The 56204-nt window shown below is 71.0% G+C and carries 53 protein-coding genes and 1 pseudogene (2 of these 54 cut by a window edge); 27 read left to right on the forward strand and 27 right to left on the reverse strand.

Annotated elements, in window-relative coordinates:
* The 4 genes from OG878_RS15665 to OG878_RS15680 form a co-directional block, all read right to left on the reverse strand.
* Positions 1-968, reverse strand: the 5' portion of a protein-coding gene (locus OG878_RS15665; protein WP_328887375.1) for a GntP family permease. 508 nt of this gene lie to the left of the window's left edge; the window shows 968 of its 1476 coding nt (coding positions 1-968); the start codon lies at positions 966-968; its stop codon lies off the left edge, out of view.
* Positions 969-1104: 136 nt separating this feature from the next.
* On the reverse strand, positions 1105-1515 hold the full coding sequence (locus OG878_RS15670; protein ID WP_030914824.1) for a RidA family protein: 411 nt from the start codon (positions 1513-1515) through the stop codon (positions 1105-1107).
* Positions 1516-1521: 6 nt separating this feature from the next.
* A complete protein-coding gene (locus tag OG878_RS15675; protein WP_328887376.1) occupies positions 1522-2286 on the reverse strand; it encodes an IclR family transcriptional regulator in 765 nt (254 codons plus the stop codon).
* The gene (locus OG878_RS15680; protein WP_328887377.1) at positions 2283-3470 is read right to left on the reverse strand and encodes a sugar kinase; all 1188 of its coding nucleotides are present in this window, start codon (positions 3468-3470) and stop codon (positions 2283-2285) included. Before OG878_RS15680 ends, OG878_RS15675 begins: the two co-directional genes overlap by 4 nt.
* A gap of 104 nt (positions 3471-3574) precedes the next feature.
* On the opposite strand from OG878_RS15680, the gene OG878_RS15685 reads away from it, so the two are divergent.
* Positions 3575-4912 (forward strand): alanine racemase, encoded by a 1338-nt coding sequence (locus tag OG878_RS15685; protein WP_443049118.1) that lies wholly within the window; start codon positions 3575-3577, stop codon positions 4910-4912.
* A gap of 15 nt (positions 4913-4927) precedes the next feature.
* Positions 4928-6736 carry an N-acyl-D-amino-acid deacylase family protein gene (locus OG878_RS15690; RefSeq protein ID WP_328887379.1) on the forward strand — a complete coding sequence of 603 codons (1809 nt, stop codon included), beginning with the start codon at positions 4928-4930 and terminating at the stop codon, positions 6734-6736.
* 201 nt (positions 6737-6937) lie between these two features.
* On the opposite strand, the gene OG878_RS15695 is transcribed toward OG878_RS15690, so the two are convergent.
* Entirely contained in the window at positions 6938-7807 is an 870-nt protein-coding gene (locus OG878_RS15695) for a S1 family peptidase (RefSeq protein ID WP_328887380.1), read from the reverse strand.
* A 115-nt stretch (positions 7808-7922) separates the two neighbouring features.
* On the opposite strand from OG878_RS15695, the gene OG878_RS15700 reads away from it, so the two are divergent.
* Positions 7923-8288: an iron chaperone gene (locus OG878_RS15700; RefSeq protein WP_328887381.1), complete on the forward strand. Its 366-nt coding sequence runs from the start codon at positions 7923-7925 to the stop codon at positions 8286-8288.
* A 12-nt stretch (positions 8289-8300) separates the two neighbouring features.
* Here the strand turns inward: OG878_RS15700 and OG878_RS15705 are convergent, their stop codons facing one another.
* Positions 8301-9176 carry a DUF3626 domain-containing protein gene (locus tag OG878_RS15705; protein ID WP_328887382.1) on the reverse strand — a complete coding sequence of 292 codons (876 nt, stop codon included), beginning with the start codon at positions 9174-9176 and terminating at the stop codon, positions 8301-8303.
* 104 nt (positions 9177-9280) lie between these two features.
* Here OG878_RS15705 and OG878_RS15710 point away from each other — a divergent pair, with 104 nt between their 5' ends.
* The 7 genes from OG878_RS15710 (at position 9281) to OG878_RS15740 (ending at position 17109) form a co-directional block, all read left to right on the forward strand.
* Positions 9281-10114 carry an arylamine N-acetyltransferase family protein gene (locus OG878_RS15710; protein ID WP_328887383.1) on the forward strand — a complete coding sequence of 278 codons (834 nt, stop codon included), beginning with the start codon at positions 9281-9283 and terminating at the stop codon, positions 10112-10114.
* 312 nt (positions 10115-10426) lie between these two features.
* Positions 10427-11638, forward strand: a complete 1212-nt coding sequence (locus tag OG878_RS15715; RefSeq protein ID WP_328887384.1) for a pyridoxal phosphate-dependent aminotransferase — start codon at positions 10427-10429, stop codon at positions 11636-11638.
* An 89-nt stretch (positions 11639-11727) separates the two neighbouring features.
* Positions 11728-12147 carry an SCO4983 family protein gene (locus OG878_RS15720; protein WP_328887385.1) on the forward strand — a complete coding sequence of 140 codons (420 nt, stop codon included), beginning with the start codon at positions 11728-11730 and terminating at the stop codon, positions 12145-12147.
* Between the two features lie 400 nt (positions 12148-12547).
* A complete protein-coding gene (locus OG878_RS15725) occupies positions 12548-13657 on the forward strand; it encodes a hypothetical protein (protein WP_328887386.1) in 1110 nt (369 codons plus the stop codon).
* A gap of 29 nt (positions 13658-13686) precedes the next feature.
* Positions 13687-14877 (forward strand): toxic anion resistance protein, encoded by a 1191-nt coding sequence (locus OG878_RS15730; RefSeq protein ID WP_328887387.1) that lies wholly within the window; start codon positions 13687-13689, stop codon positions 14875-14877.
* The gene (locus OG878_RS15735) at positions 14874-16490 is read left to right on the forward strand and encodes a substrate-binding and vWA domain-containing protein (protein ID WP_328887388.1); all 1617 of its coding nucleotides are present in this window, start codon (positions 14874-14876) and stop codon (positions 16488-16490) included. The genes OG878_RS15730 and OG878_RS15735 overlap by 4 nt, the downstream gene beginning before the upstream one ends.
* Before the next feature lie 16 nt (positions 16491-16506).
* Positions 16507-17109: a hypothetical protein gene (locus OG878_RS15740; protein ID WP_328891256.1), complete on the forward strand. Its 603-nt coding sequence runs from the start codon at positions 16507-16509 to the stop codon at positions 17107-17109.
* A gap of 218 nt (positions 17110-17327) precedes the next feature.
* Here OG878_RS15740 and OG878_RS15745 read toward each other — a convergent pair whose 3' ends face one another.
* Positions 17328-19154 (reverse strand): phosphoenolpyruvate carboxykinase (GTP), encoded by a 1827-nt coding sequence (locus OG878_RS15745; protein ID WP_328887389.1) that lies wholly within the window; start codon positions 19152-19154, stop codon positions 17328-17330.
* Positions 19155-19450: 296 nt separating this feature from the next.
* Here OG878_RS15745 and trhA point away from each other — a divergent pair, with 296 nt between their 5' ends.
* Positions 19451-20125: a PAQR family membrane homeostasis protein TrhA gene (gene trhA / locus OG878_RS15750; protein ID WP_328891257.1), complete on the forward strand. Its 675-nt coding sequence runs from the start codon at positions 19451-19453 to the stop codon at positions 20123-20125.
* A 69-nt stretch (positions 20126-20194) separates the two neighbouring features.
* Here trhA and OG878_RS15755 read toward each other — a convergent pair whose 3' ends face one another.
* Complete coding sequence (locus OG878_RS15755) at positions 20195-22234, reverse strand: thioredoxin domain-containing protein (protein WP_328887390.1); 2040 nt, start codon at positions 22232-22234, stop codon at positions 20195-20197.
* 161 nt (positions 22235-22395) lie between these two features.
* Here OG878_RS15755 and OG878_RS15760 point away from each other — a divergent pair, with 161 nt between their 5' ends.
* Positions 22396-25653: a tetratricopeptide repeat protein gene (locus tag OG878_RS15760; RefSeq protein ID WP_328887391.1), complete on the forward strand. Its 3258-nt coding sequence runs from the start codon at positions 22396-22398 to the stop codon at positions 25651-25653.
* A gap of 65 nt (positions 25654-25718) precedes the next feature.
* On the opposite strand, the gene OG878_RS15765 is transcribed toward OG878_RS15760, so the two are convergent.
* Together OG878_RS15765 and mca are read right to left on the reverse strand one after the other, a co-directional pair.
* On the reverse strand, positions 25719-25958 hold the full coding sequence (locus OG878_RS15765; RefSeq protein WP_328887392.1) for a hypothetical protein: 240 nt from the start codon (positions 25956-25958) through the stop codon (positions 25719-25721).
* A 1-nt stretch (position 25959) separates the two neighbouring features.
* On the reverse strand, positions 25960-26841 hold the full coding sequence (gene mca, locus OG878_RS15770) for a mycothiol conjugate amidase Mca (protein WP_328887393.1): 882 nt from the start codon (positions 26839-26841) through the stop codon (positions 25960-25962).
* Between the two features lie 153 nt (positions 26842-26994).
* On the opposite strand from mca, the gene OG878_RS15775 reads away from it, so the two are divergent.
* Both OG878_RS15775 and greA read left to right on the forward strand, forming a co-directional pair.
* The gene (locus OG878_RS15775; RefSeq protein WP_328887394.1) at positions 26995-27408 is read left to right on the forward strand and encodes a DUF4307 domain-containing protein; all 414 of its coding nucleotides are present in this window, start codon (positions 26995-26997) and stop codon (positions 27406-27408) included.
* A gap of 203 nt (positions 27409-27611) precedes the next feature.
* Positions 27612-28109 (forward strand): transcription elongation factor GreA, encoded by a 498-nt coding sequence (greA, locus tag OG878_RS15780; RefSeq protein ID WP_328887395.1) that lies wholly within the window; start codon positions 27612-27614, stop codon positions 28107-28109.
* Between the two features lie 64 nt (positions 28110-28173).
* On the opposite strand, the gene OG878_RS15785 is transcribed toward greA, so the two are convergent.
* From OG878_RS15785 to ilvA, 3 genes are all read right to left on the reverse strand, one after another.
* Complete coding sequence (locus OG878_RS15785) at positions 28174-29025, reverse strand: ABC transporter permease (protein WP_328887396.1); 852 nt, start codon at positions 29023-29025, stop codon at positions 28174-28176.
* A complete protein-coding gene (locus tag OG878_RS15790; RefSeq protein ID WP_328887397.1) occupies positions 29022-30047 on the reverse strand; it encodes an ATP-binding cassette domain-containing protein in 1026 nt (341 codons plus the stop codon). The genes OG878_RS15785 and OG878_RS15790 overlap by 4 nt, the downstream gene beginning before the upstream one ends.
* 98 nt (positions 30048-30145) lie before the next feature.
* Positions 30146-31375: a threonine ammonia-lyase gene (gene ilvA, locus OG878_RS15795; protein ID WP_328887398.1), complete on the reverse strand. Its 1230-nt coding sequence runs from the start codon at positions 31373-31375 to the stop codon at positions 30146-30148.
* A 156-nt stretch (positions 31376-31531) separates the two neighbouring features.
* On the opposite strand from ilvA, the gene OG878_RS15800 reads away from it, so the two are divergent.
* The 3 genes from OG878_RS15800 (at position 31532) to OG878_RS15810 (ending at position 32878) form a co-directional block, all read left to right on the forward strand.
* Positions 31532-32059, forward strand: a complete 528-nt coding sequence (locus OG878_RS15800; protein WP_328887399.1) for a MarR family winged helix-turn-helix transcriptional regulator — start codon at positions 31532-31534, stop codon at positions 32057-32059.
* Between the two features lie 76 nt (positions 32060-32135).
* Complete coding sequence (locus OG878_RS15805; RefSeq protein ID WP_328887400.1) at positions 32136-32630, forward strand: sigma factor-like helix-turn-helix DNA-binding protein; 495 nt, start codon at positions 32136-32138, stop codon at positions 32628-32630.
* Positions 32627-32878, forward strand: a complete 252-nt coding sequence (locus OG878_RS15810) for a hypothetical protein (protein WP_328887401.1) — start codon at positions 32627-32629, stop codon at positions 32876-32878. The genes OG878_RS15805 and OG878_RS15810 overlap by 4 nt, the downstream gene beginning before the upstream one ends.
* A gap of 217 nt (positions 32879-33095) precedes the next feature.
* Here the strand turns inward: OG878_RS15810 and OG878_RS15815 are convergent, their stop codons facing one another.
* Positions 33096-34241, reverse strand: coding sequence for a cystathionine gamma-synthase (locus tag OG878_RS15815; RefSeq protein ID WP_328887402.1), 1146 nt, complete (start codon positions 34239-34241; stop codon positions 33096-33098).
* Between the two features lie 67 nt (positions 34242-34308).
* On the opposite strand from OG878_RS15815, the gene OG878_RS15820 reads away from it, so the two are divergent.
* The 3 genes and pseudogenes from OG878_RS15820 to OG878_RS15830 all read left to right on the forward strand — a co-directional run.
* Entirely contained in the window at positions 34309-35412 is a 1104-nt protein-coding gene (locus OG878_RS15820; RefSeq protein WP_328887403.1) for a hypothetical protein, read from the forward strand.
* A 143-nt stretch (positions 35413-35555) separates the two neighbouring features.
* Entirely contained in the window at positions 35556-36221 is a 666-nt protein-coding gene (gene msrA / locus OG878_RS15825) for a peptide-methionine (S)-S-oxide reductase MsrA (RefSeq protein ID WP_328887404.1), read from the forward strand.
* 121 nt (positions 36222-36342) lie between these two features.
* Positions 36343-36579 (forward strand): annotated as a pseudogene (locus OG878_RS15830) (glyoxalase/bleomycin resistance/dioxygenase family protein); the annotation flags it as partial.
* Positions 36580-36752: 173 nt separating this feature from the next.
* Here OG878_RS15830 and OG878_RS15835 read toward each other — a convergent pair.
* From OG878_RS15835 to OG878_RS15860, 6 genes are all read right to left on the reverse strand, one after another.
* Positions 36753-37109 carry a DUF1330 domain-containing protein gene (locus OG878_RS15835; protein ID WP_328887405.1) on the reverse strand — a complete coding sequence of 119 codons (357 nt, stop codon included), beginning with the start codon at positions 37107-37109 and terminating at the stop codon, positions 36753-36755.
* 122 nt (positions 37110-37231) lie between these two features.
* A complete protein-coding gene (locus tag OG878_RS15840) occupies positions 37232-37744 on the reverse strand; it encodes a hypothetical protein (protein ID WP_328887406.1) in 513 nt (170 codons plus the stop codon).
* Between the two features lie 110 nt (positions 37745-37854).
* Positions 37855-38538 carry an ABC transporter ATP-binding protein gene (locus OG878_RS15845; protein ID WP_328887407.1) on the reverse strand — a complete coding sequence of 228 codons (684 nt, stop codon included), beginning with the start codon at positions 38536-38538 and terminating at the stop codon, positions 37855-37857.
* A gap of 45 nt (positions 38539-38583) precedes the next feature.
* Positions 38584-40032, reverse strand: a complete 1449-nt coding sequence (locus tag OG878_RS15850) for an ABC transporter permease (RefSeq protein ID WP_328887408.1) — start codon at positions 40030-40032, stop codon at positions 38584-38586.
* Positions 40033-40212: 180 nt separating this feature from the next.
* Positions 40213-41481, reverse strand: a complete 1269-nt coding sequence (locus tag OG878_RS15855; RefSeq protein ID WP_328887409.1) for a L,D-transpeptidase — start codon at positions 41479-41481, stop codon at positions 40213-40215.
* 218 nt (positions 41482-41699) lie between these two features.
* Entirely contained in the window at positions 41700-42086 is a 387-nt protein-coding gene (locus OG878_RS15860) for a hypothetical protein (protein ID WP_328887410.1), read from the reverse strand.
* A gap of 109 nt (positions 42087-42195) precedes the next feature.
* On the opposite strand from OG878_RS15860, the gene OG878_RS15865 reads away from it, so the two are divergent.
* A complete protein-coding gene (locus tag OG878_RS15865) occupies positions 42196-42486 on the forward strand; it encodes an LPXTG cell wall anchor domain-containing protein (protein WP_328887411.1) in 291 nt (96 codons plus the stop codon).
* A 69-nt stretch (positions 42487-42555) separates the two neighbouring features.
* Here OG878_RS15865 and hutH read toward each other — a convergent pair whose 3' ends face one another.
* From hutH to OG878_RS15890, 5 genes are all read right to left on the reverse strand, one after another.
* A complete protein-coding gene (gene hutH / locus OG878_RS15870; protein WP_328887412.1) occupies positions 42556-44106 on the reverse strand; it encodes a histidine ammonia-lyase in 1551 nt (516 codons plus the stop codon).
* A gap of 99 nt (positions 44107-44205) precedes the next feature.
* Positions 44206-45399, reverse strand: coding sequence for a GGDEF domain-containing protein (locus OG878_RS15875; protein ID WP_328887413.1), 1194 nt, complete (start codon positions 45397-45399; stop codon positions 44206-44208).
* 83 nt (positions 45400-45482) lie between these two features.
* A complete protein-coding gene (locus OG878_RS15880) occupies positions 45483-46295 on the reverse strand; it encodes an enoyl-CoA hydratase/isomerase family protein (RefSeq protein WP_328887414.1) in 813 nt (270 codons plus the stop codon).
* Between the two features lie 68 nt (positions 46296-46363).
* Complete coding sequence (locus OG878_RS15885) at positions 46364-47536, reverse strand: adenylate/guanylate cyclase domain-containing protein (protein WP_328887415.1); 1173 nt, start codon at positions 47534-47536, stop codon at positions 46364-46366.
* A 443-nt stretch (positions 47537-47979) separates the two neighbouring features.
* Positions 47980-48846, reverse strand: a complete 867-nt coding sequence (locus OG878_RS15890) for a biotin--[acetyl-CoA-carboxylase] ligase (RefSeq protein WP_328887416.1) — start codon at positions 48844-48846, stop codon at positions 47980-47982.
* A 190-nt stretch (positions 48847-49036) separates the two neighbouring features.
* Here OG878_RS15890 and OG878_RS15895 point away from each other — a divergent pair, with 190 nt between their 5' ends.
* From OG878_RS15895 to OG878_RS15910, 4 genes are all read left to right on the forward strand, one after another.
* Positions 49037-50629: an acyl-CoA carboxylase subunit beta gene (locus OG878_RS15895; RefSeq protein WP_328887417.1), complete on the forward strand. Its 1593-nt coding sequence runs from the start codon at positions 49037-49039 to the stop codon at positions 50627-50629.
* Between the two features lie 14 nt (positions 50630-50643).
* The gene (locus tag OG878_RS15900; RefSeq protein WP_328887418.1) at positions 50644-50850 is read left to right on the forward strand and encodes an acyl-CoA carboxylase epsilon subunit; all 207 of its coding nucleotides are present in this window, start codon (positions 50644-50646) and stop codon (positions 50848-50850) included.
* Between the two features lie 166 nt (positions 50851-51016).
* Complete coding sequence (gene mmpB / locus OG878_RS15905) at positions 51017-51145, forward strand: morphogenic membrane protein MmpB (protein ID WP_328887419.1); 129 nt, start codon at positions 51017-51019, stop codon at positions 51143-51145.
* A 65-nt stretch (positions 51146-51210) separates the two neighbouring features.
* Entirely contained in the window at positions 51211-51822 is a 612-nt protein-coding gene (locus OG878_RS15910; protein WP_328887420.1) for a nucleoside triphosphate pyrophosphatase, read from the forward strand.
* A gap of 14 nt (positions 51823-51836) precedes the next feature.
* Here the strand turns inward: OG878_RS15910 and OG878_RS15915 are convergent, their stop codons facing one another.
* Complete coding sequence (locus tag OG878_RS15915; protein ID WP_328887421.1) at positions 51837-52316, reverse strand: hypothetical protein; 480 nt, start codon at positions 52314-52316, stop codon at positions 51837-51839.
* A 400-nt stretch (positions 52317-52716) separates the two neighbouring features.
* Between OG878_RS15915 and OG878_RS15920 the strand changes: the two genes are divergently transcribed.
* Together OG878_RS15920 and OG878_RS15925 are read left to right on the forward strand one after the other, a co-directional pair.
* Positions 52717-54471, forward strand: coding sequence for an acetyl/propionyl/methylcrotonyl-CoA carboxylase subunit alpha (locus tag OG878_RS15920; protein WP_328887422.1), 1755 nt, complete (start codon positions 52717-52719; stop codon positions 54469-54471).
* A gap of 151 nt (positions 54472-54622) precedes the next feature.
* Entirely contained in the window at positions 54623-55222 is a 600-nt protein-coding gene (locus tag OG878_RS15925; protein WP_328887423.1) for a TetR/AcrR family transcriptional regulator, read from the forward strand.
* A 132-nt stretch (positions 55223-55354) separates the two neighbouring features.
* On the opposite strand, the gene OG878_RS15930 is transcribed toward OG878_RS15925, so the two are convergent.
* Positions 55355-56204, reverse strand: the 3' portion of a protein-coding gene (locus OG878_RS15930) for a DeoR/GlpR family DNA-binding transcription regulator (RefSeq protein WP_328887424.1). 113 nt of this gene lie beyond the right edge of the window; the window shows 850 of its 963 coding nt (coding positions 114-963); its start codon lies off the right edge, out of view; it ends in the stop codon at positions 55355-55357.

Raw genomic sequence — 56204 nt, forward strand, 5'->3', positions numbered from 1 at the left:
GCGAGGACCAGCGCGATCGTCAGGGCGACGAACGGGTTGCCGAAGAACTCGACGACCGAGCGGAGCGTGGACGGGTCCAGGGCGATGGAGGAGAACGTCGCGGCGAGGATCAGCACCAGCGGGGTACCGGTGATCGTCAGCACGGTGGCGAGCCCGACCGGCTCCTCGCGCGCGGAGACTCCGGCGGCGCGCTGCTCGGCGACGACCGCGGCCTTCGCCTCCTCGGCGGCGTCGACCATGTCCTGCGGGACCTCGACGAAGATCCGCTTTCCGATCCACGCGGCGTAGCCCCAGGCCGCGAGCACGGACGGGATGCCGACGACGGCGCCCATCAGGATGACCCAGCCGAGGGAGACGTGGAAGAGACCCGCGGCGGCGACCGGTCCCGGGTGCGGGGGCAGGAACGCGTGGGTCATGGAGAGGCCGGCCAGCAGCGGCATCGCGTACAGCAGGATCGATTTTCCGGACCGCTTCGCGGCGGCGTACACGATCGGTGCGAGGACGAAGATGCCGACGTCGAAGAAGACCGGGATACCGAAGATGAGACCGGTCAGGCCCATGGCGAGCGGGGCACGCTTCTCGCCGAAGAGGTTCAGCAGACGGGCGCTCAACACCTCGGCGCCGCCGGAGACTTCCAGGATCGCGCCGAGCATCGTTCCGAGGCCGATGATGATCGCGACATGGCCGAGGATGCCGCCCATGCCGGACTCGATGACGGAGACGGCGGCGGATTTCTGCACCGTGCCGAAGAGCTCGGTGACGGAGAGGCCGGCGCCCAGGCCGACGGCTATGGAGACGGCGAGCAGCGCGACGAACGGCTGCAGCCTGATCTTGATGATCAGGAAGAGGAGGAGCGCGATACCGAGGGCGGCGACGGTCAGCAGACCGGCGGTGCCGTCGATCAGCAGGAGGAGTCCACCGGTGTGGGGTGGTGTCTCGACCGGAGGTGGCGTGGCGGCGAGCAGCATGGGACGACTCCGTGGTGGGGGGGATCCTTCGGGCAGGGTGGGGCGCGGCACGGCGCCCCGGTCGTGCGGGGCGCCGTGCCGTACGGCGTGGTGGTGCGGTGCGGCAAGCGGATCAGCTGTGGATCGGCCGTCTCGTTCAGCTCAGGACGGCGAGCGCGTCGATCTCGATCAGCAGGCCCTTGGGGAGGCCGACGTAGACCGTCGTACGGGCGGCAGGGGCCTCCTTGAGGTTCTGCTCGCCGAAGTACGCGTTGTAGATCTCGTTCATCTCCGCGAAGTGGTCCACGTCCGTGAGGTAGACGCGCATCATCATCACGTCGTCCCAGCTCGCGCCGCCCTCCTCCAGGATCGCCTTGACGTTGGCGAACGTCTGCAGGGTCTGCTCACGCAGCGTCGGGCCGGCCGGGGTCGGCGCCTGGCCCTCGACGGCGGGCAGGAAGCCGACCTGGCCGGCGACCTGGAGGATGTTCCCCTTCTTCACGCCGTGCGAGAACTTGGCGGGCGGGGCGGTGTGGGTGCTGGGGGTGAGCGCGGTCTTCTCGGTCATGACAGTTCAGGCCTTCTTGGGTTGGGGGGTGGGCGTGCCGGAGTACTCCCGGCTGATGGCGTCGGCCGTGCGGCGCACCAGCGGGAGCAGGGTGAGGAGTTCCTCGGCCGTGACGACGACGTTGGGTGCAGACACCGACATGGCGGCGACGACCCGGCCGTCCGCGCCGCGGATGGGGGCGCCGATGCAGTTGATGGACTCCTCGTGGCCGCCGAGATCGGTGGCCCAGCCCTGTTCGCGGACGGCGGCGAGCTCCTTGAGGAAGGCACCGGCGTTCGGGACCGAACGGGACGTGTACATGGGGTAGTCGAGCTTCTCGGCGAGCGCGCGCCGCTCGGGCTCGGCCAGATCGGCGAGCAGCAGCTTGGCGACGGCGGCGACCGTGATCGCGACGGGCTTGCCGACCCGGGAGTACATCCTGACCGGGTAGCGGCTCTCGACCTTGTCGATGTAGAGGACCTCGTGCTCCTCGTACACCGCGAGATGGACGGTGTGCCCGCACTGCTCGTTCAGCTCGACGAGGTGGGGGTGCGCGATCTCGCGTACGTCGAGATTCTCGACGGCCTCCTGCGCGAGGGCGAACAGGCGGGCGCCGAGGCGGTAGCGCTGGTCCTCCTGGCGGTAGACGAGCCCGTGCTCGTGGAGCGTACGGAGCAGACGCAGCGCGGTGGACTTGTGCACACCGAGGCGGTCCGCGACCTGGCCGAGGTCGGCGGGGCCCTGGGCCAGGAGCGGGAGGATGCTCAGCGCGCGGTCGACGGTCTGGCTCATGTCGGGTGTACCTCCTGCGTGACCGGGGTCCGGGTGACCGGGGCCTGGCCGGCTGCCGTCCAGCCGGGGCCGAGACGAAGTCTCCCCCAGGCGTCGTCGTCGAGAGCGACAAGACGGTCGGCGTGTGCGCGGGAGGGAGGGGCGGTGAGGTCGCCGGGGACGGTGAGGACGCCGGCGGCCATGAGGTGGCCGTGCCGGGTGCGCTCGCGGACGGGGAGGTCGCGGAGGGTGGCGGAGAGGAAGCCGGCGGCGAAGGCGTCACCGGCGCCGACGGCCGCGACGACGTCCACGCGGAGCGCGGGCACGGTGGTGACGGTGTCGCGGGTGGCCACGGCGGCGTCCGGGGCCTGTCCCCTGTCCGTCCCTTCCCGGACCGGGGCATCGCTCCCGGCGGTTTCGGCCCGTCCGGCGGTCGAGGACCGGGGTTCGGGGCCGGGCCGCGAGAAGACCGTCGCGCCCTCGCTGCCCCGCTTGACCACCAGCAGGGACGGCTCCGGCAACGCCGCACGGATCGCGTCCGCCCCGCACAGCCCCCACGCCTCCTCCGCCTCGTCCTCACCGACGAAGACCAGATCGGCGCGGCGTGCCAGGTCGAGCAGGACCTGCGGGCCGGCCTCGCCTCCGCGCCACAGTCCTGGACGGTAGTTCACGTCGAACGAGATCAGCGGGCGTCCCGGGCGGGGCGCGGTCAGGAAATGGAGCAGGGACAGGCAGTCCTCGGAGAGGGCCGCCGTGATCCCGGACAGGTGCAGGATGCGGCCGCGGAGCACGTCACCGGCCGGGACGTTCGCCGGGGACATCGCGGACGCCGCCGACCCGGCCCGGTAGTACGCGACCTCGTGCGTGTCCGTCGCCCGGTCGGCCGCCGTACGGAAGTAGATGCCCGTGGGGCGGGCCGTGTCCCGCCGGACGGCCGAGGTGTCCACTCCGTACGCGGAGATCGCCTCGACCAGATGGTCGCCGAAGCCGTCCGCCCCGACCCGGCCGACCCACTTCGCCCGGTGGCCCGCCGCCGCCAGCGCGCAGGCGACGTTGGACTCCGCGCCGCCGATCGCACGGCCGAAGGACGGGACGTCGGCGAGGCGGCCGGGCTGCGAGGGCAGGAACGTCACCATGGACTCGCCGAGGCAGACGACATCGCTGGTCGTGACGGCGTGGGCCGCCCCTGCTCCGGGTCCGGGCACACTGGGCTCCTCGCTGATCTGGCGTTCAGCGCCGGCTCATCATTGACCCGGCGTCGGCTCGGATGTTAGACAGCGTTGAGCGATATGCGCAATGACTGTTGCATATGTTGCAACGCATACTTCTTGAGGAGGCTCCCTTGGCCGCCGACCACCCGGGCACCCCGGCTGAACCCACCGCACTCGCCGGACTCGCCGACGAACCGGTCGACCACCGTTTCAAGTCGCTCCCGCCCGACGCGGAGGGCCTGACCGTCGGCGCCCTCGCCGCCGAACGCCGCAACCTCTTCACGGGCGGGTTCACCACCCCGGTCCTCGCCCTCTCCGCCGAGTCCGTCGAGCACAACCTCGCCCTCCTGGAGACGTACGCGGAACGCCACGGCCTCGCGTTCGCCCCGCACGGCAAGACCTCGATGTCCCCGCAGCTCTTCGCGGACCAGCTGAAGCACGGCGCGTGGGGCATCACCGCGGCCGTGCCGCACCAGGCACGGGTCTACCGGGCGTACGGCATCCAGCGGATCTTCCTCGCCAACGAGGTCGTCGACGCGGTGGCACTGCGCTGGCTGGCCCGCGAGCTGGAGGCCGACCCGGAGTTCCGCTTTGTCTGCTACGTGGACTCGGTGCGCGGTGTCGAGCTGATGGACGAGGCCCTGCGTGCCGCGTCCGCCACGCGCGCGGTGGATGTCGTGGTGGAGCTGGGCGCGGGCGAGGGCGCGCGCACCGGTGCCCGTACCGACGCCGACTGCACGGCCGTCGCCGACGCCGTCGCGGCGACGGAGACCCTGCGGCTGGTGGGTGTCGCCGGCTACGAGGGCGAGGTGCCGAACGCGTCGCCGGAGCGGGTACGGGACTGGCTGCGCCGGCTCGTCGCACTGGCGGCAGACCTCGACAAGGCGGGCCGGTTCGCCGGCGCGGACGAGATCCTGGTCAGCGCCGGTGGCAGCGCCTGGTTCGACGCGGTGGCCGAGGTCTTCGCGGAGATTCCCGAACTCTCTTCCCCCGTGGTGAAGTTGCTGCGTTCCGGCGCGTACGTCTCGCACGACGACGGTCACTACCGGCGGATCACTCCGTTCAACCGGACGCCCGAGGAGGGGGCGCTGCAGCCGGCCTTCCGGCTGTGGGCGCAGGTCGTGTCGCGTCCCTCCGCCGAGCAGGCGTTCCTCAACGCGGGGAAGCGGGATGCGGCGTACGACCTCGACCTGCCCGAGGCGCAGGTGATCCGGTCGGGGCGGGACGGCTCGGTGCGGCAGGCGACGGGAGTCGCGGTCACGGGGCTGTCCGACCAGCACACGTGGCTGCGGACCGAGACGGGCGCGGAGCTGGAGGTCGGCGACTGGGTGGGGATGGGGCTTTCGCATCCGTGCACGAGCTTCGACAAGTGGCAGTTGATTCCGCTGGTCGAGGCGGACGGCACGGTCACGGACTACATCCGCACCTTCTTCTGATCCCTGCGGGGCCGATTGCCCCACCCCGCCCCTTCCCGTGACCGGGGCTCCGCCCCGGACCCCGCACCTCCCTCGCCGGCGAGCTGGATTCGGCCCGTACAGCCGGGCATACGAACTCCTGCGGCGATCGAGCAGCGGGGGTTCGGGGGCAGTGCCCCGATCCGGGAAGGGCGGGGCGGGGAATGCGCACCGCCTGAAAGGCAACCCACCATGGACCTGGTCATCCGCAACGCCACCGTCATCGACGGCACCGGCACCCCCTCCTACCGTGCCGATGTCTCGATCGACGACGGCCGGATCGCCGAGATCCACCCCAGCGGCGCGCCCGGCCCCCGCCCCACCGCCACCCGCACCCTCGACGCCACCGGCCTCGCCCTCGCCCCCGGCTTCATCGACATGCACGCCCACAGCGACCTCGCCCTCCTCCGGGACCCGGATCACAGCGCGAAGGCCGCCCAGGGCGTCACGCTCGAAGTCCTCGGCCAGGACGGCCTGTCGTACGCACCGGTCGACGACCGCACCCTCGCCGAGGTACGGAAGGCGATCACCGGCTGGAACGGCGACGGTTCGGACCTCGACCTCGACTGGCGCACCGTCGGCGAGTACCTGGACCGCCTCGACCGCAACTTCGGCGGCCAGGGCATCGCGGTCAACGCCGCGTATCTCATCCCGCAGGGCACGGTCCGCATGTACGCGGTCGGCTGGGACGACCGCCCCGCCACCGAAGCCGAGCTGACCCGGATGAAGGAGCTCGTCGCCCAGGGCATGGCGGAGGGCGCGGTCGGCATGTCGTCCGGCCTCACCTACACCCCCGGCATGTACGCCAAGGACGCCGAACTCACCGAACTGTGCCGGGTCGTGGCCGAGCACGGCGGCTACTACTGCCCGCACCACCGCTCGTACGGCGCGGGCGCCCTCGCCGCGTACGAGGAGATGATCCAGCTCACCCGGGACGCCGGCTGCCCCCTCCATCTCGCCCACGCCACCATGAACTTCGGCGTGAACAAGGGCAGGGCCCCCGAGCTGATCGGCCTCCTGGACGACGCCCTCGCGGCGGGCGCCGACATCTCCCTCGACACGTACCCGTACACCCCCGGCTCCACGACGCTCGTCGCGATGCTGCCGAGCTGGGCGAGCGAGGGTGGCCCGGAGTCGATCCTCACGCGCCTCGCGGACGAGGCGACGGCCGAACGGATCCGGCACCACCTGGAGGTGCTCGGTTCGGACGGCTGCCACGGCGTGCCGATCGAGTGGGACACGATCGAGATCTCCGGCGTGAGCGTGCCGGAGCTGGCCGGACATGTCGGCCGTACGCTCGCCGAGTCCGCGCGGCTGCGGGGCGAGGAGCCGTGGGTCACCGCCCGCCGCCTGCTCCTCGACGACCGGCTCGGCACGACGATCCTCCAGCACGTGGGCCACGAGGAGAACGTCCGGCAGATCATGCGTCACCGCGTCCACACGGGCGGCAGCGACGGCATCCTCCAGGGCGACAAGCCGCACCCGCGCGCATACGGCACGTTCCCGCAGTATCTCGGCCGGTACGTACGGGAGCTGGGCATCCTCTCGCTGGAGGAGTGCATCGCCCACCTCACCTCGCGCCCGGCGGCGCGGCTGCGCCTGGCGGACCGGGGGTACGTCCGCGAGGGCTACCGCGCCGACCTCGTCCTCTTCGACCCGCAGACGGTCGCGGCGGGCTCGACGTTCGAGAACCCGCGTACGTTGCCGGTGGGCATCCCGCACGTCCTGATCGACGGCCGCTTCGTCATCGAGGACGGCAAACGGACGTCCGTGCTGGCGGGGCGGGCGGTCCGGTCGACGGCATAGCCCCCCATCGACGTACCGCCGTCGGCGCGCGGCTCACGCCGGACCGGCGTCTTTCGCCCAGGCCAGCTCCTCCTCGGTCGGGGCGTCGTCCTGGGTCAGCGCGCGCCGCCAGTAACCACAAGGGAGCGGCCCGGGGCGGAGCCGGTGCAGCCCGGGCGGGGCGCGAACCGCCCGGGCGACGTACGGTGCCCGCGCCGGAGGTTACGGCTTGGGCAGGGTGCACCCGGCACGGTTGAGGTCGATCTTGCTCGCGGTGCCGATGCACGGCACGATGCCGTACGTCTCCTGGGCGTAGTTGATGCCCTGGCGGACCGTCACAGTGCCGTTCTCATCGACCTCGCACGGGTTGTTGTCCGTGCACCGCTGCCCGTCCTCGTTACCGGTGTTGTTGACGGCGACGACCTTGCCGGTCGCGTTGTCGATCACCGGCGAGCCGGACGTACCGCCGATGGTCTGGCACGCGGAGGTGTAACGGACCGAGTCCTTCCAGGTCCACTCGCCCTCCTTGAGACGATAGACGAAGCCGTCGACGCTGCAGCTGTACGTGCGCTTCCAGTATCCGGAGACGACCGTGATCGCGGTGCCCTGGACCGGGTGCGCGGCGTTGAGCTCCAGCGCCTTGATGCCGTAGATGCTCTCGATCTGGGCGTAGGTACGCGTGAGTTGGTACAGCGAGATGTCGGTGTCGGTCATCGTCCCGTACGCGATCTTGCTGGCGCGCAGGGTGCCGACGCCGCTGCCCGCGGAGTTCAGCAGGGTGAAGCTGCGGGTGGACGAGCGGTTGATGACGACCTCGCCCGGCCCCGGGAAACCGGTCTCCATACAGTGCCCGTTGGAGAGCACGAGGGCCGGGTCGGACGGCAGCGAGCTGGGCGTACGGACGACGGAGCCGGAACAGTTGCTGAGCGCGACAGTCCCGGCGAAGTTGACGGCCTTGGCCTTGACCGCCTGCGGCGCCGCGGCCCCGGTGGTGGGCGCGGCCGCGTCGTGGCTGGTGGCCGCGACCGCGGGGGCCGTTCCCGCTCCGAGGAGCAGAACAGCAAGGAGTGCGCCGACGAGAGGCTTTTTCATGTGGGGGTCCCCTCTGTGACCTCTGCGACCGAAGGGTTCCTTCGGTTTTGTCATGCGCATTGTCAAGGGCGCGTCTCTGCCGGGCAAGAGCCTGTTTTCGGCCTAGGGTCGTCGCATGGCGCAGAGCAGGGCTGAAGATGTCGACGGATATCTGGCCGAGATCCCGCAGGAGCGCCGCGAGGCCCTGACCAGGCTGCGGCAGATGTGCCGTCAGGAACTGAAGGGCTACGTCGAGAAGATGGCGTACGGGATGCCCGCCTACGAGCGGGACGGCGTCGGCGAGATCGCCTTCGCCAGCCAGAAGAACTACGTCTCCTTCTACCTGCTGCGCTCCGACGTCCGCGACGCGTTCGAGGAGCGGCTGGCCGGACAGGACATGGGCAAGGGCTGCCTGCGCTTCCGCAAGCCGGAGACCATCGACTTCGACCTGGTGCGCGACCTGCTGCGGGCCACCGCCGCCGGGCCGGGCACGGTCTGCTGACGGGCCGTCCGGTCAGCGGTACGTCGGGACGGAATCCGGTGCCGGAGTCCCGGCCGGGGCGCCGAAGCGGGCCAGGCAGTGCCAGACCATCTTCAGCGCCTGCGTCTCGTAGCGGCCCGTGCGGGCGGCGTCCCCGATGATCCGCGGATCGAGCATGCCACGCTGCGCGATCTCCGCGCCGAGAGCGACGAACTCCTGCCCCCGGTAGTCCGGATGGCGGCGCAGCTCGTCCACCGTCAGCCGGAATCCGGTGTGCCACTCCGTGCGGCACGGCAGCCGGCCGGCCTCGGCCTCGACGGCGGTGCCCCGGTAGCTCGGATCGAGGACCAGGGCCTCCATGTCGCGGTCCAGCACGACAAGACCGTGCACCTGCGCCTCGATGTAGTCGTTGAGCGCGTCCTGGGTGTCGGCCTCGGCCAGCTCGATGAGCCGCATACGGGCTGCGACGCCGAAGTCCGACGGTTCGGCGGCGCTGTCCGGGTAACAGAAGGTGGCGCGCGGCACTGCTTCCGCGGACAGCCGGAAGTGCGCGGAACCGAACCGTGGGGCGGCGCCGACACCCTTGCCGCGAAAGTTCAACGCCCCGTACACCGGCCGCTGTTCACCGGGCATGCCGTCGTACGCACCGCCGAAGATCCGGCTCTCCCAGCGCCACCGGTCACCCCCGGGGTGCGCCGTCAGACCGCCGTTGCTGGTACCGGTGACGAACTGCGAGCGGTAGACGCCGTCCTCGGCCAGCGCGACCAGGATCGGGCGGTCACCCGCCATGCGATCGGGGTGGAAGTTCAGGGTGAGCGGCAGGGCGGGATCGAGCGGCGGTCCCGAGGACAGCGAGGCGACATGGCTCAGTGCGCGCGCCTGGGCCGACGAGGCATGGAGGTCGGTCACCGGTGCAGTCTGCCGGAAGGCGATCCGCCGTCGCACGCGGATTGTGCGCATGCGGCGCGCCGCATGCATGGCAGCCCGCCGCCCCGATTGCGTACGGTCGGACCATGACCACCGACAGCGCCCGCGCTCTCGACCTCGACGCGTACGCCGCCCGCATCGGCTGGACCGGTGAGCGCCGCCCCACCGTGGAGGTGCTGCGCTCGGTGCACCGCGCCCACGCGCTGGGCATCCCGTTCGAGAACCTGGACCCCGTGCTCGGCAGTGCTCCCTCGCTCGCCATCGCGGATCTGGAGGCGAAGCTCGTACGCAGTGAGCGCGGCGGGTACTGCTACGAGCAGAACACCCTCCTCGCCGCCGCGCTGACCGCGCTCGGCTTCCGGATCACGCTGCTCTGCGCGCGCGTGCTGCTGGGGGCCGCGCCCGGGGACGTACGGCCGCGCACCCACATGCTCATGCGGGCCGAGGTGCCGGGCGATCCGACCCCGTACCTCGCCGATGTCGGATTCGGTGCGAACACGTCGCTGCTGGAGCCGATCCCACTGGTGACGGACGTGGAACTGTACGACGCCCCGCGCCGTCACCGGCTCGTGCACGCGCCGCACGCCGGCCCGCTGGAGCTGTGGAAGCTGCAGGCCAAGAGCGCGGGCGGGGAGTGGGAGGACCAGTACGCGTTCACGCTGGAGCCGTTCGAGGCACCGGACTACGAGGTCATCAACTGGCACATCGCGACCAACCCGCGCTCCCCGTTCCAGCACCGGCCGTACGTCCAGCGCACCACCCCGGACGCGCATCTCGCGCTGATGGGCCGCAGGCTCGTGGAAACGGCGGCCGACGGCACGCGCAAGGAGCGTGAGCTGGCGGACGGCGACGAGGTGCTGCGGGTCCTCACGGCCGACTTCGGCATCCGGCTCCCGGAGGGCACCCGCCTGCCGGACTGAACGCACCGGCCGCCGGCGGGCCGAGGCCGCGTCTCATCGGGACCGCCGCCCGGCCGGCTCCCTCTCTTGTGATCGGCCAACCGGCCGGGGCCCCGGCCACGGCCGCCACCCCCTCACGTGGCGCATCTCACCGGTCCGGCCCGCCACACCCCTATTCCAAGCCCCTCCCCACCCCTGACCGGCGTTCCCACTGTCCAGAGGCGGGACGGGCATGGCGATGGAAGACGGGGCAGGCACGCGGCGCGACCCGGGTGGGTCAACCTGCGGGCGAACCCCGCGCAGCCGGTGAAACACCGCCGTAAGCTCGCAGACATGCAGGTGATCCAGTCCACGAAGCTCGCCAACGTCTGTTACGAAATCCGGGGCCCCGTGCTCGAGGAGGCGATGCGGCTGGAAACAGCCGGGCACCGCATCCTCAAGCTGAACACCGGCAACCCTGCCGCGTTCGGGTTCGAGTGCCCGCCCGAGATTCTCGAGGACATACTGCGCAACCTCTCCGGGGCGCACGGTTACGGCGATGCGAAGGGGCTGCTCTCCGCCCGCCGCGGGGTGATGCAGCACTACCAGACCAAGGGCATCGACCTCGATGTCGAGGACATCTACCTGGGCAACGGCGTCTCCGAGCTGATCCAGATGTCGATGCAGGCGCTGCTCGACGACGGCGACGAGGTGCTCGTGCCCGCGCCGGACTACCCGCTGTGGACCGCCTCCGTGTCGCTGGCCGGAGGTACTGCCGTGCACTACCGGTGCGACGAGCAGGCCGACTGGATGCCGGATCTCGCCGACATCGAGCGCAAGATCACCGACCGCACCAAGGCGATCGTGATCATCAACCCGAACAATCCGACGGGTGCGGTCTACGACGACGCGATGCTGCGCGAGCTGACGGAGATCGCCCGCCGCCACAACCTGGTCGTCTGCTCCGACGAGATCTACGACCGGATCCTGTACGACGGAGCCACGCACACCCCGACCGCGGCCGTTGCGCCCGATCTGATGGTGCTGACGTTCAACGGGCTCTCCAAGAACTACCGGGTGGCCGGCTACCGGTCGGGCTGGCTCGCGGTCTGCGGCCCGAAGGCCCACGCCGCCTCGTACATCGAGGGGCTGACGATCCTCGCCAATATGCGGCTCTGCGCCAATATGCCGTCGCAGTACGCGGTGGCCACGGCGCTCGGCGGGCGGCAGTCGATCGACGACCTGGTGCTGCCGGGCGGCCGCATCCTGGAGCAGCGGGACGTCGCGTACGACCTGCTGACGCAGATCCCGGGGATCACGTGCGTGAAGCCGAAGGGGGCGCTGTACCTCTTCCCCCGACTCGACCCCAAGGTCTACAAGATCAAGGACGACCGGCAGATGGTCCTCGACCTGCTGCGGGCCGAGAAGATCATGGTCGTGCAGGGTACGGGGTTCAACTGGCCGGAACCCGATCACTTCCGGATCGTGACACTGCCGTCGACCAAGGACCTGACGGACGCGGTCGGCCGGATCGGGAACTTCCTGGACGGGTACAGCCAGCCCTGACCGGGGCGGCGACGCGCACTATCGGATCGCAGACAACTTTAGACTGAATCCAAGCTAGGATGGTCCCAAGCAACACCAGGAGGCCATCCATGTACGAACCGATCCGCGCCAAATCGGTCCACACACCGGCCGACCACGCCGACGACTTCCCGCACCGCTCCCGCGAGGAGGAACTGGACATCCAGCTCGCCGGACACCTGGCCGCGCTCCTCGCGGTCACCGACGAGCTCGGTCTCGGCGAGGCGGGCGACCGCATCGCCGGCCAGGTCGCCAGACTGCGCGGCACGCCGCCCGCCCGGCACGCCGGCCGGACCGACGCACCCGCACTCGCGCTCCACCGCCGCGCCCATGCCCTCGCGGGCCGCGCACTGGTGGTGGCCGCGTCCCGCGCCGACACGGCGGCCGCGATCCTCGCGGCCGAGCAGATGGACGTGCACACGGCAGCGGTCACCGCCGCCACCACCCCCACCGCGCCCACCGGCCCCGCACGGCTGGTCGGCGCCCTCTGACGGCCCCGGTCCGCGGGCCGCGAAGGCGCGTGGACCGGGTGCCAACCACCTGCGGCGCTCACGGGGCCGCGCCGGCCCCGGGCCGGTCCGGCTCGTGGCAGGAGACGTCGCCGCAAGCGCGGCGCCGGCAGCCGCACCCGTCGCCGGAGCCTGCGACGGGGGCCGCCTCCATGCCCTCCTGGTTCTCCGTACCGCAGCTCCCCGGACGTGCCGACGACGGCGAGCGCCACCCCGAACGGCATCACGGCGAGCAGCGCATTCACGACGCCCGGGGTGCCCCGCGACGTGCGGTGGCGCACCGCGGACCGCCACGCGATCGCCGTACCGGAGAGAACCGGCCGTTCCCGTTGCGTACTGGGATGCGCACTTCACCTTCCGTCCACCCAACTCCGCCCGGAATGTGGGTTTCCGCGAGCACGCTGCCCTCGTGAGACGCATCGTGGGAATCGTCCTGGCGGTGCTGCTGATCGGCGGAGTGGCAGCAGCCGTCGCAGCAGGCCGCGACAGCAGGGACACGAGCACGGCAACGAAGACCGTGCGTGGAGTGATCGGGTCGGAGAAGGCGGAGTTCTTCGCCGATCCCGAAGTGGTGAAGGCCCTTGCCGCCAGGGGATTCACCGTGAAGACGGAGACGTCCGGATCCTGGGCCATGGACCAACTGCCCTTGAAAGGCTACGACTTCGCCTTCCCCGGCTCGAAGGCGCCCGCCGACGAACTGCAGCGCAGGTCCACCGTCAAGGGTGGACCGATCCGGCCCTTCTACTCGCCGCTCGTCGTCGTCGCCCACCGCAGCGCCGCGCAGGTGCTGGCGGACAACGGACTGGCGGCGCTGAGCAACAAGTCCAGCGGGAAGCTGCTCATGTCCCCGTACCTGAAGGCCGCGCAGGCGGACCGGACCTGGCAGCAACTCAAAGGGGCACAGAAACAGGCCGAGTTGACCGGGACGGTGTTCATCGCGAGCACCGACCCCGTCGCGTCCAACTCCGGCGCGCTCTACCTTGCCGCCGCCTCGTACGTCGCCGACGGCGGCCGGGTCGCCGCCGACGAGGCCGCGATCGACCGCACCGCACCGCTGCTGAAGAAGCTGATCCGGGTGCAGGGGGCACAACAGACCAGCAGTGACGCGCCGTTCCGCGACTTCATCAGCGGAGTCGGCAACCCGCTGGTCCTGGTCTACGAGTCGCAGGTCGCCTCGCTGCTCCTGCAGAACCAGCAGCAGGAACTCGGGGATCTCGTCGTCCTCTACCCGGACACCACCGTCTCCAGCGACCACACCCTCGTACCGCTGACCGACTCGGGACGGCAGCTCGGCGAGCTGCTCTCCACCGACCCCGGACTGCGCAAGCTGGCCGTGCGCCACGGCTTCCGGCCCCAGGGTGCGGCGGCCGAGTTCACCGCCGCGACCGCCGGCCACACCGACTACATCGACCAACAGCTGTCCGGGATCCGCCAGGCGCCCGTGCCCACCGCAACGGTGCTGCGCACGATGGCCCAGCGGACCCGCGGCTGACGACATACGCCTCCCGGGAGACCTCACCCATGACCGAAGCCGAGCCGCAGCCGCTCGTCCTCACCCCGCCCGAACCCGTCGCCCCCGTCCGCACCGAGCAGGCCGCCGGGCTCGTCCCGGTCGACGACGCCGTCCGCACGGAAATGACGCGGCGCGCCACCGAGTACGTCGGCGGCCTTGCCGGGCTCGATGCCCGCTCACCCGAGTTCACCACCAGGATCGGGGAGATCGCCGCCCTCGGGCAGGGCGACATCCGCAGCGCCGCCCAGCAGTCCAACCGGATGCTGGACCGCACGGTCCGCGAGCTCTCCGCCGGGCGCTCCGGAGACGCCGACGCGCAGTCGCGGGTCGGTGCCTCGCTCGTCGAACTGCGCCGCACCGTCGAGGACCTCGACCCGCGCGACACCCCCGGCCGCGGCGCCCGCCGGCTGCTCGCGAAACTCCCCGGCGGCAACAGGCTCCGCGACCATGTCGCGAAGTACGCCTCCGCACAGTCCACCCTCAACAGGATCGTGGGCTCGCTCCGCGGCGGCCAGGACGAACTGCGCCGCGACAACGCCGCCCTGCACACCGAGCGCACCCGGCTCTGGGAGACGATGGGCAAACTCCAGGAGTACGTGGTCCTCACCGAGGCCCTGGACGGCGCCGTCGGGCAGCGCATCCGGGCGACGGAGGCCGCCGACCCCGCTCAGGCGGACGCTCTGCGGGCCGATGTGCTGTTCCCCGTACGGCAGAAGCACCAGGATCTGCTGACCCAGCTCGCGGTCTGCGCGCAGGGGTATCTGGCCATGGACGTCGTACGCCGCAACAACGAGGAGCTGATCAGGGGCGTCGACCGGGCCGCGACCACGACCGTGTCCGCGCTGCGGATCGCCGTGATGCTGGCGTCGGCACTGGAGAGCCAGCGCAAGGTCACGGAGCAGGTGCAGGTGCTGCGCTCCACGACCGAGGATCTCATCCGCGGCAATGCGGAGATGCTCGCCACGCAGAGCGGGGAGATCCAGCGGATCGCCGCCGATCCGGCGGTGGGTGCCGAGACGCTGCGGACGGCGTTCCAGCAGATCTACCGGACGCTGGACGCGATCGACACGTACAAGGTGCAGGCGACCGAGTCGATGGCGGCGACCGTCGAGTCGCTGACCGCCGAACTCCAGCAGGCGAGCGCCCACTTGGCGCGCAGCCGGTCCGCCGGGGTGCTCGATGGCGGCGGTCTCGGATGACGGGCCGGCCGAGAAGGCTGCGGCGCAGACTCTCGCGCACGCTGGCGTCGCTGCTGGCCGCCGCGGTCCTCGTGCCGGTCGCGGCGTGTTCGGCGGCGGACGGTCCCGCGGCGTCCGGAAAGAAGGACGACGGCGCCCCTCGGGCCGGGACGCTGCGCGTGCTCGCATCCAGTGAACTCTCCGACATGAAGCCCTTGTTGGAGCAGGCTCGGAGGGCGACCGGGATCACTGTGCGGCCCACCTGGACCGGGACGCTCGATGCCGTCCGGCAGCTGGGGTCCGGAGAGGCGGACGGGGCGTACGACGCGGTGTGGCTGTCGTCCGACGACTATCTGCGGCTCCACCCCGACGCGGCGAAGCGGATCACCTCCGAAACCCCGCTGATGGCTTCACCGGTCGCCCTCGGCGTCAAGCCGTCGGTGGTGAAGCGGCTGGGCTGGAACCCGTCGGACGTCACCTGGTCGCAGGTGCACCGGGCGGTCGCCGAAGGGCGGCTGACGTACGGGATGACCGACCCCGACCGCTCCAACTCCGGCTTCGCCGCACTGGTCTCGGTCGCCTCGGCACTGTCCGGCGCCCAGTCCGCGCTGACCGACGCCGACGTCCGCATGGCCGGCGGGAAACTGAAGGAGTTCTTCGAAGGGCAGCGGCTGACCTCCGGGTCGTCCGGCTGGCTGGCCACCGCGTACGCCCGGCGCGGCACGGTCGACGCGCTGATCAACTACGAGTCCGTGCTGCTCTCCCTCAACCGGGACAGCCACACCGGACTGACCGTGATCCGCCCGCGCGACGGCGTGGTGACGGCCGACTACCCACTCAGCCTGCTCGCCTCCGCCTCGCCCGAAGCGAAGGATTCGGTGCGCGCCCTGACCTCGTACTTCCGCTCCCCCGCCGTGCAGCAGCAGCTGACCCGGGAGACACTGCGCCGTCCGGTCGTCGCCTCCGTGCTGCCGGCGGCGCCGCTCGCCACCGAACCCCGCCGGGAACTTCCCTTCCCCGGCACGCAATCCGTCGCGGACGGCCTGCTCCACAGTTACGAGAACAAGCTCCGGCGGCCCTCGCGCACCGTGTACGTCCTGGACACGTCCGGGTCGATGCGGGGCGAACGGCTGCGGAAGCTGAAGGCGGCACTGACCGGGCTGACCGGGGACTTCCGGGAACGGGAGGAGATCACCCTGTTGCCGTTCGGGTCGTCGGTGAAGCGGGCACGCACGCATACGGTCGATCCCGCCGATCCGCAGGCCGGGCTCGCGGCCATCAAGGCGGACACCGCAGCCCTGACCGCGAGCGGCGAGACCGCGATCTTCTCGAGCCTGGAGTCGGCCTACGACCGGCTGGGGCCCGGCACCGAGTCGGCGTTCACGTCGATCGTCCTGATGACCGACGGTGAGAACACGACGGGCCGCTCGGCCGACGACTTCACCGCCTTCTACCGCTCGCTCCCCGCGGCGCGCCGCGCCACGCCCGTCTTCCCGGTCGTCTTCGGCGACTCGGACCGTGCGCAACTGGACGCGATCGCCACCCTGACCGGCGGCCGGCTCTTCGACGCGACGAAGGACCTGGGGCCGGGCTCCCTGGACGGGGCATTCGAGGAGATCCGTGGCTACCAGTAGAGCGCCGGGCCGGGTCATGGCGTATGTCGAGTCCCGCAAGAACCTGACCGGGAGCGCCTGCGGGATCGTCGGGCTCGCCCTCACCTTCACCGGACTCGCGGGCGCGTACTGGCCGGTGGTGATCGCCGGACTGTACGCCGCGGGTGCGCTGATCGCTCCGCCCGAGCGGCCGCCCGCCCCCGAGTTCCCCGACCCGTCGTCCCGGCTGGCTTCGCTGCGTACCGACTTCGCGACCCTGCGGGAGTATCTGGGCGGGGTGGACCTGCCGCCCGCCGCGTCCGGCCGGCTGGTCGAGCTGACGGAACTGCTGGAAGACCTGCTCGCGCCCGGCTGGGTCTCCGAGGCCCTCGCCACCGACCCAGAAGGCATCCACGCCCTGGCGCGCGCCGTCCACCAGGACATCCCGGAATCCGTCGACACCTATCTGCGCACACGCTGGTGGACACGGCTGACGCCGGGCACCGAGCCGCCCGAGCGTCCCCTCGAACAGCAACTGTCGCTGCTGCACCGGGAGGCCGAGTCGCTGGCCGCAGGACTGCGCGAGGCCGAGGCGCGCAGGCAGCAGACGCACACGCGCTATCTGGAGGACCGGGGACGGTCGGACCGCGGCGGCACGTGAAGGAACACCGATGCCGCGCAGAGGTGTTGTGGGCAAGCACCTGACGATGCGTGGACGTCCCTCATGAGAGGGGCGGGAAGGGGCGGCCCCCGGAACCGTAAGGGGATTCCGGAGGCCGTACCGCAGCGGGCCGTTGACCCCACAGGTCAGGATGGATGTCGGGAGGCCCGGCCGCGGAGTGTGCGGGGGCGCACTCCAGGAGTGCGCCCCGGTGGGTGTCAGCCCAGGCGCTGGACCAGCGCGCGGTACTCGTCCCACAGCTCCTTCGGCGTGTGGTCACCGAAGGTGTTGAGGTGCTCGGGGACCAGCGCCGCCTCCTCGCGCCAGACCTCCTTGTCGACCGTGAGCAGGAAGTCCAGCTCGGACTCGGACAGGTCCAGGCCGTTGGTGTCCAGGGCGCCCTTGGCGGGCAGGATGCCGATCGGCGTCTCGACGCCCTCGCCCTTGCCCTCCAGACGCTCGACGATCCACTTCAGGACACGGCTGTTCTCACCGAAGCCCGGCCACACGAACTTGCCCGCCTCGTTCTTGCGGAACCAGTTCACGTAGTAGATCTTCGGCAGCTTGGACTGGTCGGGCTTGTCGGCGCCGACCTTGATCCAGTGGTTCATGTAGTCGCCCATGTTGTAGCCGCAGAACGGCAGCATGGCGAACGGGTCGCGGCGCAGCTCGCCGACCTTGCCCTCGGCGGCGGCGGTCTTCTCGGAGGCCACGTTGGCACCGAGGAAGACACCGTGCTGCCAGTCGAAGGACTCGGTGACCAGCGGAACGGCCGAGGCGCGGCGGCCACCGAAGAGGATTGCCGAGATCGGCACACCCTTCGGGTCCTCCCACTCGGGCGCGATGATCGGGCACTGCCCGGCCGGCACCGTGAAGCGGGCGTTGGGGTGGGCGGCGGGCGTGTCGGACGCGGGCGTCCAGTCGTTGCCCTTCCAGTCCGTGAGGTGGGCGGGGGCCGTCTCCGTCATGCCCTCCCACCACACGTCGCCGTCGTCGGTCAGCGCGACGTTCGTGAAGACGGAGTTGCCCCACATCGTCTTCATGGCGTTGGCGTTGGTGTGCTCGCCGGTACCGGGCGCGACGCCGAAGAAGCCGGCCTCCGGGTTGATCGCGTAGAGACGGCCGTCCTCACCGAACCGCATCCAGGCGATGTCGTCGCCGATGGTCTCGACGGTCCAGCCGGAGATCGTGGGCTCCAGCATGGCGAGGTTGGTCTTCCCGCAGGCGCTCGGGAATGCGGCGGCGACGTACTTCGACTCACCCTGCGGCGGCGTGAGCTTGAGGATCAGCATGTGCTCGGCGAGCCAGCCCTCGTCGCGGGCCATCACCGACGCGATGCGGAGCGCGTAGCACTTCTTGCCCAGCAGCGCGTTGCCGCCGTAGCCGGAACCGTACGACCAGATCTCGCGGTCCTCGGGGAAGTGCGAAATGTACTTGGTGGAGTTGCACGGCCACGGAACGTCCTCCTGGCCCTCGGCCAGGGGCGCGCCCAGCGTGTGGACGGCCTTGACGAAGAAGCCGTCGGTGCCGAGCTCGTCGAGAACGGCCTTACCCATGCGCGTCATGGTGCGCATCGACACGGCGACGTAGGCGGAGTCGGTGATCTCGACGCCGATCGCGGAGAGCGGCGAGCCGACGGGGCCCATGCAGAACGGCACGACGTACATGGTGCGACCGCGCATGGAACCGCGGAAGACACCGTTCTCACCGGTGAAGATCTCCCGCATCTCGGCGGGGGCCTTCCAGTGGTTCGTCGGGCCCGCGTCCTCCTCCTTCTCGGAGCAGATGAACGTGCGGTCCTCGACACGGGCGACATCGGTCGGGTCCGAGGCGGCGTAGTAAGAGTTCGGCCGCTTCGTCTCGTCGAGCTTGATGAACGTGCCGTTGGCCACGAGTTCCCCGCACAGGCGCTCGTACTCGGCCTCGGAACCGTCGCACCAGACCACCCGGTCCGGCTCGGTGAGAGCTGCGATCTCGTTCACCCAGGAGACGAGCTCCTGGTGCTGGATGGGAACAGTGAGGGGAGCCGCGATGTCGCGCGCCACGATCGCTCCTTGGTGAGGGTGTCTTCTGGGCAAGTGCCCCGTGGGGGCTACGACCCGGATGCTTCTACCCCTTTGGATTCCCTTGGCGCTCATCCGGTGCCGACCTTACTCATTTGATCATCCGACCGATTCGCCCATATGTCCAGGGGGCCGCACACGTGAGCATCGCCACTCATGTCCGTTACCTACGGTTGCGTAGGTAGCATGCCGACATGACTGCTGCCGACGCCTCCGCGCACGAACCAGCCGAACCCGACACAGCCGGAACGGCGCACGGAAAGGCCCCGGACGGAACGATGACGGCCGAGGTCACACCCGGCGAGACGGCGTCACTCCCCGTGAAACCGCGGATGCGCGGCTGGCTGCACGCCGGAATGTTCCCCGCGGTGCTGATCGCCGGCATCACACTCATCGCCCTCACCGACAGCACCGTCGGCCGCATCGCCTGCGCCGTCTACACCGTGACCGCATGCCTGCTGTTCGGCGTGAGCGCGATCTACCACCGCGGCACGTGGGGACCGCGCGGCGAAGCCGTACTGCGCAGACTCGACCACGCCAACATCTTCCTGATCATCGCGGGCACCTACACCCCGCTGACGCTGCTCCTCCTCCCCGAATCGACGGGACGCCCGCTGCTCTGGGCGGTATGGGCGGCAGCAGTGGCCGGAATCGCCTTCCGGGTGTTCTGGGTCGGCGCCCCGCGCTGGCTCTACACCCCCTGCTACCTCGCCATGGGATGGGCCGCGGTCTTCTTCCTGCCCGACTTCATGCACGCAGGCGGGATCGCGGTCCTCGTCCTGGTCGTCGTCGGCGGACTCCTCTACAGCGCCGGCGGCGTCATCTACGGCATCAAGCGCCCCAACCCGTCACCACGGTGGTTCGGCTTCCACGAGGTCTTCCACTCGTTCACCCTGGCGGCGTTCGTCGTGCACTACGTCGGCATCTCGCTCGTGGCCTACAACCACAGCTGACCGGACCCGCCCCGAACGGCGGCCCCGGCCCTCGGACCGTGGCCGCCCGGGTTCCGCCCTCGCCACGTATCAGCCCCCGGCCGGCTCCGTCCGCTCCCCTCCGAGCTTCCGCGCCAGCTCCCCCGCATCCGTCGTCGGCGCATCGCAGACGAAATGCCGGCAGACGTACGCCGTCGGCGCCCCGCCCACCAGCGGACGATCCACCAGCAACGGAAACTCCCCGCCGCCCGTCACACCCGCCGCGACCACCGCCCCCGGCGCCCGCCCCAGCAGCGCCGTACGGTGCAGTTCGCCGCCCACCGGCCCGGCGACCGCCACCTCGCGCGGACCGTCGAGCAGCGCCTCGGCGACCGCCAGCCCCCACCCGATGAACCGCGGCGCCCGCGGCCCGAGCGCCTTCACCACACCCAACGCCCCCTCCGCGGCAGCACGATGAGCCTCCGAGCCGGTGTGCGCCGCGTACGAGAGGAGCGCCCCGGCCGCCGCCGTCCAGCCCGCCGGAGTCGCACTGTCGGTCGGGTCCTGCGGACGGCGGATCAGCTGTTCCGCATCGTCCGCCGTGTCGTACAGCTGCCCGCCCTCACCCGTGAAGTGCGCCAGCACGATATCGAGCAGAAAGCCCGCGAACTCCAGCCAGGCGCCCTCACCGGTGACGGCCGCCAGCGCGAGGAAACCCTCCGCGACATCGCCGTAGTCCTCCAGCACCCCGGCATTGGCTCCCGCCCGGCCGTCCCGGGACGTACGGGCCAGCCGGGCCACGTCCCCCATGTGAACCCGGACCAGCAGGTCCGCCGCCTCGGTGGCCCGCTCGATCAGATCGGGCCGCTCGAAATACGCCCCGGTCTCGGCGAGCGCGGCGATCGCCAGCCCGTTCCACGCGGCAACCACCTTGTCGTCCCGCCCCGGCCGCGCCCGCTCCTCACGCGCGGCGAGCAGCCGGGCCCGCACATCGGCAGCCCTCGCCCCGTCCACCGTGGCCGCCCCGCCCGGCAGTTGGAGCACCGAAGAGCCCTCCTCGAAGGTCCCCTCCTCCGTCACCCCGAAGTACGCGGCGGCGAACGCGGCGTCCTCCTCGCCCAGCACCTCGCGCAACTGCGCGGGCGTCCACACGTAATACGCGCCCTCGACGTGCTTGCCGTCCGCGTCCTCGCTGTCCGCGTCGAGCGCAGAGGCGAATCCGCCCTCCGCCGTCCGCAGCTCCCGCACCATGAAATCGGCGGTCTCCAGGGCGACCCGCCGGGCCAGTTCCGACCCCGTGGCCCGCCACAGATGGGCGTAGACCCGGCAGAGCAGTGCGTTGTCGTAGAGCATTTTTTCGAAGTGCGGTACGACCCATTCCCGGTCCACCGAATACCGCGCGAACCCGCCGGCGAGCTGGTCGTACATCCCGCCCCTGGCCATCGCCCCACAGGTGTCGACAGCCATCTGGAGAGCACCCTCGGCGCCGGTGCGGGCATGGTGGCGCAGCAGGAACTCGATCGTCATGGACGGCGGGAACTTGGGGGCACCGCCGAAACCGCCGTGCTTCTCGTCGTAATCGCGGCTCACCCCGAGCAGCGCCTGCGCCAGTTCCGACTCGCCGGGCAACCCTTCCCCACCGTGCGCCAGCGAGCGCCCTGCCAGGTCGTGGACGATGCGCCCGGCAACCTCGGTGACCTCGCCGGGACGTTCGTTCCAGGCGGACACGACGCCTTCGAGGACCTGCCGGAAGGAGGGCATGCCGTGCCGGGGCTCGGGCGGGAAGTACGTACCGAAGTAGAAGGGCTCGGCGTCGGCGGTCAGGAAGACGGTCATCGGCCAGCCGCCCTGCCCGGTCGCCGCCTGCACCGCCTCCATGTAGACGGCGTCGACGTCGGGCCGCTCCTCGCGGTCGACCTTCACGTTGACGAAGTGCTCGTTCATGTAGGCCGCGGTCGCCTCGTCCTCGAACGACTCGTGCGCCATGACATGGCACCAATGGCAGCTCGCATAGCCGACGCTCAACACCACCGGCACGTTCCGGCTGCGTGCCTCCTCGAAGGCCCCGGGCGACCAGGGCCACCAGTCGACCGGGTTGTCCGCGTGCTGGAGGAGGTAGGGCGAGGTGGACTGCGCAAGTCGATTGGCCATGCCCCCATCCTCGCGCACCGGGCGAAGCCGCCGCCGCACGCCACGGGCCGGGGCCACGACTCTCACCCGGGCCCGGCCCGGTGGACAACCGCGCTCTCTCGCGCTCAGCCGTCCCACGCAGGACACTTGTCCCGAACCGATGCTCTCGGAGGGGGACGGACATGCGGGACAGCCACCGGGCCGAAGCCGAACGGCTGTTGGTACGCGCCGTGGAGGAAGAGGTACGCCGATCGGGCGGCCGGGCCGATCTCGGGACGCTGATGTCGCGGGGCCGGGCCGCGCTCGACTCGCTGGCGGCCGGTGCAGGCGAGGAGTACGCCGCGTACGTCCAGGCGCTCGACGCGATGGAGGTCGGGCAGAAGCCGCTGTCGCAGCGGTTCAGCAGGGCGACGATGGGAACTCCGCTGCTGGTCACAGGCGTTGCCGCGGTCGCCGCGTTCGGTGCGGATGTCGCGCTCGGCACGGCGGCCGGCCTCGCGATCGGTGCGGGCGCCACCGTCGCCGTCGCGGGCGCCGCGGCCACGGTCGCCAAGGTGACCGCCTCGCACTGGCCCGCCGCCCACCGGCAGGCGGGCGCGCTGGGGCAGCCCGGTGGTCCCGAGCAGTTGCGGCTGCAGTGGCTGGCGGCGCTGGAGGTGCGGGGCATCCGCCCGTTCCTGGACCAGCAGCGGATGCTGACCGCGTCGTCCCGCAAGCCGAAGAAGAGGACGACCGCCGTCGTGCCGCAGCTGCGCGGCGGGGACCGCAGTGCGGCGGCGCGCACCCGGTCGTTGCTCGGTCAGTCCTTCGGTCATCTGCCTGCCGCCGACGGGCCGTTCGCGGGGCGTCGGGCCGAGCTGGCGCAGATCGCCCGGTGGGTGCATGCGGCCCGGGCGTCGACGGAGACGAAGCCGACCGTCGTCGTGCTGCACGGGGTGCCCGGCTCGGGCCGCACCACGCTCGCCGTGCGGGCGGCGCACGAGTTGAAGGATCAGTTCCGGGGCGCGTGCGTGGTGGATCTGCGCTCGGACGTCTCCGGCGAGAATCCGCTGCCGACGCGTGACGCGCTGCTGCATCTGCTGAACCGGCTGGGTGCGCCCCGCGAGCAGCTGCTGTTCCGGGACGGGGCCTCCCCTGCTCGGGCGGAGACGGGAGTCCGGGGTGGTTCCTCCGCCGATCAGCAGGTGCGGCGGCTGGGCGAGCTGTACCACCAGCATCTGACGGGTACGCCGGTGACGGTCGTCCTCGACGACGCGGGCGACCCGGAGCAGGTCCGCATGCTGGTCCCGGAGCGCTCCGACAGCCTGGTGCTCGTCACCGCGCGTGCGCCCCTGGAGCTGCCTGCCGACCTTGCCGCCTGGGTGCATCAGCTGCCGGTGGGGCCGCTGGACGCGGCGGGCGCCGAGGAGCTGCTGCGCGCGGCGGCTGCGGAGCCGGAGCAGGGGCCGTACGACGCGCAGTCGACCGACATCGTCACCGAGCTGTGCGGTGGTCTGCCGTTGGCGTTGCGGACGGCGGGCTCCTCGCTCGGGGTGCGGACCCGCAGTGAGCTGGCCACCGATCTCGGTGCGTACGGTCCGGTCGCCCCGGTCGAGCGGGCTCTGTGGCTGCGCTACACCGACCAGTCCGAGCAGGCGCGGCGGCTGCTGCGGCGGCTCGCGCTGGCCGGGCGCGCCAGCCTGGGTGCGGCGGCGGCCGCGGCGTTGCTGTCCGCGGACGAGCAGGAGGCGCAGGGGCTGCTGACGGCGCTGTGCCGGGCGGGGCTCCTGGATCATGTGCGGGGCTCGCGCTACCGGCTGCACGATCTTGTGAGGGGCTTCGCTCTGGCCCGGTTGCTGGACGAGGAGGGGGCGACGGAGCGTACGGCGGCGCAGGAGCGGCTGATCCACAACTATGCGGAGCTGGCGGGTGCGGTGATCCGGATGGTGGACGGCAAGATGTCCACCCGGGCCGGGCAGTTCGGCTCGCACGGTTTCGCTTCGCTGGACGCGGCGCTGCACTGGCTGGACGACGAGTCGAGTTTCATCACGTCTGCGCTGCGGCATGCGGAGGGTGTCGACCAGGGTGCGGTCCTGGATCTGCTGGGTGCGCTGTGCGACTACTGTCTGCTGCGCGGCGACCTCTACCGGCTGGGCGAGATAAGCGAGTTGACGCAGGCCGTCGACAAGGGGCTGCTGGAGCGGTCGGTCCAGTGGCGTACCGGCATCGCGGCCCGGCAGCTCGGTGAGCTGGACAAGGCCCGCACCACGCTGTCCTCGGTCGTCGGGTTGTACCGCGAGGCGCAGAACGAGGCGGGTACGGCGCTGGCGCTCTGTTCGCTGGGCATCACGTTGCATCACCAGGGCAATCTGACCGAGGCGTCGGCGCGGCTGCGTGAGGCGATCGAGCTGCAGGCCTCGGACGAGCAGGCCGAGGACCGGGCGTGGTCGCTGCATGCGCTGGCCGCCGTCGAGCGCGACCGTGCGCGTCTCGCCGAGGCGCTGGCCCTTCTGGACACGGCGCTGGCCCTGCACCGGGAGGGTGAGTCGCTGCACGGCGAGGCGTGGGCGCAGTTCCAGCTGGGTCAGGTGCTGCTGCGGATGGGCGAGGTGGACCGGGCCGAGGAGGCGCTGCGTACGGCCCTGGATCTGTACGGCCGTACCCGTGACGAGCGCGGCGAGGCGTGGGCGATGACCCAGCTGGCCCGTGCGCGGCTGCTCGACGGCGATGCGGGTGCGGCGGTCGACGGGTTGCGGGGAGCGTTGTCCCGGCACCGCGACAACGAGGACGCACGTGGCGAGGCGTGGACGCTGTACTACCTGGGTCAGGCGCTGGAGGAGGCCGGCGACACCGATCGGGCGGTGCGGGAGCTGGAGCGGGCGCGCACGATGTTCTCGCGGATGCGGGACGTGTACGGGCTGGCGTGTGCCCGGCATCACTCGGGCCGGGTCACGCGTGACCAGCGGGCCGCGCAGACCGGCAACCTGCGCAATTCCGGTTTCGCCCGGCAGCTTCTGGTCGATGCGCGGGCCGATTTCCGGCGTATCGGTGTCCCGCACGGCGAGGCGTGGACGTGTCTGGAGCTGGCTCTGATCGACGCGGGCAACAACCGTGCGCCGCAGGCGCTGGCGCTGTGCGACGAGGCGGTGGGGCTGTTCGGTTCGTACGGCGACTTCCGGGGCGCCGACTGGGCCCGTTTCCTGCGCTGCACGCTGCTGCCGTATGCGTCGGCGGGCGGTACGGAGGTGGGCACGGTGGTGGCCCAGCAGGAGATCGCCGATCTGCTCGGGGCCGGTCATCCGACCCGTGACGGCAAGCTGGAGGACTGTGCGGAGGCGTTCGCGGTGGTGCTGAACCGGGGGATCGACCTGGAGGACGGCTGGCAGGCGTGGCGGCTCGGCCTGACCCCCACGCGCCGCACCCGGGAAATCATGGGCGTGGCGGTGGAAGCAAGGTCGTAGTGGCACCTCGCGGGCCGGGCCGTTCGGGCCGTCCCGCGAGGTGCGACAGGCTGCGCCGGAGGCCGCTACTTCGCGGCCCCGGCCCCCGCCCCGGACACGTCGGCCCCGGCCGACGCCGCGTCGGGATCCGGTGCCTCTTCGAAGTTCACCCTGCCCATGTGGCGGTTCATGGACTTCATCAGCAGCCACACGCCCACCGCGAGCGCCGCGAAGACGAGGAAGCCGAGGACGCCGGGTGTCACCTTGTTCTGGTCGAATTCCTCGGCGAGAGGAACGACGTGGGTCAGTGCCTGGGTCGCGTACATATCAGGCATTGTCGCGGATGCCCGCGAAGAGGTCGCTCTCGGGGAGGGACGTATCGACGAGAGACTTCGCCAGTTCGTACTCCTCGGTCGGCCAGACCTCGCGCTGGACGTCCATCGGAACGCGGAACCAGCCGCCGTCCGGGTCGATCTGGGTGGCGTGCGCGATGAGCGCCTTGTCCCGGATCTCGAAGAACTCCGCGCACGGGATGTGCGTGGTCAGCGTGCGCTCGACGCGCTCGAACTCCTTCCAGCGTGCCAGCCAGTCGCCGTAGGGCGATTCCAGGCCACGGGCTAGCAGCGCCTCGTGCAGCGCCACGGTGCGCGGGCGGTTGAAGCCCTGGTTGTAGTAGAGCTTCTGCGGCTGCCAGGCCGGGCCGAATTCCGCCTCGGGGAACTTCTCGGTGTCCGTGGCGCCGTCGAACGCGATCATCGAGATCGTGTGGGTCATGATGTGGTCGGGGTGCGGGTATCCGCCGTTCTCGTCGTACGTGGTGATGACGTGCGGACGGAAGGCGCGGATGCTGCGGACGAGCCGGCCCGCGGCCGCCTCGTCGTCCTCCAGTGCGAAGCAGCCCTCGGGCAGCGGCGGCAGCGGGTCGCCCTCGGGGAGCCCGGAGTCGACGAAGCCGAGCCACTCCTGCTTGACACCCAGGATCTCCCGGGCCTCGTCCATCTCCTTCTTGCGTACCTCGTGGATGTGCTCCTCGATGTACGCGTCGCCCTGGAGTTTCGGGTTGAGGATGGAGCCGCGCTCTCCGCCCGTGCAGGTCACGACCAGCACGTCCACCCCCTCGGACACATACTTGGCCATGGTGGCCGCGCCCTTGCTCGACTCGTCGTCGGGGTGGGCGTGCACGGCCATCAGTCGAAGCTGCTCAGTCAAGACTCGATCCTCAGTGATTGGTCGCCGTTGAGTGGTGCCCTCCCCGTGAGGACGTCCGTGCGGGGTGGCGGACGGGCACCGGGTGGCAGGCTTCTATAGTGACCGAACCTGGGGGTGGAAAATTCCTCGGTCCCCGGTGTGGAAGGAACGATCATGACTGCGGTGCGTGAAGCACTTCCGGAGGGCCGCTACGGGCGCTCCGCGGACGAGCGCGCGGACCGCAGGCTCCGGATCATCGGCTCGGCGCTGGGCGTCGTCCTGCTCGGCGTGGTCGGCTGGATCGGTTACGACTACGTGGCGGGCCAGGCCATCAGCGCCGAGGTGATCAAGTTCAAGATCGTCTCGGACGACCGCGTCGACATCCATCTGGAGGTCCGCAAGGACCGGGATGCGAAGGGTTACTGCACGCTCCGCTCGCAGCGCGTGGACGGTGACGACGTGGCCCGCAAGGACATCCGCTTCGACGACCGCAGCGACCGGATCGACCGGATCGTCTCGTTGCGTACGACGTCTCGGGCGACCAGCGTCGAACTGCTGGGCTGTACCGACGACGGCGGGTCGCGCTGACCGCCCCGCACCGCCGCCGACCTGCACTTATTGGCCCTGACCTGCATTGACACGGTCATAGCGGTTTTCCTTCTCCCCCTTTTACCGGGGAATTGTTAGGCTCGTGGTTTCGCCCACCCGTGGAGGCACATGCTTCTGGGTAGGGCGATGCTTTGTATTCCCAGTACCGACGTTTGAATTTCCAGTACCGACTAGGAGCACCTGTGACCCAGACCAGCGAAAACGTCACCTGGCTCACGCAGGAGGCGTACAACCAGCTCAAGGCCGAGCTGGAGTACCTGTCTGGTCCCGCGCGCACGGAGATCGCCGTCAAGATCGCGGCGGCCCGTGAGGAGGGTGACCTCCGGGAGAACGGCGGGTACCACGCGGCCAAGGAGGAGCAGGGCAAGATGGAGCTGCGCGTGCGTCAGCTCACCCAGCTCCTGGAGCACGCGAAGGTCGGCGAGGCCCCCGCCGACGACGGTGTGGTCGGGCCCGGCATGCTCGTCACCATCGCGTTCGACGGCGACCCCGACGACACCCTGACGTTCCTGCTCGCCTCCCGCGAGTATGCGAGCGCGGACATCGAGACCTACTCGCCGCAGTCCCCGCTCGGCTCCGGCGTGAACGGCAAGAAGACGGGCGAGGACGCGGAGTACGAGCTGCCGAACGGCAAGAGGGCCTCGGTGAAGATCCTCGACGCGAAGCCCTACACGGGCTGACCCGCCACACCTGCAGCACACGAAGGAGCCCCGGCCGCGGGACGGCCGGGGCTCTTCGCTGCCCTCAGACGGCCGCCGAGCGGTACTTGCGGACCGCCAGCGTCCGGAAGACCGCGATGATCAGCACGGACCAGATCAGCGAGGCCCAGACGGGGTGCTGCATCGGCCACGCGTCGGAGGGGGAGACGCCCGGGTTCCCGAAGAGCTCGCGGCAGGCCTGCACGGTCGCGCTGAACGGGTTCCACTCGGCGATCGGCTGCAGCCAGCCCGCCATGTTCTCGGTGGGCACGAAGGCGTTCGAGATGAAGGTGACCGGGAAGAGCCAGATGAGGCCGCCCGAGGTGGCCGCCTCGGGGGTGCGGACCGAGAGACCGATCAGCGCCCCGATCCAGGAGAAGGCGTAACCCAGCAGGAGCAGCAGCGCGAAGCCGCCGAGCACCTTGCCGGCGTTCTCCTCGGTGCGCCAGCCGACCAGCAGGGCGACGACCGCGAGGACGACCAGGGTGAGCGTCGTCTGGACGAGATCGGCGAGCGTCCGGCCGGTGAGCACCGCGCCGCGCGCCATGGGCAGCGAGCGGAACCGGTCGATGAGGCCCTTGTGCATGTCGTCCGCGATGCCGGCACCGGCGCCGGCGGTGGCGAAGGTCACGGTCTGCGCGAAGATGCCCGCCATCAGGAAGTTGCGGTAGTCGGCGGGACTGGTGGAACCGCCGATCATCATCGAGCCGCCGAAGACGTAGCTGAACAGCACCACGAACATGATCGGCTGGATCAGCCCGAAGATGACCATCTCGGGGATCCGGGTCATCCGGATCAGGTTGCGCCGGGCGACGACGAGGGAGTCGCGGACCGAGCGGCCCAGGGAACCTCCCGGGCGGGGGGCCGCGAGGTGCAGGGTGTCCGTCGTAGCAGTCACTTCGCGGCCTCCTGTCCGGCGTCCCGGCCGGTCTGCGCCCCGCGTCCGCGGGGGACGGTTCCGCTGTCGTCGGTCTCCGTCAGCTCGGCCACATGGCCGGTGAGCGAGAGGAACACGTCGTCGAGGGTGGGGCGGCGCAGGCCGATGTCGTCGATCTCGACCCCTCGGGTGTCGAGATCGCGGATGATCTCGGCGAGCAGTTTGGCGCCGCCGGAGACCGGGACGGTCAGTTTGCGGGTGTGCTGGGTGAGGGTGACCTCGCCCTTGCCCAGGTGGGCGAGGACGGCCCGGGCCGGATCGATCTGGTCGGCCTGGTGGACGACGACCTCGACGCGCTCGCCGCCGGTCTGGGCCTTGAGCTGGTCGGAGGTGCCGCGGGCGATGACGAGGCCGTGGTCGATGACGCAGATGTCGTGCGCCAGGCGGTCGGCCTCCTCCAGGTACTGGGTGGTCAGCAGGAGTGTCGTGCCGCCCGCGACGAGTTCCTCGATGACCTCCCACAGCTGCTGCCGGTTGCGCGGGTCGAGGCCGGTCGTCGGCTCGTCCATGAACATCACCGGCGGGGAGACGACGAGCGCCGCCGCCAGGTCGAGACGGCGGCGCATCCCTCCGGAGTACGTCTTCGCCGGCCGGTCGGCCGCGTCGGCGAGGTTGAACCGCTCCAGCAGCTGTCCCGCCCGGGCCTTCGCGTCGCGCCGGCTCATCTGGTAGAGCTGGCCGACCATCTGCAGGTTCTCGCGGCCGGTCAGGTACTCGTCGACCGCGGCGAACTGGCCGGAGAGCCCGATCGAGCGGCGGACGTCGTCGGGTCGCTTCAGTACGTCGATGCCCGCCACGACCGCCCTGCCGCTGTCCGGCCGGAGCAGCGTCGTCAGGACACGTACGGCGGTCGTCTTGCCGGCGCCGTTGGGGCCGAGGAGGCCCAGGACCGTGCCTTCCGGCACATCGAGATCTACACCGCCGAGTGCTCGTACGTCGCCGAAGGTCTTGACCAGGCCTTCGGCATGGATGGCGCCTGGCATACGGATTCCCCCAGAGCGTTCGGGTGACTTCCCTCACAGATCCTAGGATTCTGCGCCTCTCACCGCCCGGTGAACGCACACACCGAGGGGCCCGTGTGTCAGGCCGTCACCTCGTACCCCGCCTGCCGCAGCGCCACGGTGACCTCGTCGCAGTGGACCGGCCCCTTGGTCTCCAGATGCAGCTCCACCTCGACCTCGGTGAGCCCGAGCCGCGGATCGGTCCGCACATGGCCGATGTCCAGGACGTTGGCGTCGGCGACCGACAGTGCGGCGAGCAGCGTGGCCAGTGCCCCGGGGCGGTCCGTGAGCCGTACCCGCAGGCTCAGGTAACGGCCCGCCGACGCCATGCCGTGGGTCAGGATGCGCTGCATCAGCAGCGGGTCCACATTGCCGCCCGACAGCAGGGCGACCACCGGCCCTCGGAACGATCCCGGGTCGCTGAGCAGCGCCGCCACCGGACTCGCCCCGGCCGGTTCCACCACGAGCTTCGCCCGCTCCAGGCAGAGCAGCAGGGCGCTGGACAGCTCGGCCTCGGTGACCGTACGGACCTCGTCGACCAGCTCCTGGACGAGCCCGAACGGCACGTCGCCGGGGCGCCCCACCTTGATGCCGTCCGCCATGGTCTGCAGCCCGTCGATCGCGACGGGCCGGCCGGCCGCCAGGGAGGGCGGGTAGCAGGCGGCGCCCGCCGCCTGGACGCCGACGATCCGTACGTCGGGCCGGATCGCCTTGACCGCCACGGCGATGCCCGCGGCAAGGCCGCCGCCGCCGATCCCGACGACGATCGTGCGGACCTCGGGGCACTGCTCGAGGATCTCCAGGCCCACGGTGCCCTGACCCGCGATGATGTCCGGGTGGTCGAAGGGGTGGATGAACACCGCGCCGGTCTTCTGCGCGTACTCCTCCGCGGCGGCGAGCGTCTCGTCGACGACATGGCCGTGCAGCCGGACCTGCGCACCGTATTCGCGGGTCGCCGCGACCTTCGGCAGCGGTGCCCCGACCGGCATGAAGACCGTTGCGCGTACGCCGAGCAGTGCAGATGCGAGTGCCACACCCTGCGCATGGTTCCCGGCGCTGGCCGCGACGACCCCGGCCGCGCGTTCGACCGGGGACAGGCCGGCGATCCGTACGTACGCGCCGCGCAGCTTGAACGAGCCGGTCCGCTGCAGGTTCTCGCACTTGAAGTGGACCGGTGCGCCGACCAGCTCGGACAGATGGCGGCTGCCTTCCATCGCGGTCACCCGGGCCACACCGTCGAGCATCTTCTGCGCGCCCCGGACGTCGTCGAGGATCACGGGGGGAAAGAGGTGTGACGTACGGAAGTTCATGACTGCAAGTCTCGCAGCTGGACGCGGTGCGGGTCGGCGCCCCGTTGTCGTCCCGCACCGTTGTCCACAGGTTTGTGCGGCACTGGTACGCGTTGCCCCGGGGCCGCGTACTCTGTCCCCCACCCATCCGACACTGCACGAAGAGAGCCCCTGGCCATGCCCCCTCAGGACATGACGACTGCTGCGTCTCCTTCCGGGGGCGCCGCCCCCGAATCCTCGGGCCCCGACCACCTCCTCGATGTGCTGCAGCACCAGGTGGCGGTGTTCGCCCGTCGTGCCGAGCAGACCCGGCTCGGTGGTGTCGGCCAGGTCCGCAATTCCATGGACCGGGCCGCGTATCTGCTGCTCAACCGGCTGGACCGGGAAGGCCCGATGGGCGTCAAGGCGCTGGCCGCGGGCATGGGGATCGACTCCTCTACCGTGACCCGTCAGGTCGCACCGCTCGTCGACACCGGTCTGGTCAAGCGCACGTCGCACCCGGAGGACGGCCGGGCGGTCGTGCTCCAGCTGTCGCCGCGCGGGCATGCCCGGCTCAACGAGGTGCGGGCGTCGCGGCGCGAGCTGATGTCGCAGGTGACGCAGGAGTGGACGGCCGAGGAGCGGGACACGTTCTGTGACCTGCTGACGCGGTTCAACGAGGCGCTGGCCGCACGCCAGACGCATCAGCAGCCGACGGACGGCTGAGAGCCGCGGCGCCCGGGGCGCATTCGCCCGGTCCGGCCCCTTGACCAGGGGCCGTCGGCAGCGCTCCGATGTGGGTGTGCGAGAGCGGCAAGCAGGCCTTCAGAGGCGCCGCGCCCAGGAGTTCGAGGCCTTCGTGGCGGGCGCGGCGGGCCGACTGCTGCACACTGCCACGCTGCTCACCGCCGAACCCTCGCAGCCGCCCGGGGGCAACGACCGGGCGCTGCGTCTGCTGACCGCCGCGCTGGCCCGTACGTACGCGGGCTGGGACCGGTTGCACGGCGAGGATCCGTACGACCGCACCCGGCAGGAGCTGGCCGCCCGGTTCGCCCGGCAGACATGGCGCCACCATCGGCCGCGCGGCGGTCTGCTGGACCCGCTGACCCCGCAGGAGCGGCTGGTCCTGGTGCTGCGGCTGTACGAGGGTGTCGCCGAGGAGCAGACCGCCGCGCTGCTGGGGCTGCCGGTCGACCGGGTCCGGGCGCTCTGCAACCGGTCGGTGGCCACCATGACCGGCAGCCGCAGGCCCACTGCGCGCCGCCGGACCCTGCGGCTGCTGCGGACGGCGCCATGACGCGTCCCGTCCGCAGGGAGGATCAGGTCCGGCGGATGCTGGACGGGCCGCATCCGCAGCTGCCCGCCGGTCTCGCGGAGCAGGCGGCGGTGCGCGGCAGTCGCCTGCTGCGCCGCCGGCGGGCGGCGCGGACGCTGGCGCTGACGGTGCTGTTCGTGGCGGTGGCCGCGTTCGTGGTGTGGGCGGTGGTCGCCCAGCCGTGGCAGGTACCGCCGACCGATACGACGCCGCCCCTGGAAGGCTGGTAGGCCCGTATCGGCCCTGAAGTGGGGCGTCGTGCGGAGGTCAGCGCCTGACCGCACGGGCCCGCCCGGCGAAGCGCCGGGCAGACCGGCTCGGGGCCCGCCCGGCGCTTCGGGGATCACCACCGCCCGGGACGGACGGGCTCTCGGGTCTTTCGTTCGGGTCAGGCTGGATCAGGGAGCGGGGGCTGGTGCCCAGCATGATCCAGACGAGAGGCCGGCCCTAGCCGAGCGCCTGCGTCAGGTCCGCCAGCAGATCGTCCGCCGACTCGATGCCGACCGACAGCCGGACCAGGTCGGCCGGCACCTCCAGCGCCGAGCCCGCCACCGAGGCGTGCGTCATGCGGCCCGGGTGCTCCAGAAGGGACTCGACGCCGCCGAGGGACTCGCCGAGCGTGAACAGCTTCGCCCGGTTGCAGACCTCGACCGCCGCCTCCTCGCCGCCCTCGACACGGAACGACACCATGCCGCCGAACGCCCTCATCTGCTTCGCGGCGACCTCGTGCCCCGGGTGCTCCGGCAGCCCGGGGTAGAGGACCTGGGTCACCTTGGGGTGCCGGAGCAGCAGCTCGGCGACCTTGGCGGCGTTCTCGCTGTGCCGGTCCATCCGCACCGGCAGCGTCTTGATGCCGCGCAGCACCAACCAGGAGTCGAACGGTCCGGCGACAGCGCCCATCGCGTTCTGGTGGTAGGCCAGTTCCTCGCCGAGCTCCGCGTCCGCGGCGATCAGCGCACCGCCGACGACGTCCGAGTGACCGCCCATGTACTTGGTCAGGGAGTGCACGACGACGTCCGCGCCGAGCGCGATCGGCTGCTGGAGGTAGGGGCTGGCGAAGGTGTTGTCGACGACCAGCCGGGCACCCGCGGTGCGGGCGACGTCCGCGACGGCCGCGATGTCCGTGATGCCGAGCAGCGGGTTGGACGGGGTCTCGACCCAGATGACCTTCGTACGGTCGTTGACCGCGGCCCGGACCGCCGCCGGGTCGGAGGTGTCCGCGACGGAGAAGTCGACGCCCCAGCGCTTGACCACCTTGGCGAACAGCCGGAAGGTGCCGCCGTAGGCGTCGTTCGGGATGACGACATGGGCACCGGGGTACAGCAGCGTACGCAGCAGGCAGTCCTCCGCCGCGAGCCCTGACGCGAAGGCGAGACCGCGGCGGCCGCCCTCGATGGCCGCCAGGTTCTCCTCCAGCGCGGTACGCGTCGGGTTGGCACTGCGGCTGTACTCGTAGCCGCCGCGGAGCCCGCCGACGCCGTCCTGCTTGTACGTGGACACCTGATAGATGGGCGGAACCACGGCGCCGGTGAGGGGGTCGGCCGTGTTGCCCGCGTGGATCGCGAGAGTCTCGAAGCTGTGCTGGTCGCTCATGGAGCCAGAGCGTAGTTCGTCACAGGGGCGATCCACGGCCACTGCGCGGTCCGGTGACAATGGGCGTATGGAGATTCTCTGGTTCCTGATCGCGCTGTGCATGGTCGCCGCGGTCATCGGCCCCTTCGTGCTGCGCCGCCGGTCCGGCATCCACCAGGTCGCACCCGGTTCCCCGGACGCCGCCGACCCGGACACCTACGGCTTCGTGCGCCAGGAGGAACTGGACATCCGGATGCCGGGGCCCGACCAGGACCTCCTCGACGTCCTCGATGTCGTGCAGCGCACCCAGGACTGGCGTGCGGCCTCGCAGTTGCTCGCCGGTACGCCGAAGGAGGGCGAGGTGCGGTGGCAGCGGGTGCAGGCGTTCGCCGGTGCCGCCTCCCTCGAGCTGATGCAGGCCCCCGGGGTCGGCGGGGCGTGGCTGCGGTCGTGGCGGGCCGAAGCGCCGAAGGACGCAGGCGGTGCGGCCGTCCACGCCGAGTTCCTGGTCCAGCAGGCGTGGCGGTCGTCCACCGCGGGGACGGACGACTTCCGGATCATCCTCGAGGAGGCCCGTACGGTCTGCGGTGAGGCTGCTCTGCAGGCGCCCGGCGACCCGGTCCCGTACATCGTCGAACTGGCCGTCGCCCGCGGACTCGGCTACTCCCACAAGGAGTTCGACCAGCTCTGGCTGAAGATCATCGACCGTGCCCCGGCACACATGGGGGCGCACATCGCGGCGCTGCACTTCTGGTGCGAGAAGTGGCACGGTTCCCGCGAGGAGGCCGACCGCTTCGCCACGTCGGCTGCCGCCCGCGCACCGCAGGGTTCGCTGCTGGCCGCGCTGCCGCTGTTCGCGGTGTACGAGCATCTGCCCGAGGTCAATCTCGTCCAGGGCTTCTACCAGGGCCTGGTGGTGACGAAGGCGGTCGAGGGCGCGCTCTTCGCGGTGCACGCGGCGCGCCCCGACGACCCGATGCTCGCCCATGTCCGGCACCTGCTGGTGCTGTTCCTGGTGCGGATGGAGCGCTGGTCGGAGGCGATGAACCAACTCGTCCACATCGACGGGCACGTGGGCGCACTGCCGTGGACGCAGAACCCGGACCCGGCCGCCGAGTACGCGGTGTACCGCGCACTCGCGGTCGCCGGGTACGAGGCGAACGGCGGCAGCCCGGCAACGCTGCCGCGGTAGCCGCCCGGCGCCCGCTCCGGACGGTTGCCGTGCGCGGGGGCCGGGTCCCGCGCACCTCGAGGACGCCGGAATCCCCGGCGTCCTCGACGCGTTGTGATGGCTGCTTGTGATGGCTGCACACCGATCCCCGGAGGAGCCCCCGTATGTTCCTGCAGCACCGCACTCCGCAGCTCCCCACTCCCGAGGAGGCCCTGCGCGGTCGCCCGGCCCCCGAATTCTCCGTCCCCTCGCGCCACACGGTTCTCGGCAACCCGCTGCTCGGGCCCTACCCCGACGGGCTGGAGGTCGCGGACTTCGCGATGGGCTGTTTCTGGGGCGCCGAGCGAAAGTTCTGGCAGACGGACGGCGTCTGGACGACGCTCGTCGGCTACCAGGGCGGATACACCGAGAACCCGGTGTACGAAGAGGTCTGCTCGGGCCTGACCGGCCACGCGGAAGCGGTCCGCGTGGTCTTCGACCCGAAGGCCGTCACGTACGCCGAACTGCTGAAGGTCTTCTGGGAGTCCCACGACCCGACGCAGGGTTTCCGCCAGGGCAATGACGTCGGTACGCAGTACCGCTCGGCGCTCTACACCCACTCCCCCGAGCAGGAGGCGGTGGTGACCGCGTCGCGCGAGGCGTACCAGAAGGTCCTCACGGGCTCCGGGTACGGCGGGATCACCACGGCGATCCTCCCGGCGCAGGGCCGCACGTTCTGGCCCGCGGAGGCGTACCACCAGCAGTACCTCGACAAGAACCCGGCGGGCTACTGCGGGATCGGCGGGACGGGCGTGTCCTGCCCGATCGGTGTCGCCGGGGCAGATGGCTGAAGCCTCTCCCCCGCAGCTGCGGAGACAACGAGGGGCTGCTGACGGGCACGGACTGCCTACCTCCGACATCGCTGCCAGGACGGCCGGGTTGACCCTGTCAGCAGGTGCGGACCCGGCGGAGCGCACCTGGAACGCAGGACTGGCCACCTTCGAGGAGAACGACACCTCCTGCTGCTATGCCCTCCAGGACAAGGTCTGGGTGCACGGCCCGGGCCGGGAACCGTGGGAGGTCTACGTCGTCAAGGCCGACGCCGACACCCTCGGCAAGAGCGCCGACCCCAGCACCACCGGCGACGGCTGCTGCACCACCCGGGCCGCCGAACCGGCCTCGGTGTCGGCCGCGTGCAGCTGCGACTGAACCACCGGTTCGCGGACACGAGACGGCGGTCGCGGCACGTTCTCCCCGAGACGGTGCTCATCGGGGACGCCGCGACCCCTTCCCCGGTGACCGGCCCGGCTTCGACAAAATCACCATGACGGACCCCTTCACGGCCTGGAGCGGTCACCGGACGGCGCCCCGGCCTTCCGTCGTCAGTCGCCGGCCGGCGGGGCCGCCGCCCGCATCGCGGCAGCGGTCGCCGACGCGTCGTACCCCGGCCCGACGCCCTCGACGAGCACCACGTCGCCCGCCATGTTCCGCGTGCGCAGCGGCAGAAGTTCCTGGTAGGCGGGTGACTCGTACCAGTCGCGGGCGGCCTTCAGGTCGGGGAAGCCGATGATGACGAGCGCCCCGGGCCACTCGCCCTCGACCACCTCGACCTGCGTGCCGTGGACGAGGAAGCGGCCGCCGAAGGGGTCCATGGTCGGCTGGATGCGCTCGATGTAGGCGAGGACCTCCTCGCCGGGGTGTGCGGCGGGGTGCAGATGTCCTATGGCGTACGCGGTCATGGTGCCGCCCTCCGGATCCGGGGTCTGCCGTGGTTCGGCCGGCCCGTGCGCACCATGCTGCCCGCGGGCGTACGGACCGTCGATTACCTCCGGGGTAGGGGCCGGCCCCCTGCGCGCGGGACTCAGTCGGAGACGCCCAGGTCCTCCCGCATCAGCTCCCGCATCGTGTCGAGGAACGGGCTCGCCGCACTGAGGCTCTCCAGGGTCCGTGCCACGGTCTCGCCGTCGAGCACGAGGCCGCGATCCAGGCGTTTGACCGCCGCGTCGGTGCTCGCGAGGACCCGGTTGAGGTCGCGGGAGGCCTGCAGGATCCGCTCGGGCACGATCATCTGCGCCTCGGCGTAGCGGTCGCGGTGGTCAAGGCGGGCCTCTTCGAGCTGTGCACGTTCCTGCTCCGTGTAGACGCCGTCCCTGATGCGGTGCAGGGCATCCTTGAGGAGCGTGTGGAACTGCCGCGAGGCCCGGTTCATGGCGGTGTAGTGGGCGCGTCGCTCCTCGAACTTCCGCTGCTCCCCCGCGAGTCGGGCCTCCTCGGCGCGCTGTCGTGCGGTCAGCCGCTGGGCGAGCATCGGCGCGAACAGCGTCCCCAGCACACCGGCGACGGCGGTGATCATGGCGGTGATGGCAGCGGTCATGGAGGGGAGATTAGTGCGATGAACGGACGCCGGGCGGGGTGGTGGCAACGGCCGGGCACAGTCCGGTCGTTGCCACCACCCCGTGCCGGGGAGGCTCCCGCGTCCGTACGTCAGGCCGCCGCGTTCTCGGTGACCGTGACGCGGCCCTTGCGGATGGTCGCCAGCCGCGGCGCCCTGCGGGCGATCGCGCTGTCGTGGGTGACCATGATGAAGGTGAGTCCGTGCTCCTTCCACATGGTCTCCAGCACGTCCATGACCTCGTCGCGCATGGACTCGTCGAGGTTGCCGGTCGGCTCGTCGGCGAGCAGCACCTTCGGCTGCTTGACCAGGGCCCGGGCGATCGCCACGCGCTGTTGCTGGCCACCGGACATCTCGCCGGGAAGGTGTCCGAGCCGCTCACCGAGTCCGACGGAGTCCAGCGCCTCCGCGGCCCGCCTGCGCCGCTCCGACGTCTTGCCGCCGAGCGGGACGAGCGCCGTCTCGACGTTCTCCTGCGCGGTCAGTGTGGGGATGAGGTTGAAGCTCTGGAAGACGAAGCCGATGTTCTGGGCGCGCACCTTGGTGAGCTTGGCCTCGCTGAGCTTCGCGAGGTCCACACCGTCGAGTTCGACGCTGCCGGCCGTCGGGCGGTCCAGGCCGCCGAGCATCTGCAGCAGCGTGGACTTGCCGCCGCCGGTGGGGCCCTGGATGACCAGGCGGCCACCGTCCTCGATGGTCAGATCGACACCGGCGAGCGCGTCGACGGTGGACTTGCCGCGGGTATAGCGCTTCGTGACGCCGCTGAGCGTGTACATGGGTCAACTCCTGCTGGGCTGAAGGGGAGGGGGCTCGCGGGCGGGCTATTCGACGCGGCGCAGCGCATCCGCGGGGCGCAGTCGCGAAGCCCGCCAGCCGCCGAACGCGCCGGCGATCAGCCCGCCCGCCACGGCCAGCGCGACGGCGATCAGGATGGTGGAGAGGGAGACGGGTGCGGTGAGTGCGATGTCGAGGGACTTGGACGCCGACTGCCGGAGCGGGCCGCCCATGCCGCCTCCCATTCCGCCGCCACCGCCGCCGCCCGAGCCGCCGAGCTGCGCGGTGAGGGTGGGGCTGACGGCGGTCACGGCGTATGCACCGGCGAGACCGACGGCGATGCCGAGGACACCACCGATCAGACCGTTGACGAGGGCCTCGCCGACGACCTGCCGGGTGACGCGGCCGCTCTTCCAGCCGAGCGCCTTCAGCGTGCCGAACTCCCGCACCCGGCGGCTGACCGCGGAGGAGGTGAGCAGTCCCGCGACCAGGAAGGCGGCGATGAGGACGGCGATCGACAGCCACTTGCCGACGGTGGAGGCCAGGTCGGAGGCGGTGGACAGGGAGCCGGAGACGGTGTCGGCGAGATCTGCGGAGGTGGTGACGGTCGTGCCCGTGATGTTCTTCTGGATGGCGGACTTGACGCTGTCGATCTGCTGCGAGTCGGCGGCCTTGACGTAGACCGTGGTGACCTTGTCCTTGGAGTCGGCGAGGGTCTGCGCCTGCTTCAGCGGGATGTAGAGGTTGGCGGCCGCGTCACCGCTGTCCGCCGTGGAGACTCCGACGATCTTGTACTTGGTCCCGGAGATGGTCACGGTCTTGCCGACCGAGAGCTTCTTCTCCTTGGCGTACGCGGCGTCGACGACCGCGACCTTCGCGTCGGTCTCGGTGGTCTTGAACGCACGCCCCGTGGTGATCTTCGACGAGGTCAGCGGGCCGAGGTCCTGCTTGGTGACGTCGGTGCCGTACACGGTGTACGAGTTGACGTCGAACGAGGCGCCGCCGCCCCTGACTTCACCCTGCGGCGGGGTGCCGCCCCCGCGGCCGCCGCCGAAGCCGCCGTTCCCGTTCTGCTTGAACTCTCCGCGCTTGAACTGGCCGTCCACCTTCAGGACGGTCAGGCTCAGCCCGCCGACGGCGTCCGAGACGCCGCTCTGCTTGCCGACCTTGTCGACGGTGCTGGCGGCCAGGGTCTGGAAGCCCTGGACCATGACCCGGTCCGAGCTCTGGTTCGCGTCGTCGTCGTTGTCCTTGGCGTCGAACTCGAACCGGGGCCGCTGGCTGCCGGAGCCCGGTGCGGCGGCGGCCTTGGTCACCGTCATGTCCGTGCCGAGGCCGTACAGCGATTCCAGGACCTTGTCCTGGGCCTTGCTCATGCCGGAGGAGACCGAACTGACGATGATGACCAGCGCAATGCCGAGGGCGAGCCCCGAGGCGACGACGAGCGCCGCCTTTCTGCGGCGGCGCAGCTCGCGCCGGAGGTAGGTGAAGAACATGGCGCGAGGCTATGGACCGGTCGTGATGGCGAGTTAAGGCCTCGATGAGATCCCGATGAGAACGGCTGCGGACGCCACAGGGCGGTGGCGCCGGGATCCGATCGGATCCGGGGTGCCACCGCCCTGTGCGGAACGGGACTTCGGGGTGAGGAAGTTCCTCGGTGCGGGGTGCGGCCGGGGTCAGGCCGTGACGCCCGCCGTCCACTCGGCCCAGCTCATGTTCCAGCCGTTGAGACCGTTGTCGGGCGTGATGGTCTTGTCCGGGGAGTTCTTGACGATGACCACGTCGCCGACGATGGAGTTGTTGTAGAACCAGGCGGCGGGCTGGTTGGCGTCGCCCGCACCCTTCACATCGGCGAGGCCGACGCAGCCGTGGCTGGTGTTGACGCTGCCGAAGACCGACGGCGCGCCCCAGTAGTTGCCGTGGATGAAGGTGCCCGACGTGGACAGCCGCATGGCGTGCGGCACGTCCTTGATGTCGTACTCACCCTTGCCGTCGTCGTCGGTGAAGCCGACCGTCGCACCGTTCATCCGGGTCTCCTTGAACTTCTCGGAGATCACCATCTGACCGTTGTACGTCGGGTTGTCGGGCGAACCGGCGGAGATCGGGATCGTCTTGATCGTCTTGCCGTCCTGGGTGACGGTCATGGTGTGCGCCGCCGCGTCGACCGTCGAGACCTGGTTGCGGCCGACCTTGAAGGTGACCGTCTTCTGCTGCACGCCGTAGACGCCGTCCGCGCCCTCGACGCCGTCGAGCGCCAGCTTCAGCGTGACGGTGGAGCCGCCCGTCCAGTAGCTCTCGGGGCGCAGGTCGAGACGCTGCGCGTTGAACCAGTGGCCGACGACCTGCTGGCCGCTGCTGGACGTCACGGTGATACCGGCCTGGACGGCCTTCTTGTCCGTGATCGGCTTGTTGAAGTTGATCGAGACCGGCATGCCGACGCCGACCGTGGAGCCGTCCTCGGGCGTGAAGTTCCCTATGAAGCTGTTGGCGGGCGACACGGTGGTGAACGACGAGTTCTCGTGCGCCTCACGGCCCTTGGCGTCCTGGGCCGTCGCGCTGATCTTGTACGTGGTCGAGCGCTGCAGCTGGGCGGCCGGCTGCCAGCTCATGCCGTCGGAGGACAGGGTGCCCTCGACGGCCGCGCCGGCCGACGTGATCATGGCGACCTGCGTCAGCTTGCCCTTGGCGACAGTGACCTTGGCGTCGTTGTTGATGCTGGCGTTGGTCGCGCCGTTCTTCGGCGAGATGGTGATCTGCGCCTGGGAGGCCTCCTCGGCTGCCGCCTTGTCGACCTCCGCCGCCTGCGACTTCTTCGAGCTGTCGGCACTGGCGTTCGCGTCGCCGCTGTCGCTGCAGCCGGTGAGCACCAGCACGCCGCCGAGCAGTGCGGACGCGGCCATCAGGCCCTTGCGCCGCTTGCTGTCCGTCATCACACGCTTCTCCATCGTTGCCGAATCCGCTAATACCCCGAGCGGAACCGCCGTCCGGCGAGTCCCCGTCAATGCATCAAGAACACCTGGCCAGCGTCCTGCGTTCCACATCTGCCAGATATGTGGGGAACACCACTCACGGACGCAGCCGTGACAGTTGTGGTTCCCGGGGCCGGATACGCCATCGGCCCGGCCCGTGGAAGCGGGCCGGGCCGATGCGTTCAAAGGCCCCTTCAGGCTCGCAGCTCCGCGCCGCTGTCCTGGTTCCCCGCCCCATGGTGCACGATGTCGTCACCTTCCTCGTCGTCGAAGTCCCAGTCGTCCGGTTCCTCGGGGTCGTAGTCGATGATCTCGCTGCTCCAGGAGGCCTGGGCCAGTTCGACCCCCGGTACCTCGCCGACGAGGTCGAACGGGTCCACGAGGGAGGCGAGGGCCTCCGCGCCGTCTTCCCGTACCGCGGACTCCGCCTGCATGCGTTCGTCGGCGGACTCGCCGTCCGGCTCGCCGTACTCGGCCGCGATGCTCTCCAGTGCGGTGCCGCTGAGGGCGTCCGCGTCGGTGATCTCCAGCACCATCTCGACGCGAAGACGAACAAACCGTGATGTCTCAGAAGTGCTCATAGGCGCGAGCGTAGAGCTACCGGCAGCCCTGGCTTTTCTGCGACCCGCGGCTTTCATTAGCATCGGCGCAACCGGCTAACTCATCGCCGTCCCAAGGGGGATCGATTCCGTGGCCATCGCCCGCCGCCCGCTCCTGACCGCCACCGCGGCGGGCACGCTGCTGTGCGCCCTGTGGTTCGTCCCGTCGGCGAACGCGACGGACGAACGATCCGGTGGCGCACCGAGCGGACCGGCCGGCGCGTCCGCCGAGGACGCGGCGACCGGACCGGTGCTCGCCGAGACCGGCGCCGGGATCGGCACCACTGCGTATCTGATCGGTGGCACCGCGTTCCTGGTGGCCGGTGCGGGCTTCGTCGCCTTCTCCACGCGCCGTGCGCCGACGCGGTCCCCGATCGCCTGACGGGCCCGGCCTCCGGGTCCGTCAGGCGACCTCCGGGTCGTAGGGCCGGCCTGATCCGGACGAGAGAACCTAGGCCAGCGTCCCGGTCACCGGCTCCACGGCCGCAACCAGCTTTCCGCCCCGCACGAACGCGTCCGCCGCGGCCAGGTCGGGCGAGAGGAAGCGGTCCGGCCCCGGGCCCTCGACCCCGGCCGCCCGCAGCGCCTCGACAGCGGCCAGGGACGCGGGCGCCGGGCTGAGGCCCTGTGCGGCGCGCAGTTCGATGGCGCGGGTCGCGGCGTACAGCTCGACGGCGACGATCCGGCCGAGGTTCTCGACGGCGGTACGGAGCTTGCGCGCTGCCGACCAGCCCATGGAGACGTGGTCCTCCTGCATGGCGGAGGACGGGATCGAGTCCGCCGATGCCGGGACCGCGAGCCGCTTCATCTCACTGACCAGGGCGGCCTGCGTGTACTGGGCGATCATGAGGCCCGAGTCGACACCGGCGTCGTCGGCGAGGAACGGCGGCAGGCCGTGCGAACGGTTCTTGTCCAGCAGCCGGTCCGTGCGGCGCTCGGTGATCGAGCCGAGGTCGGCGGCGGCGATGGCCAGGAAGTCGAGTACGTACGCCACCGGGGCGCCGTGGAAGTTGCCGTTGGACTCCACCCGGCCGTCCGGCAGGACGACGGGGTTGTCGACGGCGGAGGCCAGCTCGCGGTCGGCGACGATCCCGGCGTACGCGAGGGTGTCCCGCCCGGCGCCGTTGACCTGGGGCGCGCAGCGTACGGAGTAGGCGTCCTGGACGCGCGGCGCGTCGTCCTGGTGGTGGCCGGTGAGGCCGGACCCGGCGAGCACCCGCAGCATGTTGTCGGCGCTGGCGCCCTGGCCGGGGTGCGGCCGGATGGCGTGCAGCTCCGGGGCGAGGACCTTGTCCGTGCCGAGCAGCGCCTCCAGGCTGAGCGCGGCCGTGATGTCGGCGGAGGTGTAGAGGCTACGCAGGTCGGCGAGGGCCATCACGAGCATGCCGAGCATGCCGTCGGTGCCGTTGAGGAGGGCGAGGCCCTCCTTCTCGCGGAGCTCGACGGGGGTGATGCCGTGGGCGGCGAGCAGTTCGCCGGCCGGGCGGACCACGCCGTCGGGGCCCTCCGCGTCGCCCTCGCCCATCAGCGTCAGGGCGCAGTGCGAGAGCGGTGCCAGGTCGCCGGAGCAGCCGAGCGAACCGTACTCGTGCACGACGGGGGTGATGCCTGCGTTCAGCACGTCGGCCATGGTCTGCGCGACCTCGGGGCGTACGCCGGTGCGCCCGGAGCAGACCGTCTTCAAGCGCAGGAACATCAGCGCCCGGACGACCTCACGCTCGACGCGCGGGCCCATGCCGGCTGCGTGCGAGCGGACGATGTTGCGCTGGAGCTGGGCCCGCAGCTCGGGGCTGATGTGACGGGACGCGAGCGCGCCGAAGCCGGTGGAGACGCCGTAGACCGGTTCGGGTTTGGCGGCGAGCGCGTCCACGATCTCGCGGGCGGCTGCCAGCGCGCTCACGGCGGCTGCGGAGAGCTCGACGCGGGCGCCCACGCGCGCCACGGCGATGACGTCCTCTGCGGTGGTACCGGACGTCCCCACCACGACTGTGTGCATATCCATATTCAGAAGCGTACGGACTGAATCCCTTCATGTCACTAGTGGTCGTGCAGTTGACCCCTTACCGATCCGTACGCGGATCCTCCGCAGCGCCGCCCTCGCCTACGGCCGGCTGCCGCGCAGCCTGCGGCGGTCGTGGGCGGACTTCGGCGGAGAGTCGGCAAGCCGGATGACCTCGCCGTCGCGCCCCGCCACCACCGGCTTCGCCGAGCGGGCCGCCTTCGCCCGGTACTGGGCCGCGTCCGCCAGGCGGAACAGCCGTCGGGCGGAAGTCACCGGACCGATCGGGTCACCGGTCGACGCGATCCCGCAGGCGACCCCGTCACCGTGCTCCAACTCGGCTGCACGGTCGCAGAGTTCGGTGGCCACCTCGATCACCTCGTCCGCGCCGGGGCCCAGCGCCAGCAGACAGAACTCGTCACCGCCGAGCCGGGCGGCCAGTGCGTCGGACAGCATCGCACCGCATCGGGAGAGCACCGAGCCGAAACGTTCCAGCAGCCGGTCGCCGACCGCGTGGCCCAGGGTGTCGTTGACCCCCTTCAGGCCGTTCAGATCGCAGACGACCAGACTGACCACCGAGCCGTCGGCGCGGTGCCGCTCCACCGCCTCGTCGAGCCGCGCGTCGACGGCCCGGCGGTTGGCGAGTCCGGTCAGCGGGTCGGTGAAAGCGAGCTTGCGGACCTCTTCGAGGCGCTCCGTCTGGGAGATCCCGGCCGCGACGACGGCCGCCAGCACCGTCGCGAAGTCCGCGTCCTCCCGCCCGAACACCGGAACCCCCACCGGGCGCGCCACATACAGCTCGCCCCAGGCCCGGCCGTGCAGCACGATCGGCGCAACCACGCAGCAGCCGCGCCCGCGCCGCCGCAGGGCCGCCACGCGCTGATGGCGGTACACACCTCCGTAACCGTGCGCACCCGCCACCGCCATGCCGGGCACGGCGGCATCCTCGGCATCCGCCGCCCCGGCCGGCCCGTCAGCGGTCTCCACCCAGGCGTCCGGCTCACCGCCGCCCGCCCAGCGCTCGTGCAGGAACTCCGTGATCTCCGGGAACTGGTGCACCGGATACGTCTCGTCGTCGGGGAACTCGTCCTCCCCCTCCGCCCGTTCGCCCGCGTTCACCAGCACCCTCAGCCGGCCCGGCCCGCGCTCCCACACCGAGAGAGCGGCGAAGCTGCCGCCCAGCGCCTCGCACGCCCCCAGCGCGGCCGCCCGCCAGGTCTCCGGCGGGGTGTGGGCCGCCGCCATTGCCTGTGCAAGCGAAACCACGGCCCGCAGCCGCGCATCTTCACCACCCATCGTTACATCGTATGTAGATTTGTGGAGTTTTGATCAATTTGAGGAACCGGACCCTCCGCGCTGCGTCGAAGGGGCACGCACCGTCACTCGCCGGGCCAGTTCGGCCTGCGCTTCTCGTTGAACGCGGCGACGCCCTCCGCCCGGTCCCCGGAGAAGGCCACCGACCGCCAGGCCGCGTCCTCCACTTCCAGACCGGCCCGCAGATCGAGCCCGTGCCCGAGCCGCAGCGCACGCTTCGCGGCACGCAGACCCACCGGCGAGTTGGCGGCGATCCGGCCGGCCAGCGCCAGCGCCTGCGTCCGGTCCTGCCCCGCCTCCACCAGCTCGTCGACCAGACCCAGCTCCCGGGCCTCGGCCGCTTCCACCCGTCGGGCGGTGAAGACCAGCTCGGCGGCGCGCGCCGCACCGATCCGGCGCGGCAGCAACTGCGTACCGCCGCCGCCCGGGATGACTCCGACCGAGACCTCGGGCAGCCCCACCACGGCCGTACGGTCGGCGACGATCAGATCGCAGGACAGCGCCAGCTCGAAACCGCCCCCGAGTGCGAACCCGTGCACGGCGGCGACCGTCGGCATCGGCAGGTCGAGCACACCGGTGTAGGCGGCACGGGCGGTCGGCCGCTGACGCATCAGCTCGGCGTCCGTGAACGAGTTCCGCTCCTTGAGGTCCGCGCCCACGCAGAAGGCGCGCTCATGGCTGGAGGTCAGGACGGTGACCCGGACACCGGGGTCGGCGGCGAGCGCGGCGCAGGCCGCACCGAGCGAGCGGGCCATCTCGGTCGACACCGCGTTCATCGCCTTGGGCCGGTCCAGGACCAGCTCGGCGACGTGTTCCTGGCCCTCGTGGACCCGTACGACGACGAACTCCCCGAACCGCTGCTCCGACGTGACGGTCATGGCTGCACCCCTCCGGTTAACGAGCGTTACCGGAGGATCCTAGGCCGCGCCCCGGACCGGGACAGGGGTCAGGAGGTGCCTCGTCGCGCCAGCAGCCACGGTTCCACCACGCCGAGCCCGCGCACCGGCCGCTGCCACATCGGCTGCAGCCCGTACCGGTACTTCGGCACGACCAGCGGCTCCACACCCTCCTCGCGCTCCTTCTCGGCCGCCGCGGCCTCCTCCGCCGCCTGGGCCTCGGAGGCCGGGGCGTCCCCGGTACGCGTCAGCTCCTCGGCAAACGCGCCGTCCACCAGCACGGCGTCCTTCGGCGCTATCGACGTGAGCCGGCTGGCGAGATTCACCGTCGTGCCGAAGACATCGCCCATCCGGGTCGTGACGGTGCCGAACGCGATGCCGACGCGCAACGCCGGCATCGTCTCGTCCTGGGTCATCGCCTCTATCAGGCGCAGCGCGATCTCGGCCGCAGTACCCGCGTCGTCGGCGGCGAAGAGAACCTCGTCGCCGAGGGTCTTGATGAGCCGGCCGCCGTGCGCGGCGACCAGGTCGGCGGAGGTCGTCTCGAACGCCTCGACGAGCTCGCCGAGCTCCTCCTCCTCCAGCCGGCGGGTCAGCCGGGTGAATCCGACCAGGTCCGCGAAACCGACGGCGAGCCTGCGGTCGACCATCTCGTCGTCGTCCGCGGCCTGCACCACGCGGCCGGTCGCGGCGGCGAGCTGGCGCCGCCAGACGTAGATGAGGAACTCCTCCAGCTCGGGCAGGAGCAGCTCGACCAGCGGGTACGTCACCTCGGTGCGGGTCATGCCGGGCTCGGGGGGTTCGGTCAGACCCTCCAGGAAGGAATCGATCTGCCACTCCGCCAGCCGGGCGGTCGTCTGCCCGGTGGACCGGGCGACCTGCACCGCCATCGGCTCGCTGAGCAGCCCGGCCTCGACGAGGCCGGCGAGCCGGCGCAGCGCCAGTACGTCCGCCTCGGTGAGCGCCTTGGCCTGCCCGATGTCGGCGAATCCCATGGCCCGCCAGAACCGGGACGCCAGGTCCATCGAGACTCCGGCGGTACGGGCGGCCTGGAACGGGGTATAGCGACGGTCGGCGCCCAGAATCAGCTGTTCCAGCCGGATCGCGAGGGGATCGTCGGTCGGTTCGGCCGTGTGGTCGACTTCGTGATGCGGTGTCGCGTGGACCGAGGGCTCCGGCCGGGGCTCCGCGCCCGCACCGGAGGTCGTGTCGTCGACGGTCACCAGCCGCCTCCTGCCCGTTCCCTGCGCACTGCCCTGCCGATCTGTCGGTGGATCGCCTCAACGATACGGCAGATGTGCGCTACCTCACGTCCTCAGGGCACCCGGGTACGGGGTCGGCCGGGGACAGGGGCCCGTCGGGGGTGCTCCTCGGTGGGTGGTTTCCACGGGGGTGGAGGTCCGGGAGCACCCGGAGAACGGCTGGTGGCGAGCCCGGTACGCCGGGCGGGACCCGTGAGTGGTCGCCATCGGGCAGGGGGCCGGAGGCGGGCCGGATACGCGGGGCGGGGCCCCGTGAGCGGTCGCCACCGGGCAGGAGGCCGGGAGCGGCCCGGGAACAGTCGGTCGCGGGCCGGGCGCGTGAAGTGTGGCCCCTGGGTGCCTTTCCACCGGGCAGGGGCCGGGAGCGGCCCGGGGACGGCAAGCGGCGGCCCGGGCCGGGGTGCTCAGGTCAGGGTGTCGTCCGTACCGCGCAGGTGGATGATGTCGGCCGCCGACAGCGGCTCCTGGACGCCGTCGGCGGTGGACAGGATCAGGCGGCCGTCGCCGTCGACCGCCACCGCCTCGCCGACGACCGACCGGTCGCCGGGCAGCTGGGCCCGTACCGTCCTGCCCAGCGTCGCGCAGCCTGCCGCGTACGCCGCCTGCAGGCCGCTGCGCGCCGCGTCACCGCCTGCTGCACGCCACTCGACGTACCAGTGGTCCAGTGAGCGCAGCACGCCGCGCAGGAGCGTCTCCCGGTCGGTGGAGACCGCCCCGGCCAGCGACAGCGAGGCGGCCGTCGGGGCGGGCAGTTCGGCCGCGCGCAGGGTGACATTGAGACCGATGCCGACGACGACGCCGTTCCCGGCCCGTTCGGCCAGGATGCCGCCCGCCTTGCGTTCCTCGCCCGCCACATCGACCAGCAGGTCGTTGGGCCATTTCAGTGCCGTGTCGACGCCTGCCGCCTTTGCCAGACCGGTGGCGGTCGCGACACCGGCGAGCAGTGGCAGCCAGCCCCACCGGTGGACCGGCACGTCGTCGCCGGGGACGAGGTAGACGGAGAAGAACAGCCCCGAGCGGGCCGGCGCCGTCCAGGAACGGTCGAGGCGGCCACGGCCCGCGGTCTGCTCCTCGGCGACCAGGACGGTGCCCTCGGCGAGCTCGGCCGCCCGCGCCGCGAGGTCGGTGTTGGTGGACCCGGTGGAGTCCACGACGTCGAGCGAGGTCCACAGCGCGCCCGGCCGCAGCAGCCCACGGCGCAGCGCGGGGACGTTCAGAGGCGGCCGGTCCAGGTCCGACCAGCGGTTCGGTGACGCATCCGGAGGTGTCATGCAAGCCACCCTAGGTGTGGCAAACGACGCACTGCCGAACCGTATCCGCGCCGATACGCTACGGATCAGTAGCTGTTCAGAGTCTGACCGGCAGCTGCCGGACCGGCAGTCGCCGCGCACACGGCCTCGCGCGCAGCCGTAGAACCCACCAGTAAGTCGTCCCCGTGACCAGGCAGGGAGCCGCCACCCGATGTCCGAGCCGGAAGAGATCGACATCCACACCACCGCGGGCAAGATCGCGGACCTGCAGCGCCGTATCGACGAGGCGACACACGCCGGATCCGCACGCGCGGTCGAAAAGCAGCACGCCAAGGGCAAGTTGACCGCCCGCGAGCGGGTCGATCTCCTGCTCGACGAGGGCTCCTTCGTGGAGCTGGACGAGTTCGCCCGGCACCGCTCCACCAACTTCGGCATCGAGAAGAACCGCCCGTACGGAGACGGTGTCGTCACCGGTTACGGCACGGTCGACGGACGCCCCGTCTGCGTGTACTCGCAGGATTTCACCATCTTCGGCGGTTCGCTCGGCGAGGTCTACGGTGAGAAAATCGTCAAGGTGATGGACTTCGCGCTGAAGACCGGCTGCCCCGTCATCGGCATCAACGACGGCGGCGGCGCCCGCATCCAGGAAGGTGTCGCGGCGCTCGGCCTGTTCGCCGAGATCTTCCGCCGCAATGTGCACGCCTCGGGTGTCGTCCCGCAGATCTCGCTGATCGTCGGACCGTGCGCGGGCGGCGCGGTCTACTCCCCCGCGATCACCGACTTCACGGTCATGGTCGACAAAACCTCGCACATGTTCATCACCGGCCCCGACGTCATCAAGACGGTCACCGGCGAGGACGTCGGCTTCGAGGAGCTGGGCGGAGCCCGCACGCACAACACCACCTCCGGTGTGGCGCATCACATGGCGGGTGACGAGAAGGACGCCATCGAGTACGTCAAGTCGCTGCTGTCGTACCTCCCGTCGAACAACCTCTCCGAGGCACCCGCCTTCCCGGAAACGGCGGATCTCGCGACGACCGACGAGGACCGCGAGCTCGACACCCTCATCCCCGACTCGGCGAACCAGCCCTACGACATGCACACCGCCATCGAGCACGTGCTGGACGACGGCGAGTTCCTGGAGACGCAGGCCCTGTTCGCACCGAACATCATCACCGGCTTCGGGCGCGTCGAGGGCTACCCCGTCGGGATCGTCGCCAACCAGCCGATGCAGTTCGCGGGCTGTCTGGACATCAACGCGAGCGAGAAGGCCGCGCGCTTCGTCCGCACCTGCGACGCCTTCAACGTGCCCGTGCTGACCTTCGTCGACGTCCCCGGCTTCCTGCCCGGCGTCGACCAGGAGTACGGCGGCATCATCCGCCGCGGCGCCAAGCTGATCTACGCCTACGCCGAGGCGACCGTCCCGCTGATCACCGTGATCACCCGCAAGGCGTTCGGCGGCGCGTACGACGTCATGGGCTCCAAGCACCTGGGCGCGGACATCAACCTCGCCTGGCCGACCGCCCAGATCGCGGTGATGGGCGCCCAGGGCGCGGTGAACATCCTGCACCGCCGCACCATCGCGGCCGTCACGGACCCCGACGAGGCGGAGACGACCCGCGCCGAGCTGATCGCCGACTACGAGGACACCCTGCTCAACCCGTACGTGGCGGCCGAGCGCGGCTACGTCGACGCGGTGATCATGCCGTCCGACACCCGGGCCCACGTGGTCAAGGGGCTGCGCCAGCTGCGCACGAAGCGCGAATCCCTGCCCCCGAAGAAGCACGGCAACATCCCCCTCTAGAAAGGGTCCTGACCATGATCAAGGTCATACGGGGCAACCCGACCCCGGAGGAACTGGCCGCCGCACTCGCAGTGGTCCAGGCGCGCGCCGCAGCCACGGCCGCGGCATCGTCCGACACGCAGGACCTGCCCGAGCAATGGTCCGACCCCGGCCGCATCGCCCGCCACGACCGGCCCCGCCCCGGCCCACGCGCCTGGGCACGCACGTACTGGCCCGTGTAGCCCGTCCGTCGGCACGGTGTCTTCGGCAGGCCCGGAAACCCTGGTGGGGTTCCGGGCCTGTCGCCATGTCGCCATGTCGCCACGGAACGATCTGGTCCGTGCGCACCGGGGCGGCTGAGTACCCGTACTCAGGCGGCCCGGCAGCGGCCGCAGCAGGATCGGGACCATGCTGTGGTCGGACCCCGAGGACAAGCCCCCCAAAGAGCTGCGCGACGCCCAGGACATGATGCGGCGCGTGGGCCTCGTGCTCGCGTGCGCCATGGTGATCGCGATGTTCGTACTGGGCACGCGCTGAGGCCGTGCCCGGTGCCGGACCGGCCTGCGGGCGCGTGGTCCGGTGGCGCGCCGGGTGCTTCTACGATGACCGGCATGACTGATCAGCGCCGACTCGTGCTCGCCTCCGCCTCCCCCGCCCGCCTCGCCCTGCTGCGTCAGGCCGGGTTCGCGCCGGAGGTGATCGTCAGCGGGGTGGACGAGGACGCACTGTCCGCCCCGACACCCGCCGAGCTGGCACTTGTGCTCGCCGAGGCCAAGGCCGCCACCGTGGCCGCCCGGCCCGAGGCGGCGGGCGCCCTCGTCATCGGCTGCGACTCGGTTCTCGAGCTCGACGGCAAGGCGCTCGGCAAGCCGGCCGACAGCGAGGAGGCCACGGCCCGCTGGGAGGCCATGCGCGGCCGGACCGGCGTCCTGCAGACGGGCCACAGTGTGTTCGACACCGCGACCGGGCGCACGGCCTCCGCTACCGCGTCCACCCTCGTCCGGTTCGGCGAGCCGACGGACGCCGAGATCTCCGCGTACGTCGCTTCGGGTGAACCGCTCCATGTCGCGGGCGCCTTCACGCTGGACGGCCGCTCGGCCCCGTTCGTCGACTCCATCGAGGGCGACCACGGCAACGTCATCGGCCTCTCGCTGCCGCTGCTGCGCCGGCTGCTGGGCCAACTGGGTTTCTCGGTCACCGATCTGTGGGCCTGAAACCCCCGAACGGGCTACGCGGGTGCCGGAGCGCTCTCTCCGGCGCCGCCGTTCTCGTCCGGGCCGGCGGTTTCGCCTCCGGTTCCGCTCACGCCTCCGTTACCGTACGCAACCAGCGTGAGCACGATCATGGCGAGCACGACCATCATGAAGGCGAACGCGGCCCAGCCGACCAGGCCCACCGTCAGCGCGCCCAGCACCCCGTGCAGCACGGCGCAGCTGATGAGCGCGATCCGTCCGACGCGCCCGGGAATCCGGTCGCGGATGCCGGTCAGCAGCAGGACCAGGCCGCACAGCAGCAGGTAGAGGCCGGCGACACCGCCCATCACCCATGCCCCCGTGGACATGGCAGCCGGGTCCAGCCCGGCGAGCGACATCTGCTGGTTGTCGACGACCGTCGCCAGGATCCCGTTGAGCAGCACCATGCCCACGGCCTCTCCCAGCAGCACGATCGCGGCCACGAACGCCACCGGTCTGCGCACCACGGCGCTCACCCCCTGTTACCTGTAGTAAGTGCGATAGCGCGGACCCTACTAACCGGTAATCATTCGGACAAGAGTTCCGGCAGTACTGATCGCCCCGCTCCGGTGTCTCGCGGCCCGGATGCGCTCCACTTGTCACGCCCCTCGTGCGTCGCGCAAAGAAATACCCGCCCATTAGTAGGTTCTCCACAAAGAAACGCCGGAAGCCGACCCTCGATCGAACAGAGACCTGGACCACACCTCGTGGCTACTGTGCGGTCATCGATCCCGGCGTACCGTGGTGTCACAAGGGATTTCGCGCCTCGAGCAAGCCTCGAATCACGCTCCGTGTGGGCAAGCTCACCAATGGGGACGGGTCGTAAGGCCGTGTCGGTAGTCCCTAAACTCAGCTTGTTTCAAGGAGGGAGCCATCGTGCGCAAGGTGCTCATCGCCAACCGTGGCGAAATTGCTGTCCGTGTTGCTCGGGCGTGCCGGGATGCCGGGATCGGGAGCGTGGCCGTCTACGCGGACCCGGACCGGGACGCTCTGCATGTGCGTGCGGCCGACGAGGCATTCGCTCTGGGCGGTGACACCCCGGCCGCCAGCTACCTGGACATGTCCAAGGTGCTGCAGGCGGCCAAGGACTCGGGTGCGGACGCGATCCACCCGGGTTACGGGTTCCTGTCGGAGAACGCCGAGTTCGCGCAGGCGGTGCTGGATGCGGGGCTGACGTGGATCGGCCCGCCGCCGCAGGCGATCCGGGACCTGGGCGACAAGGTCGCCGCCCGGCACATCGCCCAGCGCGCCGGCGCGCCGCTGGTCGCGGGCACGCCGGATCCGGTGTCGGGTTCCGCGGAGGTCGTGGAGTTCGCGAAGGAGCACGGGCTGCCGATCGCGATCAAGGCGGCGTTCGGTGGTGGCGGGCGCGGGCTGAAGGTCGCGCGGACGCTGGAGGAGATCCCGGAGCTGTACGACTCGGCGGTGCGTGAGGCGGTCGCGGCGTTCGGACGCGGCGAGTGCTTCGTGGAGCGCTACCTCGACAAGCCGCGGCACGTGGAGACGCAGTGCCTGGCCGACAGCCACGGCAATGTCGTCGTCGTGTCGACGCGTGACTGCTCGCTGCAGCGACGTCATCAGAAGCTGGTCGAGGAGGCTCCCGCGCCGTTCCTGTCCCAGGCGCAGAACGACGAGCTGTATTCGGCGTCGAAGGCGATCCTGAAGGAGGCCGGGTACGTCGGCGCGGGGACCGTGGAGTTCCTGGTCGGTGTGGACGGCACGATCTCGTTCCTCGAGGTGAACACCCGTCTGCAGGTGGAGCACCCGGTGACCGAGGAGGTCAGCGGCATCGACCTGGTCCGGGAGATGTTCCGGATCGCGGACGGCGAGAAGCTCGGTTACGACGACCCGCCGGTGCGGGGTCACTCGTTCGAGTTCCGGATCAACGGCGAGGACCCGGGGCGCGGGTTCCTGCCGGCTCCGGGCACGGTGACGGTGTTCGCACCGCCGACCGGTCCGGGGGTGCGGCTGGACGCGGGTGTCGAGTCCGGTTCGGTGATCGGCCCGGCGTGGGACTCGCTGCTGGCGAAGCTGGTCGTGACGGGTGCCACGCGTGAGCAGGCGCTGCAGCGGGCGGCGCGCGCGCTGGCCGAGTTCAACGTCGAGGGCATGGCCACCGCGATCCCGTTCCACCGTGCGGTCGTCGTCGACCCCGCGTTCACCAGCAACCCGTTCCAGGTCCACACCCGCTGGATCGAGACCGAGTTCGTCAACGAGATCAAGCCCTTCGCCGCCCCCGCCGACGTGGAGGCCGAGGAGGAGACCGGCCGTGAGACGGTCGTCGTCGAGGTCGGCGGCAAGCGCCTCGAGGTCTCCCTGCCGTCGTCGCTCGGCATGAGCCTGGCCCGTACGGGGCTCGCGGCCGGCGCCAAGCCGAAGCGTCGTGCGGCGAAGAAGAGCAGCTCCGCGATCTCCGGCGACACCCTCGCGTCCCCGATGCAGGGCACGATCGTCAAGATCGCCGTCGAGGAGGGCCAGGAGGTCAAGGAGGGCGACCTCATCGTCGTCCTGGAGGCCATGAAGATGGAGCAGCCGCTCAACGCCCACCGCGCCGGCACGGTGAAGGGGCTCGCCGCCGAGGTCGGCAGCTCGATCTCGTCGGGCGCCGTCATCTGCGAGATCAAGGACTGATCGCGCGCAAAGCGTTCTGCCGAGGCCCCTGCGGAGTCGTACGACCGACTCCGCAGGGGCCTCGGCCGTTCGGCGGCGCCCCGGGGGGAGACGTCCTGCGGTTGCGCGATGGCATCCTGGACCCAGGGGTGGAAAGAGGGAGGACTGCGCGATGGTGATGAGCACGGCACAGACGCCGGGCCGGCCCATGCGCGCCGACGCGCGCCGCAACTACGACCGGCTGCTCGGCGAAGCCCGTACGGCGTTCGCGGAACACGGCACGGACGCGTCGCTGGAGGACATCGCACGCCGGGCAGGGGTGGGGATCGGCACGCTGTACCGGCACTTCCCCAACCGGCACGCGCTGATGAGCGCGGTCTTCCAGGAAGCCCTGGCCGAACTGCTCACGCGCTCCCACGAGCTGGCGGAGGCGGACAATCCGTGCGGCGGCCTGGTGGAGTGGCTGGGCGCGATCATCACTCATGCGGGTGAGTACCGGGGGCTTGCACAGGCGCTCATGTCGACGTCGCAGGACGAGACTTCGGCACTGTCCGACTGCAATGTGCCGCTGCGCGAGGCGGGGGCGCGGCTGCTGGCCAGGGCGCAGGCGAGTGGCACGGTACGGACCGATGTGTCGATCGGTGACCTGATGCAGCTGACGAAGGCCATTGCGTTGGCCGCGGAGCAGGCGCCGGAGGATCCGGCGCTGGCGGGCCGGCTGCTGATGTTGACGTTGCAGGGGCTGAAGGGGCCGCGGGCGGTCGGATACTGAGGGCGCCGAAACCGGGGGCGCCGCGCCCGGGCCCCCGCGCTCCTCACACTCCCCCATGACCTCACGGCGTGGGGGACCCCTCGAGAGACTCGGCATCCCGCCTGCGCCCGCCAGGGATCACGGGACCACCCCTCAGCGGCGGCGCAGGTCCGCCACCCGGGCCCGGTCGCCCGGGGACGGGTCCGCCATGGACGCCGCCGCGCTGCGCAGTTGCGGTCCGGGGCCCCCATGCGTACGCCGCTGACCGGGCAACGGCATGTCACGGCGTGCCTGACGTCCCGACGGCAGGGAGTCGGTCCCGACCGGCCCCGCCCCCGCACCGGCCACCGCGATCTGCACGCCCTGGTCGGCCAGCGCTTGCAGCTCGGTGGCGGACCGGTCGTCGTGGGCCGGGGGTTCGTCCGTCACCAGACGGGTGATCAGATCCGTGGGCACCGTCTGGAACATGGTGTCGGAGCCGAGCTTGGTGTGGTCGGCGAGGACCACCACCTCCGCGGCGGCCTGCACCAGTGCCCGGTCGACGCTCGCCGAGAGCATGTTGGACGTGGACAGCCCGCGCTCCGCGGTGAGCCCGCTTCCGGACAGGAAGGCACGCGACACCCGCAGGCCCTGCAGCGACTGTTCCGCGCCACTGCCCACCAGGGCGTAGTTGGAGCCTCGCAGGGTGCCACCCGTCATCACCACTTCCACCCGGTTGGCATGGGCCAACGCCTGGGCGACCAGCAGCGAGTTGGTGACGACGGTCAGGCCGGGGATCCGCGCGAGCCGGCGGGCCAGCTCCTGCGTGGTCGTACCGGCACCGACGACGATGGCCTCGCCCTCTTCGACGAGGCCCGCGGCCAGGTCGGCGATGGCGGTCTTCTCCGCGGTGGCGAGATGGGATTTCTGCGGAAAGCCGGACTCCCGCGTAAAACCGCCCGGCAGTACCGCACCGCCGTGACGGCGGTCGAGGAGTCCTTCTGCCTCCAGTGCCCGCACGTCC

This window comes from Streptomyces sp. NBC_00316, from assembly GCF_036158715.1.
Taxonomy (GTDB): domain Bacteria; phylum Actinomycetota; class Actinomycetes; order Streptomycetales; family Streptomycetaceae; genus Streptomyces.

What these genes read in the sequence shown, in the direction of transcription:
- OG878_RS15670 (WP_030914824.1), bottom strand. Translation starts at nt 1,515, where the DNA reads ATGACCGAGAAGACCGCGCTCACCCCCAGCACCCACACCGCCCCGCCC.
- OG878_RS15675 (WP_328887376.1), bottom strand. Translation starts at nt 2,286, where the DNA reads ATGAGCCAGACCGTCGACCGCGCGCTGAGCATCCTCCCGCTCCTGGCC.
- OG878_RS15685 (WP_443049118.1), top strand. Translation starts at nt 3,575, where the DNA reads ATGTTGCAACGCATACTTCTTGAGGAGGCTCCCTTGGCCGCCGACCAC.
- OG878_RS15695 (WP_328887380.1), bottom strand. Translation starts at nt 7,807, where the DNA reads ATGAAAAAGCCTCTCGTCGGCGCACTCCTTGCTGTTCTGCTCCTCGGA.
- OG878_RS15700 (WP_328887381.1), top strand. Translation starts at nt 7,923, where the DNA reads ATGGCGCAGAGCAGGGCTGAAGATGTCGACGGATATCTGGCCGAGATC.
- OG878_RS15710 (WP_328887383.1), top strand. Translation starts at nt 9,281, where the DNA reads ATGACCACCGACAGCGCCCGCGCTCTCGACCTCGACGCGTACGCCGCC.
- OG878_RS15715 (WP_328887384.1), top strand. Translation starts at nt 10,427, where the DNA reads ATGCAGGTGATCCAGTCCACGAAGCTCGCCAACGTCTGTTACGAAATC.
- OG878_RS15720 (WP_328887385.1), top strand. Translation starts at nt 11,728, where the DNA reads ATGTACGAACCGATCCGCGCCAAATCGGTCCACACACCGGCCGACCAC.
- OG878_RS15730 (WP_328887387.1), top strand. Translation starts at nt 13,687, where the DNA reads ATGACCGAAGCCGAGCCGCAGCCGCTCGTCCTCACCCCGCCCGAACCC.
- OG878_RS15735 (WP_328887388.1), top strand. Translation starts at nt 14,874, where the DNA reads ATGACGGGCCGGCCGAGAAGGCTGCGGCGCAGACTCTCGCGCACGCTG.
- OG878_RS15740 (WP_328891256.1), top strand. Translation starts at nt 16,507, where the DNA reads ATGGCGTATGTCGAGTCCCGCAAGAACCTGACCGGGAGCGCCTGCGGG.
- trhA (WP_328891257.1), top strand. Translation starts at nt 19,451, where the DNA reads ATGACGGCCGAGGTCACACCCGGCGAGACGGCGTCACTCCCCGTGAAA.
- OG878_RS15755 (WP_328887390.1), bottom strand. Translation starts at nt 22,234, where the DNA reads ATGGCCAATCGACTTGCGCAGTCCACCTCGCCCTACCTCCTCCAGCAC.
- OG878_RS15760 (WP_328887391.1), top strand. Translation starts at nt 22,396, where the DNA reads ATGCGGGACAGCCACCGGGCCGAAGCCGAACGGCTGTTGGTACGCGCC.
- OG878_RS15765 (WP_328887392.1), bottom strand. Translation starts at nt 25,958, where the DNA reads ATGTACGCGACCCAGGCACTGACCCACGTCGTTCCTCTCGCCGAGGAA.
- OG878_RS15775 (WP_328887394.1), top strand. Translation starts at nt 26,995, where the DNA reads ATGACTGCGGTGCGTGAAGCACTTCCGGAGGGCCGCTACGGGCGCTCC.
- OG878_RS15790 (WP_328887397.1), bottom strand. Translation starts at nt 30,047, where the DNA reads ATGCCAGGCGCCATCCATGCCGAAGGCCTGGTCAAGACCTTCGGCGAC.
- ilvA (WP_328887398.1), bottom strand. Translation starts at nt 31,375, where the DNA reads ATGAACTTCCGTACGTCACACCTCTTTCCCCCCGTGATCCTCGACGAC.
- OG878_RS15800 (WP_328887399.1), top strand. Translation starts at nt 31,532, where the DNA reads ATGCCCCCTCAGGACATGACGACTGCTGCGTCTCCTTCCGGGGGCGCC.
- OG878_RS15810 (WP_328887401.1), top strand. Translation starts at nt 32,627, where the DNA reads ATGACGCGTCCCGTCCGCAGGGAGGATCAGGTCCGGCGGATGCTGGAC.
- OG878_RS15815 (WP_328887402.1), bottom strand. Translation starts at nt 34,241, where the DNA reads ATGAGCGACCAGCACAGCTTCGAGACTCTCGCGATCCACGCGGGCAAC.
- OG878_RS15820 (WP_328887403.1), top strand. Translation starts at nt 34,309, where the DNA reads ATGGAGATTCTCTGGTTCCTGATCGCGCTGTGCATGGTCGCCGCGGTC.
- msrA (WP_328887404.1), top strand. Translation starts at nt 35,556, where the DNA reads ATGTTCCTGCAGCACCGCACTCCGCAGCTCCCCACTCCCGAGGAGGCC.
- OG878_RS15835 (WP_328887405.1), bottom strand. Translation starts at nt 37,109, where the DNA reads ATGACCGCGTACGCCATAGGACATCTGCACCCCGCCGCACACCCCGGC.
- OG878_RS15840 (WP_328887406.1), bottom strand. Translation starts at nt 37,744, where the DNA reads ATGACCGCTGCCATCACCGCCATGATCACCGCCGTCGCCGGTGTGCTG.
- OG878_RS15845 (WP_328887407.1), bottom strand. Translation starts at nt 38,538, where the DNA reads ATGTACACGCTCAGCGGCGTCACGAAGCGCTATACCCGCGGCAAGTCC.
- OG878_RS15850 (WP_328887408.1), bottom strand. Translation starts at nt 40,032, where the DNA reads ATGTTCTTCACCTACCTCCGGCGCGAGCTGCGCCGCCGCAGAAAGGCG.
- OG878_RS15855 (WP_328887409.1), bottom strand. Translation starts at nt 41,481, where the DNA reads ATGGAGAAGCGTGTGATGACGGACAGCAAGCGGCGCAAGGGCCTGATG.
- OG878_RS15860 (WP_328887410.1), bottom strand. Translation starts at nt 42,086, where the DNA reads ATGAGCACTTCTGAGACATCACGGTTTGTTCGTCTTCGCGTCGAGATG.
- hutH (WP_328887412.1), bottom strand. Translation starts at nt 44,106, where the DNA reads ATGGATATGCACACAGTCGTGGTGGGGACGTCCGGTACCACCGCAGAG.
- OG878_RS15875 (WP_328887413.1), bottom strand. Translation starts at nt 45,399, where the DNA reads ATGGGTGGTGAAGATGCGCGGCTGCGGGCCGTGGTTTCGCTTGCACAG.
- OG878_RS15880 (WP_328887414.1), bottom strand. Translation starts at nt 46,295, where the DNA reads ATGACCGTCACGTCGGAGCAGCGGTTCGGGGAGTTCGTCGTCGTACGG.
- OG878_RS15890 (WP_328887416.1), bottom strand. Translation starts at nt 48,846, where the DNA reads ATGACACCTCCGGATGCGTCACCGAACCGCTGGTCGGACCTGGACCGG.
- OG878_RS15895 (WP_328887417.1), top strand. Translation starts at nt 49,037, where the DNA reads ATGTCCGAGCCGGAAGAGATCGACATCCACACCACCGCGGGCAAGATC.
- OG878_RS15900 (WP_328887418.1), top strand. Translation starts at nt 50,644, where the DNA reads ATGATCAAGGTCATACGGGGCAACCCGACCCCGGAGGAACTGGCCGCC.
- mmpB (WP_328887419.1), top strand. Translation starts at nt 51,017, where the DNA reads ATGCTGTGGTCGGACCCCGAGGACAAGCCCCCCAAAGAGCTGCGCGAC.
- OG878_RS15910 (WP_328887420.1), top strand. Translation starts at nt 51,211, where the DNA reads ATGACCGGCATGACTGATCAGCGCCGACTCGTGCTCGCCTCCGCCTCC.
- OG878_RS15925 (WP_328887423.1), top strand. Translation starts at nt 54,623, where the DNA reads ATGGTGATGAGCACGGCACAGACGCCGGGCCGGCCCATGCGCGCCGAC.